Here is a 56343-nt window from a genome sequence, read left to right as displayed (position 1 = left end):
GGTCGTGGTGCGGTCGGCGGAGCGGATGTCGGGCGGGGCTGGGTTGGAATGCCTCGACCCGCGCAGGTGCGGTTCAGTGACGTGGGGTGTGCTCGTTTGGCGGCGACCGTGCGCCAACTTCTGGAGGGACGCGGATGGAACTGGGACTCGCCAACAAGGTCGCGCTCGTCGCTGGTGGCTCCAGCGGGCTGGGGCTCGCTGTCGCGGAGGAGCTGGCGAAGGAGGGCGCGCATGTCGCCATCGGTGCTCGGGACTCGGACCGGCTGGCCCAGGCGGAGGCTCGGCTCAAGTCCGTGGCCCGGGGCGGCCGGGTGCTGGCGACTCGCGTGGACGTGAAGGACGACGCGGACGTGCGCCGCTGGGTGGATGATGTGGTGGCGAAGCTGGGCGCGCTGCACGTCGTCGTCACCAACAGTGGCGGTCCTCCTCCGGGTGCGGCCTCCACCTTCGGCGTGGATGCGTACCGGAGCGCTTCGGACGCGGTGCTGCTTCCGCCCATCTCCCTGGCGCTCGCGGCGCTCCCGCACCTGAAGAAGGCCGGATGGGGACGCCTGCTGTTCATCACCTCGGAGACGGTGCACCGGCCGGTGGCCCGCTTCGCGCTGTCCGGCTTCGCTCGCATGGGCATCGTCGGCTTCTCCGCCGCGCTGGTGCAGGAGTTGGGTGACGCCGGCATCACCGTCAACGTGCTGGCGCCGGGCTACATGCGCACGCCTCCGGTGGAGCGCACCGCGGGTAATGCGGGTGACGTGGAGGCGGGCCTTCGTGCCATGGGCGCGCACATTCCGCTCAAGCGCGTGGGGCTCCCGGAGGAGTTCGCCGCGGCTGCCGTGTTCCTTGCCAGTGTGCGCGCTTCCTTCATCACCGGCACCGTGCAACTCGTGGACGGTGGCGCGAGCGTCATCGGATGAGCGCCACCCCCGACGCCTCGCCCCGCCGTCCCGTCGTCGTGAAGATTGGCGGCGCGGCGGGCGTGGACCTGGAGAACGTCTGCTCGGACATCGTAGAGCTCGTCCGCCAGGGTGAACGCGTCGTCGTCGTCAACGGAGGCTCGGAGGCGGGTGAGCGGCTCCTGGGCTCGCTGGGCATGGCGCGCCCGGAGGCCACCACCGCGAACGGCAACGTCGTGCGCCTCACCTACGCGCCCACGCTGCGCGCGCTCACCATGGCGTGGGTGGGCGAGGTCAACAAGGCCGTGGTGCTGGCGCTGCTCGCGAAGGGCGTCACCGCGCTGGGCCTGTGCGGTGCGGACGGCCGCGTGCTCACCGCGCGTCGCCGGCCTCCGCTCAAGTTGCAGGACGCCGACGGGCGGATGCGCATCGACCGCGAACATCTGGCCGGTGAGGTGTCCTCGGTGAACGCGGCGCTCCTGGGCACGCTGCTGGATGGCGGCTATGTGCCCGTCGTGTGTCCTCCCGCGGTGACGGAGGACGGCGTGCTCGTGAACGTGGACGCGGACCACGTGGCGTCATCCATCTCGGCGGCGCTGGGCGCGAAGGCCCTGGTCATCCTCTCCAACGTGCCGGGGCTGCTCGCGGATCCAAAGGACCCCGCTTCGCTGGTGCGCTCCAGCGACGACGTGGAGGGCTGCATGCCGCTGGCGGGCGGGCGCATGCGCTACAAGCTGGAGGCCGTGCGCCGGGCGCTGCAGGGCGGAGTCCCTTCCGCGTACGTGAGCGCGTCGCGCGTGGCACGGCCGGTGTTCTCCGCGCTGGAGGAGGCGGGCGGCACGAAGTTCACCCTTCGCGATGGAGGCAGGGCGGATGCGGGCGCGTGAGCCAGGCGTCGACTTGTTGCGGTGGATGGTGGAGCAGTACAGCCCCAGCCACGAGGAGGCCTCCTTCGCTGGAGCGCTGGTGGAGCGGCTGGGCACGCGCGGTTGGCGGGCGCACACCGACGCCGTGGGCAACGCCGTCGCTCGCTACGGGGACGGGGACACCGTCATCGCGTTCCTGGGCCACATCGACACCGTGCCCGGAGAAGTGCCCGTGCGGCTGGAGGGACAGAAGCTCTACGGCCGGGGCGCGGTGGACGCGAAGGGCCCGCTGTGCGCGTTCATTGAAGCCGTGGAGCTGCTGGACGACTCGGAGCGCGCCGGCAAGCAGTTCCTGCTCCTGGGCTGCGTGGAGGAGGAGGTCGCCATCACTCGAGGCGCCCTTCATGTGCGCGACCAGTACGCCCCGGACTTCGTCATCAACGGCGAGCCCAGCGGCGCGCACGCGGTGACCATCGGCTACAAGGGACTGCTGCGCCTGGACCTGGAGCACCGCGCCAGCCGCCGCCACACCGCGAGCCGCGACTACCGCGCCGCAGCCGAGCACGTCATCGACGCGTGGAACGCACTCAAGCGCCTGTGTGACGACTGGAACCGCGAGCGCCCGTCCCTCTTCGAGCAGAACCTTCCCTCCCTCAACGCCTTCCACACCGGCGCCACGGAGACGGAGGAATGGGCCACGGCCGCCGTGAGCATCCGCACCGGCCCGTCCACGGACACCGAGGCACTGCTCGCGGCGCTGGCCACCGTGCCCACCGTGACGGTGCGCACCGTGGCTCGGAAGAACGCCGTGTCCACCAATGGCAACGACGCGCTCTCCCGCGTCTTCAAACAGGCCATCCGCGAGCGCGGCGTGAAGCCCACGCTGCGCCTGAAGACGGGCACGTCCGACTGGAACACCGTGGCCTCCACGTGGGCCGTGCCCACGGTGGCGTATGGCCCCGGCGACGCGGCGTTGGACCACACGCCCAACGAGCACATCGACCTGCCGGAGTACGAGGAGGGCGTCGCGGTGCTCGCTCGCGTGCTGGCGCTCCTGCCGGTGAAGGGGACCTCGGGAGGCTGAAGGCTCAGGTGCCCAGCGCGGCCAGACCCCGGGCACGCAGGGTCCGCATCCCCACCACGATGCCGAAGAAGAGCAGGGCACAGCCCGCGGTGATGGGCCGCACGCCCACCCGGTCCGACAGCGCGCCCTGTCCCCAGACGCCCAGGATGTAGCCCGCGTTCACCAGGAGCAGGAACAGGCTGCTCACGCGCGCCTGCAGCTCCGGCGGCGTGCGTGCCTGGCACACCGTCTTCAGGCCCGTGAAGGCGACCAGGTACACCGCGCCCAGGATGAACAGCGTCACCAGGGCCACTGGCAGCGACGGTGACAGCCAGTACGCGGCGGAGCACAGCCCCACGAGCAGCAGCGCCGCCTCCAGGAAGGCCTGCCGCCCCATCCTCGCGACGAGGGCTCCGGAGCCGAACGCCGCGATGACCGCGCCCGTCCCCTGCGCCGTGAGCAGCATGGACGTGGTGGTCGCATCCCCACCCAGCACCTTCAACGCGAACACCGGCACCAGGCCCACGAAGGGGGAGATGAGCAAACCCACCAACGCCCCGGAGCCCAGCGCGAGCGCGATGCCCGGATCCGTCCACGCCAGCCGCACGCCGCGCATGATGCCGTCCCACAGCGCCTCCACCTTGGAGGGCAGGGTGCTCGACGTGCCGCGCATCCCCGCGAGCGCCAGCAGCACGGCGAGGAAGGACAGCGTGTTGACGAACAGCGCCCCCTCGATGCCCACCTTCGTCAGCACGAGCGCGGCCAGCACGGGCCCGATGATGCGGCCCAGGTTGAACTGCGCCGAGTCCAGGCTGAGCGCGTTGTGCAGGTCCTCCGAGGGCACCACCGCCACGGTGAGCGCCGTGGCGCACGGGATGACCAGCGTGCTGAACGCGCCGTTGAGCAGCGAGAGGACCGCCACCCACGGCACCGACAGGTTGTCCGTGCCGGCCAGCACCGTGAGCAGCGCGGCCAGCAGCGCCTGCATGCACACGCACACGGCCATGAAGGTGCGCCGGTCGAAGCGGTCCGCGAGCGCGCCACCCAGGGGCGCGAGCACCAACGAGGGCAGGTGCGTCAGCGCGGCGACTCCGCCCGTCCATGCGGCCTGGCCCGTCACCTGCGTGACGTAGACCCCCAGGGCCACGGACTCCATCCACGTGCCGATGTTGGACACGAGCGTGCCCAGCCAGAGAAGGGTGAAGTCGCGATGAGACAGGGCTCGGGCGGAGCCCGAACGGGAGAACAGGGAGGTGGCCACGGAGACACTCTTTCTACAGCGCGTCCCTGACGCATGCTCGGTGGGCGCACGCCTACACGGTGGTTGACTCCCTGGCTGCCTTGGGAGACGGGGAAAGACATGACGCGGCTCAAGGTTCTCGTGGTTCCCCGGGAGATTGCCGGCGAGCGGCTCGACCGGTTCTTGACGAAGCACGTCCCGGGCCTCACGCCGGAGCGGGCCCGAGCGATGCTGGACGCAGGGCGCGTGCGCATCCGGGGCAAGAAGGCGCAGGCCACGCGCAAGCTGTGGGGCGGCGAGGAGCTCACCCTGGAGACGCCGGAGCCCCGGCCGTCGCCGCATGCTTCATTGGAAGGCCCGGAGCTGCCGGTGCTGTACGACGACGCGGCGCTCGTCATCGTGGCCAAACCGCCGGGGCTGGTGGTGGAGCCGGAGGGGCGGGCGGCGTCGGTGGTGGGGCTGCTCGCGGCGCGGTGTCCGCCGCTCGACGTGGAGGGCGTGGTCCAGCCGGGCGTGGTGCACCGGTTGGATCGCGAGACGAGCGGATGTCTGGCATTGGCCCGGACGGATGACGCGGTGGCTGCGCTCCTGAAGGCGTTCCAGGAGAAGCGCGTGGACAAGCGCTACCAAGCGCTGGTGCTGGGCCGTCCGCCGGACACGGGGCACCTGGAAGGACCGTACGCGAGGGACCCGAAGGATCCGCGCCGCTTCACGACCCGTGTGCCCTCCGCTCGCCGGGCGGCACTGACATTCACGGTGCGCGAGCGGTTCCGGGAGGGGGCGCTCCTGGACATCGACCTGGACACGGGGCGCACGCATCAGATCCGCGTGCAGCTGTCGGAGGCCGGGTTCCCGGTCCTGGGGGATTCGCTCTACGGCACGGAGGAGGCGCGCAAGCATCCGGCGGCGCTCGCGGTGGGGCGGCAGGCCCTGCACGCGTGGCGGCTGGAAGTGCCGTCCTCCGCGACGGGCCAGCTCATCCAGGTGGAGTCGCCGCTGCCGGAGGACTTCCTGCGGGGGCTCACGGTGCTGCGCGGGGGTGCGTGATACCGTTTGGGCACTGGGACCTGTCGGATCAGGGCAGCACGAAGAGGGGAACATGCAATCGCGGATGACGTCGTGGGGCGGGTTGTGGGGAAGCCTGTCGTTGATGGTGGCCCTGCTGGTTTCGGGCTGTGGATCCTCCACGAGCCCGTCGGGCCCCGAGCAGGATGCCGGCACGCAGGTGGATGCCGGGACGGATGCGGGCACCACCGGCGACGCGGGTGTCGCGGACGCGGGAACGGTGGACAGCGGCGTCCCGAAGGGCGCGCCCTGCGAGAAGACCCAGGGCGTGTGCGCGGGAGCGAAGCGGGCGTGGGTGGACGGGGCCTATGAGCCCGTGTGCACGGCGCGCTCCTATGGCGCGGACTACGAGTCGTCGGAGATGCGCTGCGACGGCCTGGACAACGACTGCGACGGTGTGTCGGATCCAACGACGTGGGCGGATGCCGCGCCGTTGCAGTGGGCTCCTGATGACCGATGGGCGGACAGCCTTCCCGTGGAAGGGGGCTTCCTGTTCGTCTCCTCCAACGGCCTGTCGGCCATCGAGATGCTCCGGCTCGATGCGTCCCTGACCCTGAAGGGCTCGGCGACCCTGCCGCTGTCGCCCGCGCCCATTCGCGTGTCGAGGACCCAGCTGTTGCGGACCGCTCGCGGGCCGGCGCTCTTCTCCATCGTCGTGTACTCAGAGCCGAGCTACTTCACCCGGGGGAGTCTCGTGCAACTGGATGAGCTGGGCGCTCCCGTCGGAGAGAGCGTCGTCCTCTTCGAAGGGCCCTACACCTGGGCGAATGGACACGTGGCCCCCTCCCTGGATGGCGAGCGGCTCGCGGTGATCTGGACGTGGGAACTCGCCGGTGCCCGCGAGGTGCAGGGCATGACCGTGGACCCCGCCGGCCAGGTCCTGGCGGCTCCCCGTGTGCTGCACCGGTCGGACTCGCTGGATCTCTCCGCGGCGGAGGTGCTGGCCCTGGGGGATGGCGGGTTCCTGGTGAAGGCGAACGAGAACAAGGCGGGCTCGTTCGATGACACGCGCGTCTGGCTGCAGCGTTACGACCGCGAGCTCCTGTCCGTGGGGGACGAGCGCATCCTCACCGTGAAGTACGCGGCTGCTCCCAGGCTGATGCTGGCGGCTCCCCTGGAAGAGGGCGGCGCGGGCGAGCCGACGCTGCTCTACCGGGAGCCGAATGGACTCACTCCCCAGTTCTTCCAGGCGCGGTCCCTCTTCAACCAGGGCATGGCGGAGAGCCTGACCGCGACGAAGCAGAGCCAGACCGCCCTGTTCGGCGCGACGATGACCTCTCGGGGACTCCAGCTGGCGTGGCTCTCCATGCTCTTCGTTTCCAACCCCGGCGGGGATGCCGCCTTCGGTGTCGAAGGGCGGCTCTGGGGGCGGAGCGCGACCGGCGTCGTGAAGGATTGGACTCCCGGCACTGAGTCCATGCCCATGAACGGCACCTCGTCATGGGTGAGGCTGCATGAGCTGGCGGGGCATCAGCTGGGGGCGCTCACGATGACCGCCACGGACACTCCCCGGACCTACACCCTGCGTTCGCTGCGCTACTGCGCGCCTTGATGCGAGGGACCATGCATTCGCGAATGATGTCGTTGGGACCCGTGTCGTTGGTGATGGCCCTGCTGCTCGCGGGCTGTGATTCGTCCACGACGCCACCGGATGCCGGCACGGAAGTGGATGCCGGCGTCACCGTCGACGCAGGCGTCACGGACGACGCGGGGACGGTGGACAGTGGCGTGGCGGAAGCCCTGCCCTGTGAGAAGACCCATGGCGTGTGCGCGGGGGCGAAGCGGGCGATGGTGGACGGCGCCTATGAGCCCGTGTGCACGGCGCGCTCCTACGGCGCGGACTACGAGGCGGCGGAGACGCGCTGCGACGGTCTGGACAACGACTGTGACGGCGTGACGGATCCGGCCACCTGGGCGGAGGTCGCTCCCCTGGGGACGCCCCCGACCGGAGGCCTCGTGGACAGCCTGCCCGTGGCAGGGGGCTCCCTCGTGGTGTCCGTGGCGGGACAGGACACGGTCCAGATCCGTCGTCTCGATGAATCCCTGGCGCTGCAGGCCACGACGCAGGTGCCCGTGGCGCCCGGCGTTGATCCGGTCACGTCGGTCCGCCTGGTTCGGACCTCGCGCGGACCGGCGCTTGTCTATGTGGGCCGGTACATGAGCCCGTCCGCCGTCTCGCAAGGACGCCTCGTTCAGCTCGACGAGCAGGGCAATCCCGTGGGCCCTCCGGGAGGCGTCGTCATTCTCGACTACCCCCAGTTCCCGGTCCACGCGGGGGTGGCCGTGTCCCTGGACGGGCAGCGGCTCGCGGTGGTGTGGAACGTGGGGACGGAGGATTACAGGGAGACGCAGGGGCTGGTCGTGGATGCGGACGGAAAGCGGTTGAGCGGACCCTGGATCCTCTTCAGGACACAGGAACACGTCCTTCTCTCCACTCCGGCCGCGCTGGCGCTCGGGGATGGAGGGTTCCTGGTGATGGTGGTGGAGGACCACGGTCCGGAGGCGCTGTCACGCATCCGGCTCTGGCATCAAGACCCGGAGCTGGCGGTCAGGAGCGAGGAGCGAGCGCTCGACGTGGGGAATTCGCCCACGGCCCTGTTGCTGAGCTCGGCTCCAGGGGCAGGCGGATCACCCGGTGAGCCACTGCTGCTCTATCGTGAGACGTCGGCCCGTCCTCATCAGCTCAAGCAGGTCCGGTCCCTCTTCACCGGAGGCGTTCCGGCAACGCTCGCCACCGCGAGCGAGGGAGACACGCCGTGGTTCGGTGCCACCATGACTTCGCGCGGGCTCCAGATGGCCTGGCTCGCCGTGCACTATGTGTCGCCTGAGAAGACGGACGATTCTCTCTTCAACTGGGAAGGCCGGTTCTGGGCCCTGGGACCGAACGGCATCGCGACGGACTGGAGCCCGGGACCTGGCCCCATGCCCCTGCACCGCTTCTCGCAATGGGTGCTGATGCAGGAACTCCCCGGACACTGGATGGGGGCGCTCCTGATGACCGCCACCAACACGCCGGCAGAAACCCATACCCTCCAGTCCGTGCGTTACTGCGCGCCCTGACCCTGGCGGTCCGCGGCGCGCTGGGGTGTGGAAGCCCGCGGAGGGCGGCTATTCGCGGCGGAGGCCGACGTCGTCCTCGGCGTCGGGCTCGGGCGGCTCCAGGCGGGCCTGCCGCTCACTGGCCTCCTGGGAGGCCTCGGCGTCACCTGCGTGCACGCGGGCCGCGGCCTCATCGTCCTGGTCGCCGGTCCACGTGGTGTGGCCTCCCGCGTAGCCCTCCAGGGGACGGGCGCCGCGATGCGACTCCACCGCCAGGTCCTTCTGCTCCTGCTCGCGCAGCCGCTCGCGCTCCTGCTCGCGTTCGTGCTCGTGCTGCTTCTCGAGAATCTTGTCCGCCATCGCGAATCACCTCCTGCCTCCAAGATGGAGGCGGCCCGCGCGGGGCGGCAGGGGGAGGCAGGCGTTCGTGCACGGCCGCATGCCTGGCGTGCGGTCGGTTACGCTCCAGCAGCCCGTGTGAGCCGGGCATCTGAAGGAGCGCGGCGCATGAACGCGGGAGTCTCCATCGTCGCCGATGACACCCGGAGCTGGGGACTGGAAACCCCTGGCCCCGGTCTGCTGCTGCACGTCCCCGCCACGGGCCGCTGGGCGCGGCGGCCCGCCGTGCACCTGGAGGCGGCTCCCGACTACCGCATCCGGTTGCGCGGCGCGGGACAGACACTGCTCTGGGCCTGCATCGATTCCTACTGGGACCGCGCTGCGTTCCTCCGGGGAACGGCCCCTGTTCCCCAGGTCATGCCGGCCCTGTCCGCGCCCGAGGTCCGGGCCGTGGAGGCCGCGCCAGGCACCGGGCCCTGGTGGGAGGCCTGGGCGTGGCGGGTGGCGCGTGCGCTCGTGGAGTCCCCACTGTCGGTGCTCCACGCCGGATCCTGGTGTCTGCGCCCCGTGCGCGCCATCGCCGCGGAGAAGTCGGAGCGGCATCCTGTCTCCCCCATGGAATGGGGCTTCGGTCAGCCGCCGATGCCGCCGCACTCGCTGTCCGCCGTGACGCGGTTCCTCCACGCCTGGAATGAGGACTGGTGGGACGCGCGGACCGAACACACTCCGGGTGTCGTGCTCGGACTGCGCGCGCCCTCTTCAGCGGAGGATGGACGCGTGAAGAGCTGGCGCAAGCGCGCACGGGACGGGACGTTGCCGCCCGTGCTGCTGCTCTACGTGGACATCCTGGCGAAGTGGCTGGTGCTGGATGGCCATGACCGGCTGCACGCGGCGCTGCTCGAAGGCGTGGAGCCACCGCTGCTGGGGCTGTGGCCCTTCGTCACCCCGCGGAATACCGCGAGCACTGTCCGCGAAGAGGGCGCCCTGTTCAGCGCGGAGTTCCAGCTGCGCGCGGGCGCGACGCCGGAGACCGTCGACCGCGTCAACCGCATGCTGCTGCTCAACTTCACCCCCGACCCCAGGGGAACCGTCTCGCGCGCCTGGCCGCTCCCGGGCGGGCGGGCTGCCTGGCGCGAGGAGATCTCCGCCCGGCGCCGCGGTGCGCCGTCTCCGCTTCCGGACGACATCGACTGGGATTGGTTCACGTAAGCTGTCCGGCATGTTTCAGCACTTCGAACGAACGACCACCGACCGGCTGCTGCTCCGCGCTGTTCGCGAAAACGACCTGGACGCGGTCTTCACCCTCCACTCGGATCCAACGACGAACCGGTTCAGCCGCCGCGGCTACATGCAGACGCTGGACGACGCGCGGCGGATCCTGGGCATCTGGCTGGAGGACTGGGCGCGCGACGGCGTGGGGTACTGGCTGGTGGAGCGGCTGGAAGCGCCCGGCGTCATCGTGGGCCTGGGCGGCCTGCGCCACAAGGAGCTGGAGGGCCAGCGCGTGCTCAACCTGGCCTACCGCTTCACGCCCGAGACCTGGGGCTCCGGGTACGCCACGGAGGTGTCTCGCGTCGCGCTGGCGCTGGCGGCCCGTCACCTGCCGCGGGTTCCCCTGGTGGCCATCATCCACCCGGAGAACACCGCGTCCGTCCGCGTGGCGGAGCGGCTGGGGATGCGCCTGGACCGCCATGTCACCGAGGACGGCATCCAGAACCGCGTGTATGTGATTGGCTGAGCCGCTCTTTCAGCGCGGGTCGAACGAAGCACAGACGCGCACGCCGATGCGGACGTCCCGCGCGGTCGCGTCACCGGGGGACAGGTCGGCGCTCGCCGCGACGAACGAGTCGTAATACCAGGAGCCTCCCCGGAGCACGACGCTGCCGAACTCCGGCGTCACGGAGCGCGTGAACTCGTAGGCGTTGCCCGCCATGTCCCGCAGGCCGAACGGGCTCACCGACGCGGGATGCGTTCCCACCGCGTCCGGGCCAAAGGCCAACGGCCGCCGGTCATATGTCGCGTCGATGTTGGCGTCGTCAGGCTGGAGCTGGTCGCCGTGCGGATAGCGGCGGCCGTCCGCGCCCCGGGCCGCGTACTCCCATTCGTGCTGGCCGCACAGGCGCGCTCCCGGCAGCCGCTTCGTCCGGTGGAGCCAGTAGAAGTAGCCCTCCAGGTCCTGCGCGGAGACGCCGGACAGAGGTAGCTGCTTCCAGTCGACGCTCGCGTGCCGCGTGCGCTCCGCGTAGAGCAGGGGCTCGCCTTCCTTCGCGGTGCGGAACTCCTCGCGGGTGCGGTGGAAGGTGAAGACCCAGCCCGTGCCCTGACGCCACCGCAGCGTGATGGTGCCTCCGTCGCCGAAGTGCGGCTGTTCGAGGATCCGCCTCGCGGGCGCGTCCGGTGGCAGGTCTTCCAGGTAGGTCAGCCAGTCGCCGAACGTCACCTCGTCGCGGCCCACCAGATAGCCGCCGGTGAGGCAGTAGCGATGCATGGGCGGGCTGAAGGTGAAGCGGCGCACCACCTCCGGCTCGGCGCTGCCCAGGAGGAAGCAGCCCGGCGGGATGTAGACGTAGCCTTCGGGCACCTGGGTGGGGAGCGTGAGGCGCAACGCTTCACGCTCGCCGTGTCCGAGGAACACCGGGACGTCCATGGGCACCCGTCCCGGCTGCGTGACGTGGAGCAGGTAGGAACCTTCCGGGAGGACGAAGCGCGAGCCTCCGGTGCCCGGAACGGCTTGGCGGCGGAACGGCCCGTCGCTCCGGAGGACGCGCGTGATGGACACGCGGGCCCCCGGTGGCGTGCTTTCGAACGTCAGCTCCGCGGGCTCGCGGAACCGCCGCAGGGAGGCCTCGCCCTCCTTCGCTGAGTCCACCTCCTGCTCCAGGCGCTGGAGCCATGCGTCGCGCTCGTGGCGCTGGTGGAACGCTTCCGCGAGGAGGACGCGCTCGGCCAGGACCTGCGCGATGAGCCGGCGCGTGTCGAGATGGTGGCGGTCTCGGTCCAGGCCTCGCTCCAGGCTCCGGCTGGCGCGGGTGAAGGCGGCTTCCGCCTGGTCGCGCAAGGCGAGCGTCTCCGTCCAACGCTTCTCCGCGGCGCTGCGCAGGCCCGTGGCATCCGTCGCGGTCTCCGGGCCCAGCGAGGAGGGCGTCCGGCCGTCGAACATGGCCAGCGACTCCGCGCGGTTCGCGAGCGCCCTCGCGGCGAGGGTGCGTCCCGAGGCCAGCGCTTCCTTCGCGGTGCCCAGCTCCGCGGCGATGAAGCGCGAGTCCTCCAGGTACGCCTGGAGCCGGAGGCCGACGTAGGACGCGAGGACGGCGAGCGCGAGCACGAGCGCGGTCAGGCCCCGTCCCCAGCGCGCGCGGCGCACGGCCCGGTGGGATGCCCGGAGGAAGGCCTGCTCCCGGGCGCCCAGGGTGACGGGCTCCAGCACCCGCACCTCATCCAACTGGCGCTGACCCCAGAGGGCCTCGCTGGAGCGGCGCAGGCGGTCCCACTCCGCGCTGGCCGCCTCCACGCGCTTGCGCAGTACCCGGTGCCCGATGTCGTCGTCCAGCCAGTCGCGCAGCGTGCCCCAGCTCGCGATGAGCGACTCGTGGGCAATCTCCCAGCGCGGCAGGCCGCTCACCGTGCGCGTGTGCAACAGCCGGCCTTCGACGAGCACCCGCAGCGCCGCGCGGGACACTTCATCCGAGGCGTCCGCGAGGTCCTCCGCGCTGCGCTCGATGCGCGTGCCCTCCGCCGTCACCAGCTGGAGCAACAGCCGCCTCGCCGCCGCGTGCTCCGCGGAGCTCATGCGCGCGAGCACGCCGTCCGCATGCCGGGACAGCGCTCCGGCCACGCCGCCCATCGCCTCCAGCGCCGAGCGCGTGATGCGGCCCCGGGCGGCGTCGCGGCGCTCCCACAGCTCGGCGAGCGCGAACTGGAGCAGCGGGAGGCTGCCCACGCCATGTGCCGTGGAGTCGACGAGCGTCCGCACCAGCTCCGGCGACTCGAAGGCCACGCCTCGCGCACGGGCCGGGCCGATGATGGCCTCGCGCACGCCCTCCGGCGACAGGGGCCGGAGGATGTAGAGGGCCCGCTCCGCCTCTTCCCCCAGGCCCGGGAGCGCGCACAGGCGCGTGAGGAAGTCGCCCCTCACCGCCAGCAGCACGTGCACTCCGGGCGACGGCAGGGCCAGCTCTCCCAGGAGTCGGGCGAAGTGCGCCGCCTGGCCGGGGTCGGCGAGGGTGAGCAGCTCCTCCAACTGGTCGACGAAGAGCAGCAGCCCCCGCCCGCGTCCATGCGTCTCGCGCAGCGCCTGTCCCAGCCAGGCCGGCGTGTCCGTGAGGGCGGTGACGAGCTCCGCCTCCCTTCGCCCCAACACCGGCGCGAGCGCCGCCGCCAGCGCTTCGAGCGGGCGGTGGCCGGGCCACAGCGTGACGACGTGCGGCTCGCGCCCGTCGCCCAGGTCTCCGGCCGCCACCCGGGGCAGCACGCCCGCGCGGCACAGCGAGGACTTGCCCGTCCCGGAGTCGCCAGCGACGAGCACCAGCGGCCGCGTGCGCAGGCGCTCCAGCACGGCGCGGATGTCGCCCTCGCGTCCGAAGAAGAGCGCCCGGTGCTCGGCCGCGAACGGCGCGAGCCCTCGATAGGGATTGCCGGCCGCCAGCGGCGCGGGCGCGATGGAGCGCTCCAACTGCTCCAGGGATTCGCTCAGCGCCTCCGCCGAACCGAAGCGCTCCAGCGGATCCACCGCGAGACAGCGCTGGATGAGGGCGGCGAAGTCGGGGTCCACCTCCGTGCCCAGCGCGGCGCGGGTCGGGGTGTCCTCGGGCCTTCGCGAGGCGCGGCGGGGCACCTGACCCGTGCACAGCTCATGGAGGATGAGGCCCAGCGCATACAGGTCGCTGCGGGCGGACGCCGGGCCTCCCGTGAGCACCTCCGGCGCCAGGTAGGGCAGGGTGCCCACGAGCAGCGGCGAGCCCGAGGCCAGCTCCGCGCCCACCTCGACGCGCTCGGCGAGGCCGAAGTCGAGCAGCTTCACCTCGCCCTCGCGCGTGACGAGCGCGTTGGAGGGCTTGAGGTCGCGGTGCAGGACGCCCTGGCGGTGCGCCGCAGCCAACCCCCGCGCCAGGCCCACGCCCAGGGACAGCACCCGGCGCCACGGCACCGGCAGGGGCAGCTCCGCGAGCGTCTCGCCGACGACGTACTCGGAGACGATGTACGGGTGGCCGTCCACCGCGCCCACGCTGAACACGCTGACGATGTTCGTGTGTTGCAACCGCGCGAGCGCCCGGGCCTCCGTGGTGAACAGGTCGCGGAAGCGTTCATCCGGCTGCGTCGCCGCCATGAACTTCACCGCCACGCGCCGGTCCAGTGACGTGTCGTGCGCCAGGTAGACGATGCCCATCCCGCCCCGGCCCAGCGGGCGCTCCAGGCGGAACGCATCGAACGACGGCGGCGGCGTCCAGGGCTCCGGCTCCGGCGGCGGCAGCCGGTCCGTCTCCCTCTCGTCCGAGGGCTCCGGGTCCTCCACGGACGAGCGCTGGATGCCGGGCGTGAGCGTGGCCAGCATGCTCCGGCACTCGTTGCACCCCGCGGCGTGGCGGTGCACCTGCGCCAGCGCTTCGTCCGTCAGCTGATCCTCCAGGAGCTGGACCAGGATGTCGTCGGTCAGACAGCTGGAAGGGGGCGCGTTCACGGAGTGGGAACCTTCACGCTAGCCACGTGGCGCGCGGCGTTCAATGACACACGCGGACACGCCCCCCCGCACCGTGCGCGCGACGCGCGTGGGGGGCGGGTCGGGGCGCGGCATGGTATGGCGTTGCCATGTCCCAGGTGTCCGCACTGGCCACGACCTTCCTCTCGCACACGAAGACGCGCTTCGTGGCCCCCTCGCCGGAAGCGCTCGCGGAACTCGACGCCCTGCTGACGCACGCCTGGGAGGACGCGCAGGCCCGCTGGCCCGGCATTCCGCTGCCCGCCGAGCGCTTCGTGACCCATGTCGCGGAGCGGCTCCCTCCGGCCAGCCCCACCGCGCCCGTCGCGCCGCTCGTCTCCGCCCTGTCCCTGCCGGAGCTGTACCTGGCGTGCGCGTGCCTCCAGGGCCACTCCGTGGCGCTGGAGGCCTTCGAACGCCACTACCTGGCCCGGCTGCCGGAGCGGCTGCGGAGTCTCCGCCAACCCGACTCGATGATCGACGAGGTCCGCCAGCGCGTGGGCGTGAAGCTCCTGGTGGCCAACGCGGGCCACGCGCCCGCCATCGCGGACTACACAGGGCGTGGCGGCCTCTTGAGCTGGGTGGTCGTCATCGCCAGCCGCATCACCAACAAGCTGCGTGGGCAGGAGAAGCCTTCCACGGGGGACGACGCGGAGGAGCTGTTCAAGGCGCTGCCCGCGCAGGGTCTGGATCCGGAGCTGGACGTGATGAAGCGCCGCCACCACGCGGCCTTCCGTCAGGCCGTGCGGGAAGCCGCTGCCACGCTGTCGGCCGAGGACCGCCATCTGCTCCGCCTCCACTTCGCCGACCGGCTCTCCACGTATGAAATGGCGCCGCTCTTTCGCGTCAACCAGTCCACCATCTCCCGCTGGCTGAAGCGGGTGCAGCAGCAGGTCTACACGGAGACCCGGCGCCGCCTGCAGGAACAGCTGGGCCTCTCCACGGAGGACTTCCAGAGCTTCATCGCCTTCGTGGACAGCCAGCTGGACCTGACCCTCAGCCAGCTCCTCGACGAGAAGCGCGAGCCCTCGTCGGAAGGCTGAGCTACTGCACGCGCGCGGGCTCCGCCTTCGGAGGGCCATAGGACAGGTTGCGCAGCAGCGTGGCCCCGGGCTTCACGTCGCCGCGGCGAACCGTGCACACCTCTCCCTCATCGCGTGCGTCCGCCGTGTCCGCCTGGAACCGGCCGGGGCACTCCTGGAGGATGACGTCCAGCGCGCGGCCGTCGCGGGTGCGGGAGAGGCAGGTGGCGCCGTCGGGAGCCCAGGCTGCTTCGAAGGACCCCTTCGCCGGGTCCCACTCCCTCGTGACTTCCGTCGCGCGCTCCAGCACGCCCATCCGGTCGTAGATGTCGATGGTGGTGTCCTGGCGCGTGTGGCTCCGGCCGTTGCCGCAGTAGTCCGCGCGGGCCAGCCGCGTGCACGCCTGGTGGAGGCCGGCCAGCGACTTCCCGTCCCGTGAGGCCCAGGGCGCGTAGCCCCAGAGGATGCACTTGGAGATGGCGCCGTTCTCACACGCGAAGGTGACCCGGTCCGCCGCGTCGGCGTGGGCGCCGCTCGCGTCCCACACGCCGCCCACCGCCAGCGCCCGAGGCGCGGGAGAGCGGTCCAGCGCGACGCAGGGGTTCTCCCATTCGCGCGCCACGGGGTTCCACGCTTCGATGCGGTAGAAGACGCGGGTGGGGTCGTCCGCCGCGGGCTCCGCGCCGCAGATGGCCACCTCCACGGGCTTGCCGTCGCTGGCGGTGCCCTGGAGCACGGTGCCCACCACGTCGCTCACCGTCGCCCGGGTCTCTGGTGGGGGGACCGCCCACAGCCGGCCATTTTCGAAGCGCAGGCCCGTCACCCCGTCCTCCGCCTGCCGGGGCGCGTCCAGCGCCACGGAGACGAGCACGCTGGTGCGCTCCTCTGTCTGCTTCTCCGGATCCCAGCCGCGCTTGGTTCCCCACAGCATCGTGCCCTGGGGCCGGGCGATGCGCTGGGCCGTCTGGGATTGGCACCGGCGCGCGTAACGCTCGGCGTCGGTCGGGCCGCTCACGGACCGGGCGGGCCCGGGCTTCGGGGCGGCAGCGGGCGGCGCGGCCTGTCCTTGCGCGGACAGGAGCAGGAACAGGCACACCGGCAGGGTTCGGAAGGGCGCGTTCATCGCTTCCGATGAGACCCCGGGTCATAAATCGATGCACGGAATCCGTCCGCCCCCCGCACGGCGCTGTCAGTCCCAGCCCCGCAGCTGGACCCGCACGCGCCGCAGCAGCAGGTCCCACTCCTGGCGCTTCAAGGTCGCCATCACGCGCCCGGTGACGATGGTGAGGCCCGTGAGCGTCATCACCAGGAAGCCGATGCGGTGGTCCCGCAAGCCCGCGTCGAGCAGGTTGGCCACCACGTCCAGGAGCAGGAACAACGTCCCCAGCGCCAGGTAGGCGCGGATGCGCAGGGCCATGCCCACGGCCACCCCCAGAAGACAGACAGCGCCGAAGACAATCGCATACGTGCCATCCTCGGACTGGCCCATGCTGGCCGTCAGCTTCGCCGCCGCGGGCACATAGAGCAGCAGTCCGCCCAGGATGCGCACCGCGTTGCGAGCCGCGTGCGGGAGGCTGGACGTGAAGAGCTGTCCCATCATCAGGAGCAGCAGCCCGAGCGGTGCCAGGTAGATCTCCAGCCCCTCCAGCCCGAACGCGAGCGCGGCGATGAGCAGCGCCAGGTTGCAGGCCGCCGCGGCGAATGCACCGAACATCCGGCTGCGCTCCACCGCGCCCAGCGCCGCGTACAGCAGGCCGGAGCCTCCCGCGAACAGGGCCGCATCGCCCGTCGCGTCGCGGGGGAGGATGAGCGCCACCGCGATGGGTAGCAGTGCCGCGAACCGCCGCGTCGCCTGCTCCACGGGACGCACGCCCGCCCTGCGCGCCAGCACCGTCACGCCCACGAGGACGAAGCCCAGCGACAGCGCGAAGAGGGCGTCATGCTCGGGGCGGAGTCCCTGCGCGTACAGCCCACGCACCAGCGCGTAGACGCCCACCACCGCCATTTGCACGAAGTAGACATGGCGGCCCGTGTGCTCGCGCCACGCGGCGTGCAGGGACACGCCCACGGCCAACCCGATGGCCGCCAGCGCCACGGGCAGCACGTCCTCGGAGGCCTGGCCTCCCACGGCGACGGCCGCGAGCAGCGCCGCGCTCGCCATCAGCCACAGGTCGCGGCCCCAGCCCATGCCTCCCGCGACGTCGCTCCGGCGGCGGGACGTCACGCGTCGAGCGACGTGGAGGGCCAGCGCGCTCCCCGCGGCGGCCAGCGCCAGCGTGTCGCCGGCCTTGGTGAAGAGCTCCAGGTACGTCGGTCTCTCCGGGTCGGGGCTCCATGCGAGGAACACCATCCCCATCGAGACGACGGCGCCTCCGACGACCATCGTCCCGAGCCCCGCGATGAACCCGGCGAGCGCCCCGCGCCACTGGAAGGCCGCCACGAGCAGCGCCGCCGACAGGAGCCCCAGCGTCAGGGGGAAGGCGAAGGACATCATCCATTGGCCCGCGAGCCCCGAGATCATCTCCAACACGAGGAGGGGCACCGCCATCGTCGATGAAGTGTGCCCTTCGACGGCCAGCGCATACACCGTGGCCGCGATGAAGTAGGGCATCACGGCCAGATGGGCACGCAGCCGCGTGCGGCCCCCGTCGTGGCCCCGCCGCTTCGCGATCCAGGGTGCGACGACCACCACCCCGAGCCCCAGCAGCGCCAGCGTGGGGCCCGGCCACGGTTCGAGGTGCGGCATCAGGTGGGCCAATGCATGGACGAGCAGCAGGAGTCCCAGGCCCACCACGCCGCGCCCACGTGCCCGCGCGCCGCCCACGAACAGCACTGCACCGGTAGCGAGGACGAGGTCCGCCGACAGCACGCCGGGCTGGAAGAAGGCCGCCACCGCCACGAGCACCACGGCGGTGAGCGTTTCCCGGCTCAGGGCATCGAGGAAGGGCCCCGAGGTGTCATCGGTGCGCAGGGACAGCAGCCGCCGGAAGAACGCACGGGCCGCGTCCATCCGGGCCACCGCGACCGCGAACACCGCGTAGACGAGCCCGGCCGCGGCGATACCGGCGAACGCCTGCTGCCACAGGAGGAACTCGCTGCTGCCCGGAGGCATCCAGGCCGCCGGGTGCAGCCAGTCCAGTGACGGGCTGACGCTGTCCACCGCCGTGGCGCGGATCCACTGCCCGTCGGGAGGCAGCAGGGCCACCAGCGGACTTCCAAGCAGCGACAGTTGCGCGGCCCAGAGCGCGGCGCCGGGAATCCCCAGCAGGAGTCCCCAATGCGCCAGGGCCCGCGAGCGGAACGAGGCCGCGAGCAGGACCGTGAGCAGCGCCGGCCCCAGCACCAGGAGCGGCGGCACCAGGCCCAGCGCGCGTGACGGAGCCGGCAGTCCCACGACGAGCGCGGACTTCAGGAGCAGCACGGCCAGCACGGCCACGCCCAGGTGCGGCACCGCGTGGTACAGCGGCCCGTGCTTGGGTCTCTCCAGACGCTGGGCCACCCACGGCCCCACGCGCCGCAAGCCCAGCGCCAGGAACCACAGCGCGATGCCGATGAGCGGCAGGCGCCACGCGCTCACGTCGGGCGGAAGCGGCCGGCCCGCGCGATTGACGGCCCCGGTGAGCGCGATGAACCCGCCGCTCAGGGCGAGCGTCACCACCGAACCCCGCAGCTGGAACGCCACGAAGCCACGCGACACGAACGCCAGGAGCGCGCCAGCCGTGAGCAGTACGCCCGCGAGCAGGGCCACCGGACGCTCGGCGCTGTCTGGCAGGGCGATCCAGTTGACGAGCGTGATGACCGCGAGCACCGCCTGCACGAGCGCCGCGCCCGCGAAGCCATCCGTGAACAGCGGCCGTCCCCGCGCACCGAAAGGCAGCGGGAAGACGTCCAGCAGCCGCCGGCCCTTCATCTTGTCGAGACCCTGGCCGCGAAGCATCGCGAACAGCGCGAAGCCGAAGCCCAGGCCCGCCGCCACGAGCGCGGCCCGCGCCGAGGTGAAGTCGGAGACCGTGCCCAGGCCCTGCGACACCGTGAGCGCGAGCCCCATGGCCGCCAGGAAGCCGACGAGCCGGCTGCCATCGCGCCGGACGCGCAGCAGCAGCACCACCGTGGCCACCGCCGTGGGCACGCAGGCAAGCACCGTCGAGAAGGGCACCGCGACACCCGAGAGCGCACCCGGCAACACGGGCGCGACCCCCAGCGCCCGAGCCACCCCGAGCGCGGCGATGACAAGAGACAGGTCCTCCAGGGGCCGGAACGCGTCCCGCAGACCCTGACGCTCCATCCACGCGGACTGCGCGAGCCCAGCCAGTCCATAGAGCACCGCCGCGAGCGCGAAGACGCCCAGGTCCGCCGCACTGGACGCGAGCCACGGAGTCCCGTCCACGGCCGAGCGAGCCCCGAAGAGCAACGCGACACCGCCCAGGTAGTGGAGGCCCCGCCACCGCCACCGCCCCGCGAAGTGGGCCGCGAACGCGATGACCGCACCCGTGTACGCCTGGGGCCAGGGCGCGTTCGTCCCCTGCGTCCACGCCAGCACGGAGAACGCGGGCATCGTCGCCAGCGAGACGACGACACCCCACGCGAGCATCCGGTTGCGCACGACAGCGGAGAACGTCACGCGCGCCAGGAGAATCAACCCGGCCGCCACCGCCGCGACGCCGAAGCACCACCACGCCGGAACGTCCGGTGCTTGCACGCGCGCGACCAACGCCCCCGCGAGCAGCGCCGCCATGACGGCCGGATGCACCAGGGCCCGCCGGCGGAACTCCAACAAGAAGAAGACGAGCGCGGCCAGCACGGGCGCGCAGACGGATGCCGTATCCACCCAGGTGTCCTCGCCCGGGAAGACCGAGAAGGCGCCGAGCGCCCCCGCGAGCGCGCCGCTGGCGACCACCGCGTGCGCCAGCGTTTCGGACACCGGGGCCGCGCGGGGATGGGCCGCCCGGACGGCCTCCGAGGACGCTCCCGCCGCCACCACCGCGCCCAGCGCCACCGCCCACAGCACGAGCCCCGCGAACAGGGGCGCCCCCGGCTCCAGCGCATCGAACCCGGAGGGGCCGCTCGCCACGCAGAAGACCGCCAGCCAGAGCGCGCCGTACAGCGCCGCACCCACCCCGGCGAACGAAGCCGTGCCCGCACGCGCCCGCCACACCGAGGCCCCCAGCGCCACCACGCCCGCGAACGCGCACAGCGTACGCAGCCAGGGCGCGTCGCCCCAACCCATCAGCGGGAGCCCCGCCAGGAGCGACGGGAACAGCGCCACCGCGAAGGACGTGGCGGAAGCCCCGCGCCACAGCCGTCCCGCTGCCCGCAGCGGAAGGAGCGCGACGGCCGCGACACCGAACGCGGCGGGAACGCCCACCGCGGGCATCAGCGCCACCAGGGCCGACAGCGCGATGAACACCACCGGCAGCAGTGCGAGCCCGATGCCCGCGAGCACGCGCCCCGCGGACCGAGAGCGCCGCGCCAGGAACGCACCCAGCCCGATGAAGGCCGCGTGGTAGCCCAGCAGCGCGCCCGTAACGATGAGCTGCCGGGGCACTCCACCCAGCGCCCGCCACGCCTCGCGGACGCCCATGAGCGAGCCGCCCAGCACGAGCACCGCGCCGAGGAACCACCAGATGTACTCGTTGAGGCGGGGAGGGTTGTCGCCCTCGTCGAGCGCGATGACCGCCTCCAGCCCGCTGCCGCCCAGTGAGTCCAGGTGCCCCCGGCCGAACAACGCCTGGCCGGACCCCAACGCCGAACCCATGTCCTCCTCGCTGGAGGACTCGCCGTCATCTTGCGTCACCACCCGCCGCCGCGCCGCCTGCTCCCGCTCCGCCCGCGCCGTCTCATCCAGCGAGCTTGCGAGCGAGGCCAACCACCCCGGACGCCACCCGCCCGCGCGACGCAGCGAACCGGCCACGTCATCCGCCCAGGCCTCCACGCGCGCCGCGGAGTCGAGCGCCGGTTCCACCGGAACCGGAACCACCACGGCCTCGAGCGCGGGCACCTCCGGAACGCTCGCGACCGCTTCAACAGGCGCCGCGAGCGAGGCCTCCAGCCGGTCCGCCGTGGCTGGATCCACCAACCCGTCGAAGCGCCAGTGCTCGATGCGCCGTCGCATCCGCGCCAGCACGAAGTCATCCAGGTGCCGCCCGGCGGCGGGCACGAGGGCGGCACCGCACTCCGGGCACAGAGGCCCGGAGTCCGGCGCACGCGGTTCCGTACAGGCAAGACAGAGCATGTGCGTCAGCATACCGGACCGCCTCCACCCGGAGTGCCGTCCCTGGAGACACTGTCACTTCAGGGAGCCCGGCCATGGCCTCCACGGCCGGGCTCCCCCCACGCCGGGCCTACAGACCGTCGTGGTAGCACCAGCCGGTGGTGCGGTCGTAGCCGCCACCGGACAGCGGGTAGTTGATGAAGCCCAGCTCCTCGCCCGGACCGCACTCCGACCGGGCGCGGGTGTAGGGCTGGCACTTCGTCTGGCCGTTCAGGCTGACGCACGCGCCGCGCGCCCCTTCCGTGCCGCAGAACTCGGCGTAGGTCTTGGTGCACGTCTCACCAATCAGGGCGGGGTCGAAGTCGAAGCCGAGGGGCTCCAGGACCGACTGCTCGATGCACGTGCCGTAGACGCCGCAGACCGTCCCCGTGGGGCAGCCGGGGACCGCCGCCATCGGGTCGCACGTCTTCAGGCACTGCCGGTCATCCGTGAACAGGTCGGAGCACGCGAAGCCCTGCGCGCAGTCCGTCGTCGCCGGGTGGTTGGCGTCCGCCGCGGGCGTGCGCGTGCAGGCCGCGCCCTGCGTGCCCGTGCCCTGCGACTTCTCCAGCGTGCCGTCATCCGCGAAGTAGTTGTCCGCCACGCAGGTGTGACCCGGCACGTTCGCCGTCCACGAGCCCTCGCGCGGGTCGCAGCCCATGGGACGCAGGGTGTTCCAGGTCGCGAAGCGGATCCACTTGCACTCGCCACCCGGGACCACCGCGCTGCCCTTGTAGGGCGCGCTGAGCGGCGCCGCGTTCACCGACTCGCGCAGTGTCACGTTGTAGAGCACGCCCACCGACTGCTGCGGCGACACCTTGAGCGCCAGCAGCAGGGCGCCGGTGTCCGCCACGAACAGCTTCTGGCCCGTCGTGCCCGCGTCCTGGTAGCCCCAGACGCACTGCTCGCAGGTGAAGGTGTTGGCGCCACCGGCCGCCAGGTCATGCACGCCCGTCGCCGTGTTCACGTCCAGCCGGACGAACGCCGTGTCCTTCAGCGCCGGGTCTCCCAGGCCGTTGAACGTGCCCTGATAGGTCGGCTGTCCGCCGTACATCACCGGCGTCAGCTGGACGCCGTTCGACAGCGCGCCCATGGTGATCTCGCTACACCCCGCGGGTGGGGTGAGCTCATGCGCCTGCGCTTCCAGGACCTTCGCCTGCTCTTCCTGGGCGGGGGCTTGCTCCTGCGGCTGAGGCTCCACGGCACAGCCCGTCAGCGCCAAAGAAAGCACCGCGCTCCAACGCCACGCACGAAACCCGAGGCTTCGAGTCGTCATTGTCATTCTCTTGGATGGTGGTTCAGGCTGTCAGGGGGGGAGACAGCCGATCCGGGGAACCCGGATGCGCTATTGATTACGTGAGGGTGTCTTGAATTGACAGTTTAATTCGACATTGCGGCGCGACTGTTGTTGTCGTGAAATCCGTTGCGTATGGGATGGAATCACCCTTCAGGAGTTTCACTCCTGGAGTGTCTCCGGTCTCGATGGGTACGAATGTGAAACGAATCAATTGCAGTGGCGGCATCGGGTGCCGCCATTTCACGTACCATCGGGGTCTGACACTCGCGGTGCTAGGGCTTCTTGTTGCGCTCCCGCAACGCCTTGCACGGGTCGTCCTCCGGCATGGCTGGCGTGAACCACACGTAGTCGTAGGGCAGGGTGGTGGCGCCAACGACAGCCGCGTAGTCCTGGGGGTTCAGTGCCTCCGGTGACACCTCCAGCAGCGCCACGCTCAGCACGGTGACGTCCTTCACGCGGCGCTCCAGGTGCGCGGGGACGCCCCGGTCGTTCCGGACGTGGCCGTTGCCGGTGATGAGGACCGCGCCGTCCGCGGGCACGGTCTCCAGCAGCCGGTCCGCCATCATCGCGTCGCGCGCCCGCTGTGCCAGCGCCATGGGCTCCAGCATCTCCTGGGGAAGCTGTCCGCAGTGCGAGCGGTCCAACTCCTCACGCACTGCCTTCGCCTCCGCTTCGGGCACGGGCGCCTCCAGCCCCAGGCGCGAGCGCAGGTCGGAAGGAAGCGCCTCTGGCCCCTTCATCACCAGCTCCCGCACCTGTGCGCGGGGCAGGTTGGCGGCGACGATGGGCAGGTGCGCCTGGAGGCCCACGGCGAACACCGGCGCGTAGAGGCTGAAGGCGGGCCAGCCGCTGCGCTCCCAGCCCACCGCCTTCGCCAGTCCCTCCACGTCCTCCGGCCAGGCCTTCAGCGCCGCGTCCACGGCGGGCTGCTGCGTGACGTCCAGCATCTCGAAGGCGAGCGCGGGACGCTGGCCGGAGTCCGTCCTCGCGCGCACCAGCTCCGCCTGGAGCCGGTGATGATCCGGGTGGTCATGCCGTTCGCCCAGGAGCACGAAGCGCGCGGGCACCACGGCCGCGCGCAGGGCGCTCTCGTCCACGAAGCGGCCTCCCGCCACGTCCCAGATGCGTCCCACCAGCGGGTGGTCCCGGTACAGCGTCGTGGCCCACTCCCGCGCGGGAGGAGGGGACGGCTGCTGCCTGCTGGCGCAACCCAGGGACAGCGCGAGGACGAGGCCGAAGGGAATTCGCGTCATCCCGCCATCTCACCCAGACCGCGCGGGGATTGCCCGTCTGAAAACGGCGGGGCCCCTGCTCCCGGACACTGCGTCCGGGGAGCCCACCGGCGGCGGCCCGCCTGCCCCCATGGAGAAGGGGTGGGCAGGTTCGAGGCCCCTCGGCTGAGAGGCCCTGCTTGGTAGGCGACGGAAAGGGCCGTCTGGCGGACTCCGGCGTTGAAGTGGGGAGACCGGCTGGCTACGTCCACCTCAGGTCCCCTCGTCCACGCGTCCCGCACTCCTCGAGCCTCCCCTGAGCCGTCCGACGAACGAACAGAGCGCGCCGCAGACGGCCGGAGCCGCAGGGGCCGCGCCGCGTCCCGAAGGATGGCTGGAGTCGTTGCGCGGCGGCAGCGTGATGGGCCAGCTCATCCTGGAGCGGGACTGGTCCGGGACGCCGCTGGGGCCCATCGCGTCATGGCCGCCGACACTGCGCACCCTGGTGAGCATGTGCCTGACGACGCGCTTCCCCATGTTCATCTACTGGGGGCCGGAGCGCGTGCAGCTCTACAACGACGCGGGCATTCCCATCATGGGCGCCAAGCATCCGGACCATGCACTGGGGCCGCTGCGCGAGGTCTTCCCGGAGCTGTGGCACCCGCTTGGCAGCATGTTCGACGAGCTGGAGCGCACCCGGCAGGCGAACTGGGCTGAGAGCCAGTCGCTGCCCATCCAACGGGGTGGTTTCGCCGAGGAGGCCTACTTCACCTGGTCCTACACCCCGGTGCTGGATGACGACGGCAAGGTGGTGGGCTTCTACACGCCGGCCCTGGAGACGACGGGGCAGGTCCTGGGGCAGCGGCGTTTGCGCACGCTGCACCTCCTCACCCAGCGCACAGGCGGCGCGAGCTCCGTGGAGGAGGCGTGCCGGGCCGGCCTGGACGCCCTGGGGGAGAACCCCGCCGACCTGCCCTTCACGTGGCTCTACGTCACGGACGCGGACGGGGCACGGGCCTCGCTCGTGGGCTCCACCGGCATGGGTGCCCGGAGCGCGGCGGTGCCCGCGCACTTCGACCTGCGCGCGCCGGAGGCTGGAGGGCCCGCGGGCGGGCTCCTGGCTCCGGTGGCGGGCACGCGCCAGGCCTGGCGGGTGGGCGACGTGAATGGGTGGCTTGGCGCACCGCTGCCGTCGGAGGTCGCGGAGCCGCCCCGGCCCGCCCTGGTGCTGCCGCTGCCGCACGCGGAAGGGGACCGGGACCTGGGCTTCCTGGTGGTGGGCCTGAGCCCCTTCCTGAACCCCGAGGGGGAGTACCGGGGCTTCCTCGAGCTGGTGGCGGGGTCGCTGGCCACGGCCGCCTCCAGCGCGCGTTCGCGGCAGGAGGCCGTGGAGCGGATGGAGCGGCTCGCGGCGCTGGACCGGGCCAAGACGGCCTTCTTCAGCAACGTGAGCCACGAGTTCCGCACGCCCCTGACGCTGATGCTCGGGCCCGTGGAGGACGCGCTGTCGGATCCGACGGAGCCGCTGGCCCCGCGTCTGGCGGAGCGGCTGTCCATGGTGCAGCGCAATGCCACCCGGCTGCTCAAGCTGGTCAACACGCTGCTCGACTTCACCCGAGCGGAGGCCGGACGCGTGCGCGCGGCCTTCCAGCCCACGGACCTGTCCGCCTTCACCGCGGAGCTGGTGAGCCAGTTCGAGTCCATCGCGAAGCGAGCCCAGCTCACCCTCACGCTCGACCTGCCGCCGCTGACAGAGCCCGTCTGGGTGGACCGCGAGATGTGGGAGAAGATTGTCTTCAACCTGCTCTCCAACGCGATGAAGTTCACGTTCGAGGGAGGCGTCCACGTCCGGCTGCACATTGAGGACGGCCAGGCGCGGCTGACGGTCCGGGACACCGGCAGCGGCATCCCGGAGGCGGAGCTGCCGCACATCTTCGAGCGCTTCCACCGCGTGGAGAACGCCCGTTCGCGCAGCCACGAGGGCAGCGGCATTGGCCTGAGCCTGGTGCAGGAGCTGACGAAGCTGCACGGAGGCACCGTGGACGTGACGAGCACACTGGGGCAGGGCACGACCTTCTGTGTCGCGGTGCCCCTGGGTAACAGTCACCTGCCGCGCGAGCAGCTCGTCCCCGAGGGAAGAGGTCCCGCGCACTCCGTCGAGCGGAGCGCGTCCGCCTACGTCGAGGAGATCCACGGATGGCTGGCGCCGACGGGCCCGGAGGATGGGGCGCGAACTTCGGAAGGAGTGAGGGCCACTCCGCTGCTGCCACCCATGTCCGCGAGGGTGCTGGTGGTGGACGACAACGCGGACCTGCGCAAATACATCACGGGGCTTTTGGACGCGTCGGTGACGGTGGAGACAGCGGAGGACGGCTACGCCGCGCTCCAGGCCATCCGCGCGCGCCCGCCCGACCTGGTGTTGAGCGACGTGATGATGCCGCGCCTGGGCGGCTTCGGCCTGCTGCGCGAGATGCGCGCGGATCCCCGGCTGCGGGCCATCCCCTTCGTCCTCTTGTCAGCGCGCGCGGGCGAGGAGGCTTCGGTGGAGGGCCTGGAGGCGGGCGCGGATGACTACCTGGTGAAGCCCTTCTCCGCGCGCGAGCTGGCGGCGCGGGTGCGCACGCAGCTGGAGATGGCGCGGGTGCGCAGGGAGGTGGCGGAGCTGTCGTCGCGCGAGGCGGTGTTGCAGGACGCGGTCCGAGCGCGGGACGAATTCCTGTCGGTGGTGAGCCACGAATTGAAGACGCCGCTGGCGGGCTTCCGGCTCCAGTTGGATCTCATCGAGCGGGGCCTGGGGCCGGACGCGCACGCCCGGTTGGGAGAGCGGCTCCTGTTCACGCGGAGGCAGGTGCACCGCCTGGCCACGGTGGTGGAGACGCTGCTCGATATGTCTTTGCTGTCCTCGGGGCCGGTGCACCTGAAGGTGGAAGACATGGACCTCGCCGCGTTGGTGACGGAGGAGGTGGCCCTGGCGCGGGAGGAGCTGTGCCGCGAGGGCTGCGAGGTGACGGTGCGAGTCGCGGGCCCGGTGCGGGGCCGCTTCGACAGGGCGCGCCTGGAGCAGGTGGTGCAGGGCCTGCTGTCCAACGCGTTGAAGTACGGACCGGGCAAGCCGGTGGAGGTGCACGTGGAGCACGTGGGCCCGAGCGCGCGCCTGACGGTGGTGGACCACGGCATGGGCGTGCGCCCCGAGGACCGGGAGCGCATCTGGCAGCGCTTCGAGCGCGCGGTGTCCGTGCGCAACTTCGGAGGCCTGGGCCTGGGCTTGTGGATCGCCCGCCAGGTGGTGGATGCCCACGGCGGCACCGTCGGCCTGTCCGAGACGCCAGGGGGCGGCGCCACCTTCACGGTGTCACTGCCCCTGGCGGGACCGCAGGCCTGACGGGTTGCTACTTCTTTTCGGGCGCGAACGAGTTGATCGTCAACCAGCCGGAACAGGCGACGAGCCTGCGAGGGCCGTACTCACCCGTACACGCACGAAAGGAGATTACAGGTTTGTTGGGATAGTTCCGCTCGCAAGACTTGGAGGTTCCCGCGCCATTGGGATTCCAGCACTGCGTATTGCTTCCCGTGTTGTGGTTGATGATGTCCGCCACGGCGGAGTGACCATCCGCCAAAGTGTCGTGGACCGTGAAGGTGTCGGTGGCGGGGGTGTAGGTCACGGTCACGCCAGAGACAAGATTGGTCTGCACCGCGCTCTGGGAGACATTGCCTTCCGACCCGGCCTGCGGCTCCTGGGTTTCGCCCTCCTCGGGCATCCCACCACAGCCGAACAACAATCCACCCACCACCAAGGCCAGCGCAGGAATCGAACGGGTCATCGGTTTCCCCTGAGTCTGTGAATGCGTGAGCGCATCCATAGATAGAAGGGATAGTTTTGTTTTACTGCTATGTCAAACTGGTCACGAATTCCTTCTTTAGGTATATATTTGTGGCGCCCTTGAAGCGACAAGGCCCGCACTCCTCGTGAGAGGGGAGGCGGGCCTTGGGTGTCAGGCATTGACGGTCCAGACGGCTACTTGGAATCCACCACCAGCACCATCCACCGGTCGGTGGCGTGGTCGATGCGCAGGTTGGCGGCACCGGCCTCCTGGAGCTGCTGCACGATGCGCTCCAGGAACTGGAGCTGCTCCGCGGACGCGTCCACGAACACGTTGCGCGCGCCCGGGCCCTTCGCCTTCGGCTTCTTCGCCGGCACCGCACCCGCGTGCAGCTCCGGCGTCGCCGCGGCCTTCAGCAGCGTCCCCGCGTCCTCCGCCGTCACCTCGGCCCGCTCGTCCTGCACTTCCACGTCCTGCTCCTCCTTGGGGGCGGCGACCGGAGCGGCGGGCTGCGAGGACAGCTCCTTCTTCGCCTGTTCGCGCAGCTCGTTGAACGTGCGCAGGTTGATGGTCGCGCCGAAGCGGTCCTTGAAGCTCTCCAGGGCGTCCTGGCGGCTCAGGTCGGGCTGGTTGCGGAAGAGGTCGAGCAGGAACGCGTGACGCTCCTGCGACTGCTCCTGTGAAGTCCTGGGCATGGTGTCGGGCTCCGGCGGTGTGGCCGCTCGTAAAAGGCGGCGCACCTATACCCGAGCCTCCCCCCGGAACGAAAGTCAGGGGGCTCCTACCGCCCGCGCGGGCCCGGACGCGGCGTGCGGCCCCCACCCCGAGGCCCGGACGGACGTGGCTGCGCCGGCCGGGGCCACGCGTTCGTCGCCAGGCCCTCCCCGGCTTCCGCGTTCTCCGAGGCGCGCCGCAGGCGCGAGGCCTCCGCGGCGGACTCCGGCGGCACCAGCGCCTTGGGGCCCCGTCCAATCAGGTCCTCGCGCCCGGCCAGCTTCAGCGCCTCGCGCGCCAGCGGCCAGTGCTCCGGGTTCCAGTAGAGCAAGAGCGCCTTCTGCAGCCGCTTCTCGCGCAGGCCCTTGGCCGTGTACACGGGCTCCATCTTCAGCGGGTCCAGGCCCGTGTAATACATGGCCGTGGCCACCGACATGGGCGTGGGGATGAAGTCCTGCACCTGGCGGGGCCGCTTGCCCTTCTCCTTCAGCCACTGCGCCAGCATCACCATGTCCTCCAGCGTGGAGCCGGGGTGGCCGCTGATGAAGTAGGCGATGTCGTATTGCTCCTTGCCCGCGTCCTCGCTGGCGCACGCGAACATGTTCTGGAAGCGCTCGAAGCTCTCGATGCCGGGCTTCTTCATCTTCTCCAGCACGCGCGGCGACACGTGCTCCGGCGCCACGGACAGCTGGCCGCCCACGTGGTGCGCCGCCAGCTCCTTCACGTACTCCGGCGAGCGCTCCGCCAGGTCGTACCGCACGCCGCTCGCGATGAAGACGTGCTTGATGCCCGGCTCCTCGCGCACCTGCTTCATCAGCGAGATGAGCGGCCCGTGGTCCGTCTGGAGGTTCTCGCACACGCCCGGGTGCACGCAGGACAGCTTGCGGCAGCGGCTCTCGATGTCCTCGCTCTTGCACTTGAGCTTGTACATGTTCGCCGTGGGCCCACCCAGGTCCGTGATCGTCCCCCGGAAGTCCCCCATGCGCCGCACCTCGCGCACCTCGCGCAGCACGCTCTGCGCGGAGCGGCTCTGGATGACGCGCCCCTCGTGCTCCGTGATGGAGCAGAAGGTGCAGCCGCCAAAGCACCCGCGCATCAGCACCACCGAGTGCTTCACCGTCTCGTAGGCGGGGATGGGCTCCTTGTACATGGGGTGCGGCACGCGGTTGAGCTTCAGGTCATACAGCTCGTCCATGGCCACCGTGGCCGTGTCCCCGGGCTTCTGTCCGGCGCCGTCCTCCAGCGGCCGGGCGGGCGGGTTCATGTAGATGGCGCGGTTGCCGTGGCGCTGCGCGATGGCGCGCGCGTTGCCGGGGTTGGTCTCCATCTGGAAGTCCCGGCTCATCACCGCGAACGCGCGCGTGTCCGCCACCACCTCTTCGTACGACGGCAGCACCACCACCTTGTCGCGGTCCGCCGCGCGCTTCGCCGGGTCCGCCTCCAGGGCCTTCATCGCCGCGTCGTTGATGAGGTGCGCGGTGCCCCGGATGTCCTTCAGGTCCTCGATGCGCTCGCCCCGGTTGAGCCGGTCGGCGATCTCCCAGATGGGCCGCTCGCCCATGCCGAACACCAGCAGGTCCGCCTTGGCGTCGAAGAGAATGGAGCGGCGCACCTTCTCGCTCCAGTAGTCGAAGTGCGCGATGCGCCGCAGGCTGGCCTCGATGCCGCCCAGCACGACGGGCACGTCCGGGAAGGCCTCCCGGCAGCGCTGCGCGTAGACGATGGAGGCCCGGTCCGGCCGGCAGTTGGTGCGCCCGCCCGGGCTGTACTGGTCCTCCGAGCGGTTCTTCTTCTGGGCCGTCAGCCGGTTGAGCATCGAGTCCAGGTTGCCCGCCGCCACCCCGAAGAAGAGCCGGGGCGCCCCCAGCGCCTTGAAGGGCTCCGCCGAGTGCCAGTCCGGCTGGGGGATGATGCCCACCTTGAACCCCCGCCCCTCCAGGAAGCGCGCGATGAGCACCGGCCCGAAGGCCGGGTGGTCCACGTAGGCGTCGCCGCTCACGATGATGATGTCGCACTGCTCCCACCCCCGGGCCTGCATGTCGGCGCGAGTGACGGGGAGGAACGGGTGGGCGTAACGCGGAGTGATGGAGGCCATGGGCTTGGTTCCCCTCAACAGCGGGGGGGCCCAACCAACCCCATCAGGGCGGGCGCTGTCCACTGCGACGGCCGCCTGCCCTCCTGTGCCCCGAGGGACCGGCAACCCGTCAGGTCGTCCAAACCCAGACACGGAGTGCGCCGTTTCTCGACTCCTCGCAAAGACAGACAGCAGGGTCATTGGGGCTCCAACGTGGTGTCTATGTATACCTGGACCCGGGTACAAGATTGCCCGTATTGCTAGAAAATTCCGTTTATGGCAGAGAATGGGACGCGGGCCTGGCTGTCATTGTCTGGCATCAGGCCCGCTCCCCCCATCCCGGCACCGCCCTTCTCATTGGAGAGAGTCATGTCCTTGCGCCGTCCTCTGTCGTTCTTCGCCTCCCTGCTGATGCTGAGTGGCTGTGGTACCGAAACCCTGGAGGAGGGCGTGGCACCGGGCCAGTCCAAGGCCGCGCTGCACACGGGCATCGACCTGGCGGTGTCCGGGCTGGGGGTGACGTGTGACGACGGCCAGGTGGCGACGGTGACGGGCTTCATCGTCAACGAGGCTCCGACGGGCATCGACCCGTCGGTGGCGGGCATCTACGCGGGGGACCCGGCCGAGGGCGGCACGCTGCTGGCGACGGTGAACGTGCCCTGGCTGGTGGGCAAGGAGCGCTACGCGTTCGAGACGGCGGTGCAGATCCCGGAGGGCGCACAGAAGCTGTTCGTGGTCGCGGACGCGTTCAACTTCTTCCCGGAGGACAGCGAGGAGAACAACACGGCGACGCTGACGCTGGCGGCGGGCGGCGGCTGTCTGGTGAACCAGGCGCCGGTGGCGCTCTGCAAGAACGTGACGGTGTCGGCCAACGCGTCGTGCTCGGCGGCGGCGTCCATCGACAATGGCTCGTATGATCCGGATGGCTTCCCGCAGCCGCTGAGCATCACGGCCAGCCCGGCGGGCCAGTACCCGGTGGGGACGACGCCGGTGACGCTCACGGTGTCGGACGGGATGGACTCGGCCACGTGCAGCGCGACGGTGACGGTGGTGGACGCGACGGCGCCGGTGGCCGGGGCGAGCAAGAACCTGGTGCTGGCCCGCACCCCGGGCGCGGACTACAAGACGGTGACGCTGGCGGACTGCGCGCAGCCGGCGGCGGACACCTGCGGCGGGACGCTGGACCTGCAGCAGTCGGCCTCCATCATCCGCGTGGAGTCGGATGAGTCCGAGGACGCGCTGTTCAGCCTGGCCCTCTTCAAGTGCCAGGACATCAAGCTGAGCGCGGACCGCAAGTCCGCGCAGCTGCGCGCGGAGTCCAGCCTGCTGGGCAACGGCCGCGTCTACACGATGGTGTACTCGGTGGCGGACGCGTCCGGCAACGCGACCATCGGCACCTGCAAGGTGAAGGTGCCCAGCCCCCTGGGCATCCTCTCCGTGGGCCTGGGGCCCAACTACTGCCAGGGCGAGGGTTGCCCGGCGGGCACCGGCAACGGGCTGCTCTGCCCGCTGCTGTAGTCCCCGCGGAGGTCCAAGGCGGTGAATGACGGCCCGGGTCCGCGAGTGTGCGCGGCCCGGGCCGTCGTGCGTGAAGGGGAGGGCTTCACCGACGGTGCAGGCGTGCGAGGGAGCCCGCGCGCGCGTTGACGCAGATCGACGCCTCCCCTAGCTTGGCCGGCTTCCCGGCGCCGCCGCTTCCGAAGTGAGGAAGGGCCTCGCCGCGAGCACCCCGCATGATGCGCAGGACGGACGAGGAGTCGGGTCAGGGGGAGGCGCCGCGGGACGAGCGTGCTCCGGATGACCTCATGCCCGTGCTCCGCGTGGAGTACGACACCGACGTCCAGGAGGGACACGCCGCGCCCGTGCTCCGGGTCCGCGCGTCGTGGCCGCCGCAGGAGTCGGAGGACGCCGAGCCCGCGCCGAAGGTGACGGAGGTGAAGGGCAGGGCGTCCGCGAAGGCGAGGACGCTGACCTTCCGGGAGCTGGACTCCGCGGCGCTGGCGTCCATGCCGGCCTCCCACCGCGTGAACCGCGCGGTGCCGGCGCGTCCCGCCGGACAGGGGAACGCTGCCCCTGGCACGGTCGAGGCATCCGCGCCGGACCTCCTTCGTTCGGACGACTCGGCCGACAAGCGCCCTCCGGTGGAGGCACCCGCGCCGGACCTCATTCGCGTGGACGACTCGGCCGACATGCCTCCTCCCGAGGAGGCACCCGCGCCGGACCTCGTCCGCGTGGACGACTCGTCCGACATGCCTCCTCCCGAGGTGGCACCCGCGACGAACCTCGTTCGCGTGGACGACGTCGCCAACGCGCGTCCCCCGGAAGAGGCCCCGGCCCGCGACGTGTCCGCCTCCGGCGACGTCACCCCGGCGGAACGCGAGGCCATGCAGGCCGCAGTGTCCTCCGGGCGCCGCCGGGAACAGTGGGTCGCCCCCACCTATCTTCCGGAGGACCTGCGCGACGCGCTGGTGGCCGAGCGCAGCCAGTACCGCGCGCAGCGAATCCAGGAGGCACGCGAGGTGGGCCTGGCCGGGCCGGGCGTCCTGGGGCTGGTGCCCGTTCCCGCCGCGGATCCGGACTGGTCCGGCGGCTCGCTGCTCGGCTTCCTGGGTGAGGAGCTGGTCTTCGCCGGGAACATCGTCCACCTGGACTTCGAGTCCGGCCGCGTCTTCGCCTCCTCCGACTCCGGCGAGGACCTGGACCGCCGCGTCCTCTCCTGCGAGCGCTGGTGCTACCGGCCCTACGACTTCGCGGAGGCCCTGTGCGCGGCGGCCGCCGCCTACGAGGACCGCACCTCCGACCTCACCAACGCCCTGGCGCGCGCGAAGGGGGAGCTCCTCCCGTCCACGCCGTCCCCGCGCGACGCGGAGCTCATCCCCGTGGACCGGCTGTGGCGCCAGCCGTGGGGCAGCATCTGGGGCCCTCCCGGCACCGGCAAGACGACGGCCGTCGCGGACCTCATCGCCCGAGCCCTGCGCGCCTACCCCAACGAGCGCATCCTCGCGGTGGCCCCCACCAATCGCGCCGCGGACGAACTGGTGATGCGCGTCAGCGCCCTGCTGGAGCGCGACCCCATCCCCCTGCGCCCCCTGGCCCGCAGCATCTTCCGCGGCGGCACCGGCGCCAGCGAGTCCCTCCACAAGTTGCCCACCGTGGCGATGGAGGAGAACAAGGCGAGCAAGCTGCTCAACACCATCGAGCAGCGCGAGCGCGAGCTCACGCTGGAGCGCTCCCGGGGCGGCCCCGCGCCGGAGCTCGCCCGCATGCAGGCGGAGCTGCGCAGCTTGCGTGGCCGCGTGAAGGACCCCACGCTCAAGGAGGCGGAGAAGGGCGAAAGCCCCCTCATGGTGCTCACCGTGCACCGCGCCCTGCGGCTGGTGTCGGAGCTGGAAGGCGAGGAGACCTTCCAGCGGCTCGTGGTGGACGAGGCCGGCATGGTGACGCGCGCGGCGACGGCGCTGCTCGCCCCGCTGGCCCGGCAGGTGACGCTCGCGGGCGACCCCAAGCAGATTGGCCCCGTGAGCCGAGCGGCGGAAGGGGCGGGGAAGGGCACCCAGACGTGGCTGCGCGCCAGCGCCCTGTCCCACCTGGAGGACGCGGTGAAGGACGCGGAGCGCCCGGACGTGCTGCTCCTGCGCACCCAGCACCGCATGCACCCGGACATCGCGAAGGTGGTGAGCCACTTCTGCTACGGCGGCGCGCTGGAGGACGGCGACATCGTGAAGGACCGGGCCCAGAGGCCCGCGCCCGTGCCCGCCTTCCCGTCCCGCGCGATGTGGCTGGTGCTGGATGGCCTGAGCCGCGACACCCGCCGCCTCACGCACGGCCGAGGCGAGACGGGCTCCGGCTACCAGCGCGAGCTGTCCGCGGAGCTCGCCGTGACGCTGGCCCGCCAGTCCGTGCGCCTGGGCCTCACGGTGCTGTGCGTGACGCCCTACCGCGCGCAGGCGGCGCTCCTGCGCAAGCTGGGCAACGCGGCGGGCCTGCGCCACGACATGTTCAGCGCCTCCACCATCCACCGCCAGCAGGGCACCCAGTACGACGTGGTGATGGTGGACACGGTGGCTGGCGGACGGCCCTTCCCGCCGCACACGCTGGTGCCCATCCTCAACGTCGCCGCCAGCCGCGCGAAGGAATACCTGCTGGTGCTCGCCTCGCGCGCGGAGGCCCGCGCCTCGCCCGTGCCCGCGCGCTTCCTGTCGCTGCTCCCCCGCGTGCGCGTCCACGCCGGCACGCCGCCGAAGCTGGAGCTGCTCGCCACCCAGCCGCGCCCGCCGCCGCCACCGCCGCCGCCACTGGTGCCCGTGGGCCTGGGCGGAGAAATCGCGGGTGGCAAGGACACTGGACCGCTCTTCACGCAGGAGCAGGTCTCCCTCTTCGAGCGCCGCTTCGACGACGGCCACCACCTGGTGCGTGGCGTGGCCGGCAGCGGCAAGACGTACGTGCTGGCGCACTGGGCCGCGCGCTACCTGTTGGAGAACCCGCGCGCCCGGGTGCTGGTGTCCTTCTACAACCGCTCGCTCACGCCGCTCGTGGACAAGCTGCTCATGGAGGCGCTCACCGTGCGCGCGGGCCCGGAGCAGCTGCGCGCGCTCAGGGCCCAGGTGACGGTGAAGCACGTGGGCGCGCTGCGGCGGCTGGAACCCCACGCCTTCGACGCCGTCTTCGTGGACGAGGCGCAGGACATGGACGCCAAGGGACTGGCGGCCCTGCACGCGCTGGTGCGCCCCCGCGTGGGCGAGGACGGCCGCGAGTCCCGCTGCTTCCAGCTGTTCATGGACGACTCGCAGAACGTCTACGGCCAGGCGCCCATCGACAGCTTGAAGGATCAGCTCCCCGAAGGGCTGTCCTTCCGGGGCCGCACCCGCGTGCTCAAGGAGACCTTCCGCGCCACGCGCGACATCCTCGACGTGGCCTTCAACGTGGTGCTGGACCCGTTGCGCCAGCACCGCGTCACCGACCCCGGCATGCGCGAGTACATGAAGGCCGGAGAGCTGGCCCGCGAGCGGCTGCTGTGGCTGCCGGAGGAGACGCTGGAAGGCCTCTACCGCGTGCAGTCCACCGAGCGCGGCGGCGTGCTGCCGCAGGTGAAGGACTTCGCCTCCAGCACCAGCGAGGCGCGCTGGGTGGCCAAGGAGATTGCCCGGCTGGTGCACGAGGAGGGCGTCCATCCCGGCGACATCCTGGTGGTGGCGCCGGTGATGCCCGCGTCGTTCACGGACGCGCTGCGCAAGGCGGGCGTGCCCGCGGAGGCCTACGGCGGCAAGGGCGGCCGGGAAGTGACGGACTTCCGGGTGAGCGGCGTGGACCACGTGCGCGCCACCACGGTGTTCTCATGCAAGGGCCACGAGTGCCCCGTCGTCTTCTTCGCGGGACTGGAGGCCCTGGACTCCATCGAGGCGTGGATGGCGGGCTCTCGCCAGCGCAACGAGCGCGAGAACGAACGCATCCGCCGCGCGATGTTCTACGTGGGGGCCACCCGCGCGATGAAGCGCCAGTACCTCACCGGCGTGCGTGGGGGCCGCTTCCTCCGGGTGGCCGCGTCCTACGTGGAGACGCTGTCCGGCCACCGCCCGGCGCCCTGAAACACAGGGCGCGGGACTTGTTACATCCGCCAGCCGCCGGTGACGCCCGCGCTCTTGCCGAACGCCGGCTGCGCGTAAACCTCACGGAAGCGCGCACGCAGCAGGTCGAACGTCTGCTGAAGGTCCGGCGCCGCGGCGCGCGCGTCCGGCAGCTGTCCGCCCATCCGCGAGAAGCAGCGGCTCATGGCGCCATCCAGCCACTGCGTCACGGACGCGGTGTCCTGGTCCTGAAGCCGCTCGAAAACGGACAGGGCGCGCTCCAGCGTCTCGCCCACCAGCTCCGTGGAGTCGACGGCACTCCCAGCGCAAAGCCTCGCGGCCCGAACCTCCAGGGCCGGACGATGCTTGCGAACAAACTCCCCGAAGGCATGCAGATTCACGGTGACCATTCTTAACCCTTCGCCCCCACGCTGTCAGAACGCCGACCGCGAAAATCCTTGGCTTCGGACAGCGTGAATCGTGTCGGTGGAAAAGGGTGGTGGGATGAATCATGTATCACTCTCCGTCCTGGCAGGCGAGGGACCGGGAGCATTTCCCCCAGGCCGTGGGTCGTGCAGGCCACCCGGTGGGACGGGGCAGACCCAGGGGGCCTGCGTTGTTTGCTCCGGCGCGTTTCAAGGAAAGCGAGAGACATGCGTCGCACGGTGGAGCTGAAGGACATGGCAGGGAATGACGAGGGACCTCGTGTCCTCTTGTTGCCCGGGCTGGGCGCGCGTGGATCAGGCTTTCGTGAGCTCGCCCTGCGGCTGACGGACGTGGCGCGTCCCGTCATGGTCGAGTACCCGGAAGGCGAGCATGCGGCGTGTGGCGCGAGGGCCCTGGCGGAGCAGGTGCTGCGCGTCACGGGCAAGGTGGACGCGGTGGTGGCCAGCTCCTTTGGCGGCATGGTGGCGGCGCACCTGGCCGCGGGCGGCGCGACTCGCGGCGTTGCCTTTCTGGGGGCGTTCACGCGCACCTCGCACGTGGGACCTCGCGGAAGGCTCATCTCGATGATGGGACCCGTCGCGGTGCTGGGACGTCCCGGACGCGTCGCTGCGTCGCTGGCGGCCTGGCGCCCGGTGGCCTCCCATCAGGTGGCGGACGTGGTGCCCACCACGCTGCTGGAGCAGCTGACGACGCTGCGGCGCGCGTTCTCCATCCACACGGAGCCGCCGCCGCCGGACCTGCGCCCGCTGAACGTGTCGTGTCTGTGCATCCAGGGGGACCGCGACGTGCTGGTGCCGCCGTCTTCGTTGGAGCGGCTGGCCGCGTCGCTGCCGGAGGGCACACCCCGGCACCTGCTGCGCGGCGCGGGACACGTTCCCTATTTCTCACACCCGGAGGAGTGCGCGCGGCTGCTCACGCCATGGCTCCAGGCGCTCGCGCCCGCGGGGCTCGCGGTGCTGACGGCCCGGGGGCTCGGGGCGGACGCAGGCTCCGTGGCCTGACGCCGCGCGCGGCCTTGACAACCCGCGCGCGGTTCGACGGATCCACCCGCCTGGCGGGGGGGTGTACGGATGCGGTCGCGGGAAGTAGTTTCGCCTCCGCCGATGTCGACCCGTCCTCTTCGCGCGCTCCTCTTCCTGGCGTTCCTGTCCACGGCGGCGCAGGCCTCCGCGGAATCCGCCCCCGGGCTGACCGCCTCGCCCGTGCTGCCCACCGCTCCGGCCCAGGCCGCCGCTCCGGCGCCCGTGCCCCGCCGCACCGTGTTGCTGTTGGGTGACAGCCTCATCGCCACGGGCTTCGGGGAGTACCTCCAGAACCAGCTCGCCGCGCACCCTCGCATCCGCTGCGAGCGCCGCGCGAAGTCGTCCACGGGCCTGGCGCGCCCGGACTTCTTCGACTGGCTGGAGGTCGGCCAGCAGGAGGTGCAGCAGCACCAGCCGGACGTCGTGGTGGTCATCCTGGGCGGCAACGACGGGCAGGCCCTGCACACGCGGCAGGGGCGCGCCACCGTGGCCTGGGGCAAGCCGGACTGGCAGGGCGAATACCGCCAGCGGCTGACGGACTTCGTCACGGCCATCTCCGCGCCGAACCGCAAGATTGTGTGGCTGGAGCTGCCCGCCACGAGCCGCCAGCGCTTCGAGCAGAAGCTCACGGTGATCCGCGACCTGCAGCGGGAGGTCATCGCCGCGCGCGGGGACGCCGTGCACCTGGACACGCGGCCCTACTTCACCGACGCGCGCGGCAAGGCGCTGAAGCAGGCCCGCGTGGAGGGCTTCCGCAAGCCCATGCGCCTGCGCATGACGGACGGCGTGCACTTCACCGTGGCCGGCGGGCGCTACTTCGCGAACAAGGTGTACCCGGAGGTGCTGGGCGTGCTGGGTCTGGAGCACCTGGAGCCCGAAGAGAAGCACACCACGCGCCCCGCTATCGCGCCTATGAAGCCGGCGATGCAGGCCCTGGCTCCGACGGCTCCGCCGACGCCGTAGCGGCTTCCCCGCTTCAGGAGTGGCGCGGCCAGGAACTCTCGCTGCCCGCGTCTGGACGGAGCCTGCGCACGGCGCGCAGGAGCAACTCCTCGTCGCGCGGGTTGGCCAGGAAGCCGCGCGCCTCCACCTTCCGCGCCCGTTCGAAGCCCTCGTCGTCCGACGTTCCATGGACGATGAGCGAGCCCTCGATGTGGACCTCGCCCGCGAGCAGCCCCTCCATGGCCTGGAGGGGCGCGAGCACCACGTCATTGTCGCGCGTGTGCAGCACGTCCAGCGGCGTGGCGACGCGCGACGGGATGCCGTTGCGCGCCAGCGTGCGGGAGATGAGCACCGCGGTGACGGGCGGCCAGCCGTAGAGCATCAGCGGCGGGCTGGGCACGGCGGGCCGGGGCGGCTCCTGCGCGGCCCCCGCCGTCTCGCGGATGCCATAGAGGGCGCTGAGCGCGCGGGACAGGGCGCTGTCGGAGGCCAGGTGCGGCTCCACGCGCGCCTTGCCGGACACGGCCCGCACGTCATCCACCGCGTCCAGCGACAGCGGCGCGGGCACGGCCAGGTGCAGGACCTCCTTGTCCTCGCGCGTCTCCAGGCTGAGCGGCACGACGCCGTACTGCCGGGCGATGCGTGAGGGCACCAGGGGAGTCAGCGAACGGTCGAGCGGATGCCGGTCCAGGTCCACCGCCTCCACGTCGAACTGGATGGCCAGCCCTCGCAGGACGTCCGCCTCCGTGCACACGCCCTCGCTCACCAGGGCGCGGCCCAGGGGGACATGGACCTCGTGGTGGTGCACCAGCCCCAGGCGGAGCTGGCCTTTGTCGACCACTCCCAGCTCCAGGAGGATTTCCCCCAACGGGCGTCTGGATCCGATTTCCATGCCCACTCAACGTGGCAACCGCCCCCGCACGCGACGACGGTCGGACGGGGGCTCGTCCGCCCGCCCGCCCTCAAGACGCGTGAAGGGGGAAGAGCGCCTCGTAGGCCTCCGGCTTGAAGCCCACCGTGACGGACTCCTTCGTGACGAGCACGGGCCGCTTCACCAGCTTCCCGTCCTTCGCCAGCCACTCCACCAGCTCCGCGTCGGAGGCCGCGTCCACCTTCTCCTTGCCGAGCGCGCGGTAGCTCTGCCCGCTGGTGTTGAGCCACTTGCGCACGGACACGCCGCTCCTGGGAATCCACTGGCGCAGCTCCGCCACGGTGGGCGGCTGGTCCACGATGGCGCGCGTGCGGTGGGGCACGCCCCGCGCCTCCAACCACTTCAGCGCCTTCCTGCAGGTGTCACAGCCGGCGTACGCCAGCACGAGGATGTCGTCGGACATGCGCGGGCTTCTACCAGACCGCCCTCGCGAACAGGCAGCTCGGCGCCTGTCTCCCCGCATGGAGGGTAGGCGGGCCGCCATGCTTCAGGACCTGCCCCATGGGGCCGGGAAGCGCATCCTTTCCGAAGCCATCCCATTCCCAGGAAGGAGACGCATGCAGGGCACTCGCGCCGAACCCATTCCCACCCTGGAAGAGCCGCTGGAGGTGCCAGCGAAGCGCCGGCGGGGTTGGTGGATTCCAGGGGTGTTGGTGCTCGCGGCGCTCCTGGCCTTCATCCTCTCGCGGCACAACGAGGAGAGGCAGTTCCTGGAGCTTCTGCGGCAGGCGCGGCCCGCGTGGCTGCTGGTGGCCGCCGCGTGCCAGGTGGGCACGTACCTGTGCGTGGCGGGCATCTGGTGGATGGTCCTGCACCGGGCGCGCATCAAGACCTCGCTCTGGTCGCTGGCGCGGCTGTCGCTGATGAAGCTCGCGTTCGACCAGGTGATTCCCACCGGCGGCGTGGGCGGGTCGCTGCTCGTGGGCCGCGGGCTGCGCCGTGAAGGCGCGCACCCCGGCATCGCCGCGGGCGCGGTGCTGCTCACGGTGCTGTGCTTCTACATCGCGCAGGCGCTGGGCGTGGGCGTGAGCCTCTACTTCCTCTGGCGGAAGTCCGAGCTGAACGAGTGGATCCAATGGCTCGTCACCGGCTTCGGCGTGGTGGCGTTGATCATCCCGCTGGGCATCCTCTGGGCCACGCGGCACCGCGAGTGGAAGCCGGGACGCTTCGCCCGGCGCATCCCGTCCCTGGGCACCCTGCTCAAGGCCATCGCGGAGGTGCCGCCCGGCATGCTGCTCAACCCCGGCCTGCTCGCGCGCGGCGTCCTCCTGCAACTGGGCGTCTACGTGCTGGACGCGGCCACGCTGGGCGCCATGCTCCAGGCCCTGGGGCAGGAGGTCCCCCTGAGCACCGTGTTCGTCAGCTTCATGGTGGCCTCCATGGCGGAGACCGTGTCCATCATCCCCGGCGGCGTGGGCACCTACGAGGCCGCGTCCGTGGGCATGCTCAACCTCTTCGGCGTCCCGGTGGAGGCGGCGCTCGCGGGCACCCTGCTCCTGCGCGGCTTCACCCTGTGGCTGCCCCTGCTTCCCGGCCTGTACCTGTTGCGCCACACCTTCCGCCGCCGCCCCGTGCCCGAGGAGCAGGCAGGCTGACTTCACCGGAAGTCACGGAAGGCCTCACGCCTGCGCCCCCGCTTCCCGTGGCTGCCCGTCTTGCGCGATGGTTCGCCTTGGCGTGGACGCCACCGGAAGCGAGAGCGATGCACTCATGAATCTGGGCCCTGCGCTGTTCCTCTACCCCGGCGTGAAGGTGCGGCCGTGTGAGTGGGGCATGGGCGTCTTCACGGACACCTTCATCGCCGCGGGAGAACTCATCGAGGAGTGCCACTACCTCAAGGTCCCGCAGCAGCAGTTCCGGGGTGAACCGCTCGACGACTATGTTTTCGAGATTCGCTGGCACCGCAACGAAGAGCCCCGCGAGGGTGACTGGGTCGCGCTCGTGATGGGCTACGGGATGATCTACAATCACGCGAGCGAACCCAACGCGTCCTATAGCCGCGGGGAAGATCGCGATGTGTTCCGTTATCACGCACTGCGGGACATCCACCCTGGTGAGCAGATCTGCATCAGCTACGGGGAGAACTGGTGGAAGGCGCGAGGTGAGGAAGTTCCTCCCTGAGTCGTGCACGCACCGTGTGCGCACCTGACAGGTGCGTTCGCACTTCCTGCTCCGTGAGGGTGGCTTCTTCCTCGGGGAAGCTTGGAAACGCTCGGAAATGAATTCCCCCGTGTCCGCGTGGGGGGCAACCAGTACAATGCGGGTCGCCTGTGCGCCGGTGCTTCAGGCCGCGCGGATGCGAGGAATGCCAGACATCATGCCATTGCGTCGTTTCTACCTATCCTCCGCTCTCGTGCTGTCCGCCTCCGCCTGCACCGGCAACATCGGTGGGCAGGACGCGGAGCCTGAAAGCGCGGCGGCGCCCGCTCGGGTGCGCCGGCTGACGCGCGACGAGTACAACAAGTCCGCCACCGCGGTGCTGGGCACCGAGGTCGACATCGCCCAGGGCTTCGCGGCCGAGGACACCATCCTCGGCTTCTCCACCCACGAGCGCCTCCAGGTGACGTCGCTCCTGGCGGATCAGCTCGACACCGCCGCGGTGACGCTGGCGGAGCAGGGCAAGTCACAACTGAGTGACCTCTACGCGTGCCCCAAGGGCAAGACGCAGGACGAGTGCGCGCGCGCCTTCATCCAGCGCGTGGGTGAGCGCGCCTTCCGCCGGCCGGTGACGGCGGACGAGGAGACGGACCTGCTGGCCCTCTTCAACGAGGGCAAGAAGGGCGGCACCATGGCGACGGGCGCGGAGCTGGTGCTCCAGGCGCTCTTCTCCTCCTCGTCGTTCCTGTACCGCACGGAGCTGGGTCCGGAGACCGCCCGCAAGGGACAGGTGGTGGAGCTGACCGCCTACGAAGTCGCCTCCGAGCTGTCCTTCATGGTGACCGGTGGACCGCCGGACGCCACGCTGCTCGCCTCCGCCAAGGCCGGCACGCTGTCCTCGGCGGACGAGCGCGAGACCCAGGCGCGCCGCCTGCTCAAGACGGAGGCCGCGCAGGTGAAGCTGCGCCAGTTCTTCGTGGAGTGGCTGGGGCTGGGCGGCCTGGCCAAGGTCAACAAGAACAACCTCGTGTACCCGGACTACAGCGTGGACTTCCGCGACTCCATGGTCCGCGAGCGCGACGCGTTCATCGACTTCATCGTGAAGAACCACTCGGGCTCCGTGGAGGAGCTGCTGAGCGCCAACTACTCGTTCGTGGACGAGACGCTGGCGAACTTCTACGGCGAGCTGGAGCGCACCAACGTGGATGACGCCACGGGCCTGGGCCGTGTGACGCTGCCGCCGGAGCGCCTGGGCATCCTCACGCAGGCGGGCGTGATGTCCACGTACGCCCACTTCGACTCGTCCTCGCCCATCAAGCGCGGCAAGTTCGTGCTCACGCGCCTGTTGTGCCGCACGGTGCCCGCGCCGCCGGCCAACGTGTCCACGATTCCCCCGGCCCTGTCGGAGGACGCCACCACCCGCGAGCGCTTCGCGGCGCACACCAACAACCCCGCGTGCGCCAGCTGCCACAAGACCATCGACCCCATGGGCTTCGGCATGGAGGACTTCGACGGCCTGGGCCAGCACCGCACGGAGGAGAACGGCCGCACGGTGGACGCCAGCGGCGCCGTGATTGCCAGGGACGGCACCACCAACCTGGGCGACTTCACCGGTGGCGCGCAGCTGGCGCGCTACCTGACGACGAGCGAGGAGCTGGCCAACTGCGTGCCGCTGCAGTTCGTGCGCTACGCCATGGGGCGCGACGAGCACGCCTCGGACGCGGAGCTGCTCGCCGCCATGCGCACGGGCCCCTACCGCACGGACCGCCTGAAAATCACCGAAGTGCTGGTCAGCCTGGTGCGTTCGTCTTCCTTCACCCAGCGGCGTCTGCCCACCCGTTGAGCTTTGACTTCCATGCCCCGCGACTTCTCCCGACGCAGCATCCTGAAGCTCCTGTCCGGCACGGCCATGGCGGCGCCCTTCGCGCACCTGCTCACCAGCTCCGTGGCCGAAGCGGCGGACGCCGCCCCCCTGCGCTTCATCGCCCTGTTCACCCCTCACGGCCTGCTGCCGGAGTACTGGGTGCCCAAGGGCAATGACACCAGCTTCAACATCGACTTCGAGAACTCCGTCCTCCAGCCGCTCCAGCGCCACCGGGACAAGCTCCTGGTGCTGGACGGCCTGGACTACCGCGTCCTCTACGAGCACGGCCGCACCGGCCACGAGGGCGGCCCCGTCACCTTCCTCACCGGCAGCCAGGTGGAGGTGTCCAGCGGTGACGAGCTGCCCAACAACGCGTCCCTGGACCAGGTGATTGGCAACGCGGTGGGCGGCTCCACGCAGTTCCGCTCCCTGCAGCTGCACGCCTTCGAGCAGTTCGGCGCCCAGCACGTCTACAACAGCATCTCCTTCACGGAGAACGGCTCGCGCGTGCCGTTCGAGCTGAACCCCGCCAACGTCTACAAGCGGCTCTTCGCCAGCATGGGCGGCTCCGAGGCGGAGGCGCAGGCCATGCTGACCCGGCGCAAGAGCCTGCTGGACTACCTCATCAAGGACGCCACCCGGCTGAAGTCGAGGCTGGCGGCCGCGGAAGGCACCAAGCTGGACACGCACCTGGCGGCGCTGCGCGACATCGAGCGGCGGCTCACCAGCTCCGGCGCGCTCAGCTGCTCGAAGCCGGCGGCGCCTTCCGGCGCGGTGAACGACCTGGGCGAAATCAACAACATGCCCGCCCTCACCGAGCTGCACATGGACCTCATCGCCCGTGCGTTCGCGTGTGATTTGACGCGCGTGGTGACCATGACCATCCCCGGGCCGTCCATGCCGTGGATTGGCATCGACGAGGACATCCACAACGACATCGCCCACCGCACGGACACCCAGTCCGAGCCGGCGCGCACCGAAATCCGCCTGCGCATGGTGGCGGTGCAGCGGTGGTACGCCGAACAGGTGGCGCGGCTGATGGACACGCTCAAGTCCATCCCGGAGGGCAGCGGCACGGTGCTCGACAACACCGTCATCCTGTGGGGGAACGAGCTGGGCGACGCGGCTGGCCACATGAACGTGTCCATCCCCACGGTGCTGGCGGGCGGCGCGGGCGGGAAGTTCCGCATGGGCCGCATGCTGTCCCTGCGCCCCGGGAAGGACCCGCTGGGCGACTGGAAGGGCCCGGGCAAGCCGCTCCTGGGCGCGGTGGAGCACAACAAGCTGCTCACCACCATTGCCCAGGCCTTTGGCGTGAACGTGGACCGCTTCGGCCACGAGGACTACGTGGGCACGCTCAACCTCACCTGAAGCCTCCGGGCGGCCTGAAGGGCGCCGGAAAAGACAACGGGAGCGGACCCCTGGGGCCCGCTCCCGTTTTCATTTCAGCGAGGGACGGTGGGGACTACCCGCCGAGCGCGCCGTTGATGAGGGGCGCGAGGATGCTCATGCCCGCGTCCTCGTTGTTGTAGTTGTTGGCCGGCTCGTAGATGCGGACGCGCTGGTTGCTGTTGATGAAGCGCGACAGGAAGACGTCCATGGGGACCATCTCGCCGTGGCAGGCCCAGGACTGCCAGGGGCTGGAGACGTACTCGTACCAGTACTTCTTCTCCATGCGCTGGCAGGCGTGCGCGCCCACGAAGGTGATGATGGTGCTGCAGTGGCTGGCGTTGATGGCGCGGTGGTGCGGGATGAAATAGCTGAAGTTGTTGTACTTGTTCAGCTCGTTCACGAACGCGTCCTGGTCCGTCTTCCAGTACGCGTGGACGGACGCCTCGTCGTTGGGCGTCTTGAAGCGCTCATACGAATAGCGCGAGTAGTTGTAGTCCATCGTGTAGCCCGTGTACGCGAGCTGATCGTTCGGGAACTCGGTGGCGACCATCTTGTTGATGGAGCCCATGTCGTTGATGCTGAAGCTGGCCGGCAGCTGGCTGAACACCGAGTCCAGGTTCCACGACGAGCGGATCTTGTCGTGCAGCGGGCGCGACAGGGAGTTCGCGTTCGGCGCCATGAAGATGGGGCCGGAGTCGTTGATCATGTACCCCTTGGCCGGGTTGATGGCCTTGCGGATGAAGTAGTAGCCGGCGGAGGTGGACGTGCCACCCGCGCTGTAGCCCGTCACCAGCAGCTTCTGCACGTTGGGGAAGTTCTGCTTGGCGTAGTTCGCCGCCGCCAGCGTGTTGGTGTAGCCGGAGTGCGACCAGGTCAGCGGCGCCTGTCCGCCCGTCGTGTCCGTGTAGACCTTGGTGTTGTTGCCGATGTGCACGTCGCCCGTGCAGTACGGCATGTAGACGATGTTCCAGTCCTTCGTGACGATGTCCTTGCGGTCACGGAAGGGAAGGCCCGGGTCCGCCCCGTTGACGATGGGGGACACGTACTTGGCCGTGAACTGCGTCATGTAGTCGTCGGAGATGCCGTTGGGGTTCGCCGCGCCCAGGATGCCCGTACGGCCGCTACAGGAATCGTAGTCCCAGCACGCGCCGCCACCCTCCATCATGAACAGCAGGTTGGGCGAGTTCGTCTTGTGCACGAAGAACTTGTACTGCGAACCGTTGCCACACTTGGTGCCGGGCAGCGTCACCTTCTGCCAGGCGTAGTTGTTGCCGCCGTCCACCAGCACGTCGACGATGCCTTCGACCAGCACTTCGGCATGCGCGGCGCCCACGGGGGCGGAGAGGGCCAGAAGGCTCATCCAGAGAAAACTTCTCATGCGGCTTCCTCCAAAGGGGGAGTGAGTTGAGTGGGGTTGCGGCCGGGGATGATACGTTTTTGTTTATCAGCCGTAAGCAGGGAAACTTCGCTTGCAGTGAAAATTGTGAATTTCAAGTCAGGTGCAGCATTCCATCTGAAAGGATTGTAATTGCCGCTTCGCGTCAGCCAGGGATTAAAAATTGACGCGTCTGGTCATGTTTTAAATGTATCAATTGTGCGGCGCGTCGCTGGCAGGCCATGACACGGGTTGCGGCGGGCGCGGGGCGCGGGGTATGGCCTTGGGCATGAGCACGCACGCGCGATGGAAGCTGCCCCTGGGCACGGCGGGAGTCCTGGCCCTGGCGGTGGGGGCGTGGCTTGTCTTTGGCGGGCAGGCTCCGGAGGACGCCGCGCCGGTCGTGGCGCCCGCGCCGGTGACGCAGGCTCCCGCGCCGCCGCCCGTGTTCGCCTCCACGCCGGCGGTGCCCCGCGCGAAGGACGGCGGGCTGGACCTGGTGGGCGCGGCGACGGCCCAGGTGCAGGCGGCGCCGGACGCGGAGTCCGGCCCCTATCCGGTGGACCTGGAGGTGCTGCGCGCGAAGCTGCCGGGCAACCTGTACTTCGAACTGGACGCGCCCACGAAGGACCCGGAGGAGCTGCGCCGCCGTGAGGGGGTGAAGGCGAAGTGGAACGCCCTCTTCGGCAAGGTGCAGTCCAACGAGGCCTCGGAGGAGGAGGTGCACCAGTACTACGAGCACCGCCGCCAGGTGTCCGAGGACGCCATCGCCTTCGCCACCATGATGCTGCAGGACTACGGCGACAAGCTGCCCGCGGAGCACCGGGGCCTGTTGGAGCTGAGCGTGAACATGCACCGCACGCGTCTGGCGGAGATTCCGCGCCAGGAGGCGGAGGCGCTGTCGCGCCGCGAGGCCCACGCCCAGCGGCAGAAGGAGTGGCGCGCGGGCGGCGGCCGTCAGCCCTGATTCGACTCGTCCGCGCCGGGGAAGGTGCGGATGAGCGGGGAGCGCACGGTGGAGGAGGCCACCCACAGCTGGTGGGACGAGCGGGTGACGGCGACGTGCAGCCTGCGGCGGGCCTCGTCGTCCGCGGGGTAGGCGCGCGCGGTGACGTCCGGCAGGACGACGTAGTCGAACTCCAGGCCCTTCACGTTGTCCACGTCCGTCACGTCCACGCCGGGCTCGAAGGAGAAGTCGCCCTCCAGCACCAGCCTCGCCCAGGGCATCTCCCGGATGACGCGGTGGAAGGACCAGGCGGCCTCGCGGCTGCTGGCGATGACGCCCACCGACGCGTGCGGCTCGCGCAGCACCAGGTCGCGCAGGGCGTCTCCCAGGAACAGCCAGGCCTGGGCCTCGTCGGGGAAGTGGTGGAAGCCCACGGGCGCGCCCTCGCGGCCGGCCTTCGCGGCGTTTGCCGGGGACTGGGTGCCCAGCACGTGCTGCGCCAGCGCCACCACCGGGCGCGGGCAGCGGTAGGACACCTGGAGCCGGCAGGTGGCGGCGTCGCGGATGCCCAGTTCGTCCAGGGCGGCGTCCCAGCCGGCGAAGCCCGCCGTCGTCTGTTGCACCTCGTCTCCGGCGAGCGTGCAGCTGCGGCTGTCCGCGAGCAGCTGGCTGACGACGAAGAACTCGAAGAGGGAGAAGTCCTCCGCCTCGTCCAGCACGACGTGCGCCAGCCGCTCCGCGCCCAGCGCGCCCCGCTGCGCCTTGAGGAACATGAGGACGGGCAGGTCGTCCGCGTCCACCGTGCCCGCGAGCGCGGCCGGCGTGTCCGCTTCAATCGCGCGCCCGTCCACGGTGACGAGGCGGTCCTCGTCGAAGCCCTTGTACTGGCGCGACAGCGGCGTGGCGGTCTGCTGCCGGGTGTGCTCCAGCACCTCCGCCACCACGGTGAGCGGCAGTTCTCCCTTCGCGTCCGCCACCACGGCCTCCACGAAGGCGCGGTCCAGGTACGCGTCCGCCAGCTTGAGGCGCAGCCGGTCCAGCGTGGGGGGCAGGGCCTTGCCCTTGAACACGGGCACGCGGCCGGCCAGCGCGCGGCGCAGGGCGGGGTGGCGCTTGAAGCGCGAGACGAGCGCGGGCGTCTCCGGGGACAGCTTGATGCCCGGCACGCTGAAGGCGGAGCGCGCGGTGGCCAGCGACCAGGCCTCCAGCGTCTCCACGGTCACCTTGCCCAGGCCCAGCGGCGCGAGCAGCCGGCGCGTGAGCCGGGCCAGGCCCGCCTCCGGGACGACGACCTTGGTGCGCGCCTGCGGGTACGCCTTCGCGTCGTCGAAGATGACCTTGGCCAGCCGGTGCAGCGCCACCGTCGTCTTGCCGCTGCCCGCGCTGCCCAGCACCAGCAGCGGCTGCTCCGGGCCGGTGCTGACGGCGGCGTACTGCTCCGCGTCCAGGAGCGCCGTCACGCCGAACGCGTCCTCCACGTGCGTGGCGCCCCGGCCCACGCCCAGGAAGCCCGGACGCGCGGCGGTGCCGCTGCCGCCCGCGAGCACGGAGGCCGCGTCACGGCCGCGCGAGTGCCAGCGGCCCTGTGAATCGCGCTGGAGCAGGTAGGGGCCGGTGCTGATGCGGGTGAGGACGCCCTTCTCGATGATGACCAGCCGGCGCGCCTCCACTTCGCCTTCGGAGAGCCGGTCTCCGAAGTACTCCTCGAATGCGTCGCCCTCCTCGTAGTTGTAGAAGACGCGGGCGACGGGGGCGAACCTCCAGTCGATGACGCGCACGCCGGCGGAGAGGTTGGCGAAGCTGGTGCGGCCGAGCAGGTAGTCGCGCGCGCCCGTGGGCCCGGCCAGGCGCAGGTGCGCGAAGTAGGGGGCGTGCGCGTCCGGCAGCGGGATGGCCTCCTGCCGCTCCAGCATGGAGCGCACCTCGTTCATCTGGGTGAAGACGTGCGGCAGGTCCGCGGCGTGCGCCGTGGTGGCGTCGTCGCGCAGCACCGCCAGCTGGGCCATCAGCCCCTGCGTGTCCAGCGTGCGTTCCGCGGCCTGACGGCGCGCTTCCGTCAGCGCCTGCTGGACGCGTGACAGCAGGGCCTCTTCCTCGGCGATGAGCGCGAGCGCCTCGGGCGACAGCTCCTGCTCCTGGCCGGCCATGAGGTCTTTCCTTTCCGCCCGTGGGCGTGCGTGGGGCGGGCAAGGTGAACGCTGGCCACCGCCGGGTCAACCCGTTGGATTCTAGGGCCGACTTGCTAGATTGAGGATCGCGGTGGAGGCGCCCGTCCCTTCTCCCGGGTCCTCCCGCACACGCGCTTCCCATCCACCCCGCCAGGTTGCCTCCCCAGGGGGTGGGGTGGATGTCCGCGACTGATCGCGGACGGGGGTTGTCTGTCGAATGGCGGCGCACGCTGGAGGCGGGTGGCTTCTAACGGCACGCGCGGCTTGCTTCCTTCCGCATCCATCCCGAACACGGAGGATGTACCGGATGACCTCGATGAATGCGCCGTTCCGCTGGACGCTGTCACTCGCCGCCGCGCTGGGAATCGCCACGTCGGCGGGGGCGCAGGAGCCGGAACCCCCGTCGGAACCCCAGACGGAGTCGGAGACGTCCACGACGACCACGACCCCCACGATGAGCTCGGAGGAGACGCAGAAGTCGGGCGGACACCACCCCGAGGGGCGCATCGGGCCGCAGTTCGCGGTGAGCGGCAACGTGGGCTTCGGCCTGGGCTACGTCTACACGAACGGCCAGGCCCCGGGAGGCGGCCTGGAGGATTTGAAGATCACCCAGTCCGCGAAGATCTCCTTCCCCATCATCGCGGAGCTGGGCTTCCGGGTGACGCCGCGGTTCTACCTGGGCGTGTGGGGCAGCTGGGAGCCGGTGCTCACCAAGACGAACGAGCTGTCATGCCCGGAGGGCTTCGACTGCAACACCTACCAGTGGCGCGTGGGGCCGGAGGTCCGCTACCACGTCCGGCCGGGCTCGAGCTTTGATCCGTGGATTGGCCTGGGCCTGGGCCTGGAGATCCTCAAGAGCCACGTGGAGGGGGACACGCAGGTGCAGGTCGCGCCGGGCGTGTTCCTCCCCACGCACGTGGACACGCACGTCACGGACCGGGGGCCCACCATCGCGCGCCTCACGCTGGGTGGCGACGTGCGAGTGACGCGGGCCCTGGCGGTGGGGCCCATCATCACCGCTTCCGTGGGCCAGTACACGGTGCGCACCGGTTCGCAGACGCTGGACATCACTGGCGTGGGCACCCGCGACCAGGGGCTCACACCCGTGGATGACGGCTTCCACGCGCTGTTCACCCTGGGCCTGCGAATCGCGTTCCTGCCCCTGTAGCACCGCGTGGCGGCGGGAAAACGCGAGACGCCCCCTTGGAACCGGGGGGCCGGGTGAGGTGTCTTGGGGCGCGGCTCCCCACCTCCCCCGGAGGGTGCATGTCGTCTCGCAAGGTGTTCGTCGTGGTGGCCGGGCTGGCGCTCCTGCTGGCCGGCGTCTTCGTCTGGATGCGCGCCTCCGCGCCCGCCGCGGAGGTGCGCGATGAAGCGGTGATGTCCCCCGAGCGGCCCGCGTCCGGCCCGACGCAGGCCCCGGTGCGCAATGGGGGCGGTGCGACCGCGCCCGTGGAACAGCCCATGCGGGACGCGGACGGCGCGCTGCGCGTGGAGACCGCCACGGCCTCGGGGCCGCTCGCGGGCGCGGAGGTGACGCTGTACCTGCGAGGGCCCGCGTCCCCGGGCTCACGGCTGCCGTCGTGGCGCGTGGCGGGGCACGGCCGGACGGATGCGGCGGGAGCGCTGGTGCTGCCCGCGCGTCCGGGGCCCTATCTCGTCACCGCGCATGCGGAAGGGTTGGCGCTGGCGCGCGCGGAGGTGACGCGTCCCCATGGCGAAGCGTTGACCCCGGTCCTCCTCCTGCTGGAACCCGGTGTGTCGCTGACGGGCCTGACGGTGGAGCGCGTAGGCGGCGCACCCGTGCCGATGGCGGAGCTGACGCTCACGCCGCATACCGGCTTCGAGGACGCGCTTCCCGTGTTCCTCCAGACGGGCGCGTCGGTGCCGGACGAGGCGCGGCATGAAGCGCTCAGCGACGCACGGGGCGCTTTCGGGTTCCACGGGCTGGCGCGCGGTGAGTATCAACTGGAGGCGCGAGCCCCGGGCCACGCGCCCCGTCGCATCGCACGCGTGCTCGTGCCTGGGACGGACGTGCGCGTGGAGTTGGACGGCTCCGCGTTCATCGAGGGCTTCGTCACCCGCGCGGATGGAACTCCCGCGCCGGGAGCGCGCGTGAGCGCCTGGGGCGAGGACGGCGCCGTGGAGGTGGAGGCCGGAGACACGGGGAGCTTCTCGCTGGACGTGCCGCCCGGGTCGTTCCAGGTGACGGCCCGCCACGGAGGGGAGACGGGCGCGGCCGGAGGCGCTGTCGTCGTGGGGCCGGGCATGAGGGTGAAGGCGGAGACTGGCGCGGCCGAGGGCGCTGCCGTCGCGGGGCCGGGCCTGACGATGAAGGCGGAGACTGGCGCGGCCGAGGGCCCGATCGTCGTGGGGCCGGGCATGACGGTGAAGGACGTGCGGATCCGCCTGGGCGGCGCGGCGTCGCTCGTGGGCGTGGTTCGGCGCAAGGATTCGGGCGAGGCCATCGCGGAGGCCACGGTGGGCGTGCGCGCGCATGGCGACCGCGCGGACCTGCTCCAGGCACATTCGGAGGCGGATGGACGCTTCGAGGTCGGCGGACTCGCGCCGGGCGCCTACGATCTTCAGGTGCGCGCTCCGGGCTTCCAGCCGCTCACGCGCACGGGGTTGGGCGTGCTCGCGGGGCAGCGCTTCGAGCTGGTGCTGGAGCTCGCGGCGCCGGGACGCATCAAGGGCACGGTGGTGGATATCGCGGAGGCGCCGCTCTCCGGCGTGACGGTGGTGGCCCAGCTCAAGTGGAGGCCACTGCCGGACGCGCTGCCCTCGGTGACGGATGCGCAGGGGAGCTTCACGCTGGAGGACGTGCCGGAGGGCACCGTGTACGTCGCGGCGCGCCGCGCGGACAGCGAGGACGACGTGCGCCAGCCCGTGCGCGTGGTGGCGGGACAGACGGTCATGACGCTGCTGACGCTCGTGGGCGAAGGCGTGCTGGAGGGCACCGTGCGCAAGGAGGACGGAGCGCGGCCGTCCGGTGCGGTGACGGTCACCGCGCACCGGGTGGGTGCTCCCGCCTCCGAGTCCGTCGACGTGCCCGCGAAGCCGGATGGAACGTGGTCGATGCGCGTGGGCGCGGGGCGCTACCAGTTGAGCGCGTGGCTGTCCGCGCTGCGCTTCCAGAACGGCGACCAGCAGCAGGTGGTGGAGCTGGAGGCGGGAGGCCGGCGCCACGTGGACCTGGTGGTGGGCGAGCCCAGGAAGCCGCTCCGCGTGACGGTGCTGGAGCCCAACGGCGCGCCGAGCGTCCACGCGACGGTGATGGCCACGGAGGCGGGCCACACGGACATCCAGGCGGAGGAGATGACGGACGCATCCGGCCAGGCGGTGCTGGCCTTGGATGGCCTGGGTTCGGATGCGTGGCGCGTCTGGTCCACGAATGGCGGACGGCAGGGCGAGGCCGCGAGCGTGTCCGCGTCCCATAAGGAGCTCACGCTCCAGCTGAAGCCCGCGGCTCGATTGAGGGGCACCGTGCGTTCGGCGGGAGGCCGCGAGGTGCGGGGCTTCACGCTGACCGTCACCGCGGCGCGCGGCGAGGACGACTTCCTCTCCCGCGTGGAGCGTCAGTTCTCCGGGGACTCGTTCCAGGTGGACGACGTCTTCCCCACGCGCGTCACTGTCACTGTCACGCTGCCGGACGGACGCGCGGGCAAGGTGGACGTGACGCTCGCGTCCGGCGCGGAGGCCGCAGTGGAGGTGGTGGTGGACGCGGGCGGCGGCGTGTCCGGACGGCTGGTGGATGCGCGCACGAACGAACCGCTGGCGGGCGCGTACGTGGACGCGGACGGCATCGCATCTCCCACCACGGGCGCGGACGGACGCTTCGAGTTGAAGGACCTGGCCCCGGGCGCGCACCGGCTCACCGCGTGGAGCCGGGGGCGCGAGCTGGTGGATCGGCGGGTGTCGCTCGCCGCCGGGAAGACGCAGGCCTTGGGGGACTGGCGCCTGGGCCTTCAGCGCGTGGAGCCGGGGCGGCTGGGCCTGACCTTCGGCATGTCGGGACGGGACGTCGTCATCAGCGGCATCGCGGAAGGCGCGGACGTGGTGGGCCTCCAGGTGGGGGACGTGTTGCGCTCCATCGACGGGGCGGTGGTGCTGGACATGGGCGAGGCCCGGCGGCGTGAGCTGGGCGTGCCGGGCAGCCCCGCGGTGCTCGCGCTCCTGCGGGGCGGCCAGGCGTTGTCCTTCACGTTCATCCGCGCACGCTGACGGAGGCGCGGCTTGAAAGCGCGGGGCCGGCCCTGACAGCATCCCACCCCATGGATGAGCGCTTCACCCCGGAGCACGAGGCGTTCCGCCGCACCGTGCGTCAATTCGTCGAGAAGGAGCTGGCCCCGCACGCGCTGGAGTGGGACCAGGCCGGCGAGTTCCCTCGCGACGTGTTCCGCCGCTGCGGTGAGCTGGGCTTCTTCGGCATCAGCCATGACCCTGCATATGGCGGCAGCGGGCTGGACTCCTGGTACGTGGCCGCCTTCGCGGAGGAGCTGGCGCGGGCGCGCAACGGGGGCGTGGCGATGTCGCTCCTGGTGCAGGGGCAGATGGCCACGCCGGTCATCAACGAGCTGGGCACCGACGAGCAGAAGCGCGAGTTCCTGGCCCCCGCGCTCACCGGGGAGCGCATCGCGGCGCTGGCGATGAGCGAACCGGACGCGGGCTCGGACCTGGCCCGGCTGCGCACCACCGCGCGAAGGGACGGCGACGACTACGTCATCCAGGGCGCGAAGACGTGGATCTCCAACGGCGCCCGCGCGGACTTCCTGGTGCTGGCGGTGCGCACGGGCGGGGAGGGCGCGCCGGGCATCTCGCTGGTGACGCTGCCCACGGACGTGAAGGGCTTCTCCGTATCGAAGAAGCTCCAGAAGGTGGGCCACCGCTCGTCGGACATGGCCATCCTCTACTTCGAGGACTGCCGCATCCCCGCCCGCTACGTGCTGGGCCGGGAGAACGACGGTTTCTTCCACATCATGAACAGCTTCCACGCGGAGCGCCTGGTGACGGCGCTCTACACGGTGGCGGTGATGGACGACCTGTTGCGTGAAGCCATCCGCTACGGCCGTGAGCGTCAGGCGTTTGGAAAGCGGCTGCTGGACTTCCAGGTGTGGCGCCACACCTTCGTGGACCACGCCACCCGCGTGGAGGCGGCGAGGCAGCTCACCTATCAGGCGGTGCAGCTCTTCAATCGCAAACGCAAGCAGAAGCCGGTGAAGGAGATTGCGATGGCCAAGCTCCTCACCACCGAACTGGCCCAGCGCGTGGCCTATGACTGCCAGCAGTTCTACGGCGGCATGGGCTACGTGGAGGAGTCGCACGTCGCGCGGGCGTGGCTCGACGTGCGCATGCTCACCATTGGCGGCGGCACGTCCGAGGTGATGAAGGAGATCATCGCCGGGACGATGGCGCTGTAGCCTCAGGCGGCCTGCTTCTCCGGGTTGCCTTCCAGCCACCGGGCCGCATCCGCTCCGTTGCCCGTCCACACCGTCGGCGTGCCGTCCACGGTGCGCCGCGCCACCTCCAGCTCCCAGCCCACCTTCACGGGGCCGACCTTGAAACCAGGCGCCATGGAGACGCCGCGCTGCGTGTAGGACGTCTCCTTGTATTCCACCTTCGCGTCCTCGCCGGCCGTCTTGAACGCCCCCGGCACGTCCCCCTCCAGGAGCTTGCCGAACGCGCCGTTCTTCACGAGCGTGCCGGGGTTGCCCTCGATGCTGACCTCGTAGGACGTGCCCTTGCCGTTGCCCTGGACCAGGCCGGCGCCCTCCACCGTCAGCGTGACCTTGCTGCGCGAGTTCGCCGCCAGGTCCTTGAGCGCGGGGCCGAGCGCGGACTTCGGGTCCTTGAGGATTTCGTCTGTCTTTGACCCGGCGGGCAGAGGGATGCGCGTCTCCACCTCCAGCTTGCCGCTGCCCTTGAGCGACGTGCCCACCTTCACGCCGCCCTTGATGGGGAGCTTCATCCGGTCCGGCCCGACGATGGACTTGTCCACCTCCAGGTTCCGGTTCGGGCCGCCACCCACCTCCACCTGGATGGCGTCCTTGATGACGACCTCGGGCGGCTTGCCCTCGGGGAACTCGATGCGGACCGTGCGGTCCGAGCGGGCCTTGCCGCCCACGTCCAGGTTGTTCACCAGCGGGCCGCCCGGGACGGGGATGTCCGCGGCGAACTGCGCGGCGCCCGTGCCACGCAGCTCCACGGCGGCCATCTTGCTCTGCAGCCACTCGATGTCCTCCTTGGGAGGCATGTCGGCCGCGCCCGCGATGTTGGCCTGCATGCCTGTCTTCATGCGGTCCATGATGCGATTGGCCCGGGCCACCTCGGCGGGCGTCTCGAACTTGAACTCCACCTTGCCGCCACCCCCCGCGAGCAGCTTCGCGTCGAGCTTGCTGTTCTCGAAGCCCACGCCGCCCAGGACCTCCGAGTCGATGCTCAGCCGGTAGTTGGGCCCCGGCTCGCGCGCGCCCGTGGTCGGGTGGGTGCGCATGCCTTCTTCACAGCTGACCTCAATCTGCGCGCGCGTCTGGAGGCGGCCGATCTTGTATCCGCCGTCGAAGCCGCCGGACGTGGAGAACTTGTCCCCAGGCTTCATCGACTCGATGTCCGCCTGCGAGCCCGTCACGTCGGTGCCGGCTCCGAGCACCTTGAGGGCCCCGTCCACCTTGGACTCCAGCCAGGTGAAGCCGGGCACGTTGTCGCGAGCGCTCTGCAGCAGCAGCTCCATCGCGCCCTGCGGCTGCACGGTGCCGCCCACGCCGCCCGCTGCCAGGACGTCGGGCTGGACCTGTCCCGCGACGCCGCCCTCGAGCCCCAGGGCTCCAGGCCCATCACTCCCAGCCCCGCCGGCCACGGGGCCCGCCTGCGTGCCGCCGCTGACGCCGCCCGCCGCGATGCCTCCCGGACCTCCGGCCGGAGCCGCATGGCCTCCAGCTCCGGCCGGAGCCGCGCATCCACCCACCCCGGCCGGACCCGCGCGCCCACCGCGCACCTCGAACCCGTCTCC

37 protein-coding genes and 1 pseudogene are annotated in these 56343 nt (G+C 71.0%); 22 read left to right on the top strand and 16 right to left on the bottom strand.

What is annotated here, in order from left to right:
* Positions 1-134 precede the first annotated feature (134 nt).
* From D7Y11_RS09810 to D7Y11_RS09800, 3 genes are read left to right on the top strand one after another with little or no spacing between them, the layout of a single operon-like run.
* Positions 135-911: an SDR family NAD(P)-dependent oxidoreductase gene (locus D7Y11_RS09810; RefSeq protein ID WP_126933556.1), complete on the top strand. Its 777-nt coding sequence runs from the start codon at positions 135-137 to the stop codon at positions 909-911.
* Positions 908-1777 (top strand): [LysW]-aminoadipate kinase, encoded by an 870-nt coding sequence (locus D7Y11_RS09805; RefSeq protein ID WP_121751948.1) that lies wholly within the window; start codon positions 908-910, stop codon positions 1775-1777. Before D7Y11_RS09810 ends, D7Y11_RS09805 begins: the two co-directional genes overlap by 4 nt.
* On the top strand, positions 1764-2840 hold the full coding sequence (locus tag D7Y11_RS09800) for a M20/M25/M40 family metallo-hydrolase (RefSeq protein WP_126933555.1): 1077 nt from the start codon (positions 1764-1766) through the stop codon (positions 2838-2840). The genes D7Y11_RS09805 and D7Y11_RS09800 overlap by 14 nt, the downstream gene beginning before the upstream one ends.
* 4 nt (positions 2841-2844) lie before the next feature.
* Here the strand turns inward: D7Y11_RS09800 and D7Y11_RS09795 are convergent, their stop codons facing one another.
* Positions 2845-4080: an MFS transporter gene (locus D7Y11_RS09795; protein WP_120577829.1), complete on the bottom strand. Its 1236-nt coding sequence runs from the start codon at positions 4078-4080 to the stop codon at positions 2845-2847.
* 99 nt (positions 4081-4179) lie between these two features.
* Between D7Y11_RS09795 and D7Y11_RS09790 the strand changes: the two genes are divergently transcribed.
* The 3 genes from D7Y11_RS09790 to D7Y11_RS09780 are packed head-to-tail and all read left to right on the top strand — an operon-like array spanning position 4180 to position 8184.
* Entirely contained in the window at positions 4180-5106 is a 927-nt protein-coding gene (locus D7Y11_RS09790; RefSeq protein ID WP_126933554.1) for an RluA family pseudouridine synthase, read from the top strand.
* Between the two features lie 52 nt (positions 5107-5158).
* On the top strand, positions 5159-6676 hold the full coding sequence (locus D7Y11_RS09785; RefSeq protein ID WP_126933553.1) for a putative metal-binding motif-containing protein: 1518 nt from the start codon (positions 5159-5161) through the stop codon (positions 6674-6676).
* Positions 6677-6687: 11 nt separating this feature from the next.
* Complete coding sequence (locus tag D7Y11_RS09780; RefSeq protein WP_126933552.1) at positions 6688-8184, top strand: putative metal-binding motif-containing protein; 1497 nt, start codon at positions 6688-6690, stop codon at positions 8182-8184.
* A 48-nt stretch (positions 8185-8232) separates the two neighbouring features.
* Here D7Y11_RS09780 and D7Y11_RS09775 read toward each other — a convergent pair whose 3' ends face one another.
* A complete protein-coding gene (locus D7Y11_RS09775; RefSeq protein WP_120577824.1) occupies positions 8233-8523 on the bottom strand; it encodes a hypothetical protein in 291 nt (96 codons plus the stop codon).
* Positions 8524-8670: 147 nt separating this feature from the next.
* Here D7Y11_RS09775 and D7Y11_RS09770 point away from each other — a divergent pair, with 147 nt between their 5' ends.
* Together D7Y11_RS09770 and D7Y11_RS09765 are read left to right on the top strand one after the other, a co-directional pair.
* The gene (locus D7Y11_RS09770; RefSeq protein ID WP_126933551.1) at positions 8671-9711 is read left to right on the top strand and encodes a hypothetical protein; all 1041 of its coding nucleotides are present in this window, start codon (positions 8671-8673) and stop codon (positions 9709-9711) included.
* 10 nt (positions 9712-9721) lie between these two features.
* Entirely contained in the window at positions 9722-10240 is a 519-nt protein-coding gene (locus D7Y11_RS09765; protein WP_121751953.1) for a GNAT family N-acetyltransferase, read from the top strand.
* A 9-nt stretch (positions 10241-10249) separates the two neighbouring features.
* On the opposite strand, the gene D7Y11_RS09760 is transcribed toward D7Y11_RS09765, so the two are convergent.
* Positions 10250-14179 (bottom strand): bifunctional serine/threonine-protein kinase/formylglycine-generating enzyme family protein, encoded by a 3930-nt coding sequence (locus tag D7Y11_RS09760; RefSeq protein ID WP_126933550.1) that lies wholly within the window; start codon positions 14177-14179, stop codon positions 10250-10252.
* Positions 14180-14307: 128 nt separating this feature from the next.
* Here D7Y11_RS09760 and D7Y11_RS09755 point away from each other — a divergent pair, with 128 nt between their 5' ends.
* A complete protein-coding gene (locus D7Y11_RS09755; RefSeq protein WP_120577820.1) occupies positions 14308-15240 on the top strand; it encodes a sigma-70 family RNA polymerase sigma factor in 933 nt (310 codons plus the stop codon).
* 1 nt (position 15241) lies between these two features.
* Here D7Y11_RS09755 and D7Y11_RS09750 read toward each other — a convergent pair whose 3' ends face one another.
* The 4 genes from D7Y11_RS09750 to D7Y11_RS09735 form a co-directional block, all read right to left on the bottom strand.
* Positions 15242-16342 (bottom strand): ADYC domain-containing protein, encoded by a 1101-nt coding sequence (locus tag D7Y11_RS09750; protein ID WP_121751955.1) that lies wholly within the window; start codon positions 16340-16342, stop codon positions 15242-15244.
* 66 nt (positions 16343-16408) lie between these two features.
* A complete protein-coding gene (locus tag D7Y11_RS09745; RefSeq protein WP_233607251.1) occupies positions 16409-21376 on the bottom strand; it encodes a hypothetical protein in 4968 nt (1655 codons plus the stop codon).
* 184 nt (positions 21377-21560) lie between these two features.
* Positions 21561-22745 (bottom strand): hypothetical protein, encoded by a 1185-nt coding sequence (locus D7Y11_RS09740; protein ID WP_217275907.1) that lies wholly within the window; start codon positions 22743-22745, stop codon positions 21561-21563.
* 293 nt (positions 22746-23038) lie between these two features.
* Entirely contained in the window at positions 23039-24019 is a 981-nt protein-coding gene (locus D7Y11_RS09735; RefSeq protein WP_126933548.1) for a ChaN family lipoprotein, read from the bottom strand.
* 361 nt (positions 24020-24380) lie between these two features.
* On the opposite strand from D7Y11_RS09735, the gene D7Y11_RS09730 reads away from it, so the two are divergent.
* Positions 24381-27359: an ATP-binding protein gene (locus D7Y11_RS09730; RefSeq protein WP_199753709.1), complete on the top strand. Its 2979-nt coding sequence runs from the start codon at positions 24381-24383 to the stop codon at positions 27357-27359.
* A 7-nt stretch (positions 27360-27366) separates the two neighbouring features.
* Here D7Y11_RS09730 and D7Y11_RS09725 read toward each other — a convergent pair whose 3' ends face one another.
* The 3 genes from D7Y11_RS09725 to D7Y11_RS09715 form a co-directional block, all read right to left on the bottom strand.
* Positions 27367-27798, bottom strand: coding sequence for a hypothetical protein (locus D7Y11_RS09725; protein WP_126933547.1), 432 nt, complete (start codon positions 27796-27798; stop codon positions 27367-27369).
* A gap of 194 nt (positions 27799-27992) precedes the next feature.
* Positions 27993-28493 carry a hypothetical protein gene (locus D7Y11_RS09720; RefSeq protein ID WP_120577814.1) on the bottom strand — a complete coding sequence of 167 codons (501 nt, stop codon included), beginning with the start codon at positions 28491-28493 and terminating at the stop codon, positions 27993-27995.
* 86 nt (positions 28494-28579) lie between these two features.
* Positions 28580-30607, bottom strand: coding sequence for a YgiQ family radical SAM protein (locus tag D7Y11_RS09715; RefSeq protein WP_120577813.1), 2028 nt, complete (start codon positions 30605-30607; stop codon positions 28580-28582).
* 348 nt (positions 30608-30955) lie between these two features.
* Between D7Y11_RS09715 and D7Y11_RS09710 the strand changes: the two genes are divergently transcribed.
* Together D7Y11_RS09710 and D7Y11_RS09705 are read left to right on the top strand one after the other, a co-directional pair.
* Positions 30956-32104 carry a hypothetical protein gene (locus D7Y11_RS09710; protein WP_120578774.1) on the top strand — a complete coding sequence of 383 codons (1149 nt, stop codon included), beginning with the start codon at positions 30956-30958 and terminating at the stop codon, positions 32102-32104.
* A gap of 215 nt (positions 32105-32319) precedes the next feature.
* Positions 32320-36171, top strand: a complete 3852-nt coding sequence (locus D7Y11_RS09705) for an AAA family ATPase (RefSeq protein ID WP_126933546.1) — start codon at positions 32320-32322, stop codon at positions 36169-36171.
* Between the two features lie 20 nt (positions 36172-36191).
* Here D7Y11_RS09705 and D7Y11_RS09700 read toward each other — a convergent pair whose 3' ends face one another.
* Positions 36192-36560 carry a hypothetical protein gene (locus tag D7Y11_RS09700; protein WP_126933545.1) on the bottom strand — a complete coding sequence of 123 codons (369 nt, stop codon included), beginning with the start codon at positions 36558-36560 and terminating at the stop codon, positions 36192-36194.
* Positions 36561-36803: 243 nt separating this feature from the next.
* Here D7Y11_RS09700 and D7Y11_RS09695 point away from each other — a divergent pair, with 243 nt between their 5' ends.
* Both D7Y11_RS09695 and D7Y11_RS09690 read left to right on the top strand, forming a co-directional pair.
* A complete protein-coding gene (locus tag D7Y11_RS09695) occupies positions 36804-37598 on the top strand; it encodes an alpha/beta fold hydrolase (RefSeq protein WP_126933544.1) in 795 nt (264 codons plus the stop codon).
* A gap of 102 nt (positions 37599-37700) precedes the next feature.
* Positions 37701-38582: a DUF459 domain-containing protein gene (locus D7Y11_RS09690; protein ID WP_126933543.1), complete on the top strand. Its 882-nt coding sequence runs from the start codon at positions 37701-37703 to the stop codon at positions 38580-38582.
* Between the two features lie 13 nt (positions 38583-38595).
* Here D7Y11_RS09690 and D7Y11_RS09685 read toward each other — a convergent pair whose 3' ends face one another.
* Together D7Y11_RS09685 and D7Y11_RS09680 are read right to left on the bottom strand one after the other, a co-directional pair.
* The gene (locus tag D7Y11_RS09685) at positions 38596-39453 is read right to left on the bottom strand and encodes a general secretion pathway protein GspE (RefSeq protein ID WP_120578769.1); all 858 of its coding nucleotides are present in this window, start codon (positions 39451-39453) and stop codon (positions 38596-38598) included.
* 70 nt (positions 39454-39523) lie between these two features.
* Entirely contained in the window at positions 39524-39895 is a 372-nt protein-coding gene (locus D7Y11_RS09680; RefSeq protein WP_121751964.1) for a Spx/MgsR family RNA polymerase-binding regulatory protein, read from the bottom strand.
* A 154-nt stretch (positions 39896-40049) separates the two neighbouring features.
* On the opposite strand from D7Y11_RS09680, the gene D7Y11_RS09675 reads away from it, so the two are divergent.
* From D7Y11_RS09675 to D7Y11_RS09660, 4 genes are all read left to right on the top strand, one after another.
* Complete coding sequence (locus tag D7Y11_RS09675) at positions 40050-41087, top strand: lysylphosphatidylglycerol synthase transmembrane domain-containing protein (protein WP_126933542.1); 1038 nt, start codon at positions 40050-40052, stop codon at positions 41085-41087.
* 115 nt (positions 41088-41202) lie between these two features.
* Complete coding sequence (locus D7Y11_RS09670) at positions 41203-41613, top strand: SET domain-containing protein-lysine N-methyltransferase (RefSeq protein WP_120578766.1); 411 nt, start codon at positions 41203-41205, stop codon at positions 41611-41613.
* A gap of 196 nt (positions 41614-41809) precedes the next feature.
* Positions 41810-43432 carry a DUF1592 domain-containing protein gene (locus D7Y11_RS09665; protein ID WP_233607250.1) on the top strand — a complete coding sequence of 541 codons (1623 nt, stop codon included), beginning with the start codon at positions 41810-41812 and terminating at the stop codon, positions 43430-43432.
* 12 nt (positions 43433-43444) lie between these two features.
* The gene (locus tag D7Y11_RS09660; protein WP_126933540.1) at positions 43445-44824 is read left to right on the top strand and encodes a DUF1552 domain-containing protein; all 1380 of its coding nucleotides are present in this window, start codon (positions 43445-43447) and stop codon (positions 44822-44824) included.
* Between the two features lie 94 nt (positions 44825-44918).
* Here D7Y11_RS09660 and D7Y11_RS09655 read toward each other — a convergent pair whose 3' ends face one another.
* The gene (locus D7Y11_RS09655) at positions 44919-46223 is read right to left on the bottom strand and encodes a pectin acetylesterase-family hydrolase (protein WP_120578763.1); all 1305 of its coding nucleotides are present in this window, start codon (positions 46221-46223) and stop codon (positions 44919-44921) included.
* Positions 46224-46509: 286 nt separating this feature from the next.
* Between D7Y11_RS09655 and D7Y11_RS09650 the strand changes: the two genes are divergently transcribed.
* On the top strand, positions 46510-47187 hold the full coding sequence (locus D7Y11_RS09650; protein ID WP_126933539.1) for a hypothetical protein: 678 nt from the start codon (positions 46510-46512) through the stop codon (positions 47185-47187).
* Here D7Y11_RS09650 and D7Y11_RS09645 read toward each other — a convergent pair.
* Positions 47178-49313 carry an ATP-binding domain-containing protein gene (locus tag D7Y11_RS09645; RefSeq protein WP_126933538.1) on the bottom strand — a complete coding sequence of 712 codons (2136 nt, stop codon included), beginning with the start codon at positions 49311-49313 and terminating at the stop codon, positions 47178-47180. The two genes, D7Y11_RS09650 and D7Y11_RS09645, sit on opposite strands and share 10 nt — an antisense overlap.
* Before the next feature lie 328 nt (positions 49314-49641).
* Here D7Y11_RS09645 and D7Y11_RS09640 point away from each other — a divergent pair, with 328 nt between their 5' ends.
* The 3 genes from D7Y11_RS09640 (at position 49642) to D7Y11_RS09630 (ending at position 54754) form a co-directional block, all read left to right on the top strand.
* A complete protein-coding gene (locus tag D7Y11_RS09640) occupies positions 49642-50502 on the top strand; it encodes a hypothetical protein (protein WP_158641915.1) in 861 nt (286 codons plus the stop codon).
* A gap of 98 nt (positions 50503-50600) precedes the next feature.
* The gene (locus tag D7Y11_RS45155) at positions 50601-53558 is read left to right on the top strand and encodes a carboxypeptidase regulatory-like domain-containing protein (RefSeq protein ID WP_126933536.1); all 2958 of its coding nucleotides are present in this window, start codon (positions 50601-50603) and stop codon (positions 53556-53558) included.
* A gap of 50 nt (positions 53559-53608) precedes the next feature.
* On the top strand, positions 53609-54754 hold the full coding sequence (locus tag D7Y11_RS09630) for an acyl-CoA dehydrogenase family protein (RefSeq protein WP_120578759.1): 1146 nt from the start codon (positions 53609-53611) through the stop codon (positions 54752-54754).
* Between the two features lie 2 nt (positions 54755-54756).
* On the opposite strand, the pseudogene D7Y11_RS43230 reads toward D7Y11_RS09630, so the two are convergent.
* Positions 54757-56343, bottom strand: a pseudogene (locus D7Y11_RS43230) (hypothetical protein); the annotation flags it as partial.

The sequence above is a fragment of the Corallococcus sp. AB018 genome (assembly GCF_003986945.1).
Lineage (GTDB): Bacteria > Myxococcota > Myxococcia > Myxococcales > Myxococcaceae > Corallococcus > Corallococcus exiguus.
This window is presented reverse-complemented; position numbering and strand designations above follow the sequence as displayed.

What these genes read in the sequence shown, in the direction of transcription:
- D7Y11_RS09710 (WP_120578774.1), top strand. Translation starts at nt 30,956, where the DNA reads ATGTCCTTGCGCCGTCCTCTGTCGTTCTTCGCCTCCCTGCTGATGCTG.
- D7Y11_RS09720 (WP_120577814.1), bottom strand. Translation starts at nt 28,493, where the DNA reads ATGCCCAGGACTTCACAGGAGCAGTCGCAGGAGCGTCACGCGTTCCTG.
- D7Y11_RS09715 (WP_120577813.1), bottom strand. Translation starts at nt 30,607, where the DNA reads ATGGCCTCCATCACTCCGCGTTACGCCCACCCGTTCCTCCCCGTCACT.
- D7Y11_RS09640 (WP_158641915.1), top strand. Translation starts at nt 49,642, where the DNA reads ATGACCTCGATGAATGCGCCGTTCCGCTGGACGCTGTCACTCGCCGCC.
- D7Y11_RS09680 (WP_121751964.1), bottom strand. Translation starts at nt 39,895, where the DNA reads ATGTCCGACGACATCCTCGTGCTGGCGTACGCCGGCTGTGACACCTGC.
- D7Y11_RS09645 (WP_126933538.1), bottom strand. Translation starts at nt 49,313, where the DNA reads ATGGCCGGCCAGGAGCAGGAGCTGTCGCCCGAGGCGCTCGCGCTCATC.
- D7Y11_RS09675 (WP_126933542.1), top strand. Translation starts at nt 40,050, where the DNA reads ATGCAGGGCACTCGCGCCGAACCCATTCCCACCCTGGAAGAGCCGCTG.
- D7Y11_RS09650 (WP_126933539.1), top strand. Translation starts at nt 46,510, where the DNA reads ATGAGCACGCACGCGCGATGGAAGCTGCCCCTGGGCACGGCGGGAGTC.
- D7Y11_RS09665 (WP_233607250.1), top strand. Translation starts at nt 41,810, where the DNA reads ATGCCATTGCGTCGTTTCTACCTATCCTCCGCTCTCGTGCTGTCCGCC.
- D7Y11_RS09685 (WP_120578769.1), bottom strand. Translation starts at nt 39,453, where the DNA reads ATGGAAATCGGATCCAGACGCCCGTTGGGGGAAATCCTCCTGGAGCTG.
- D7Y11_RS45155 (WP_126933536.1), top strand. Translation starts at nt 50,601, where the DNA reads ATGTCGTCTCGCAAGGTGTTCGTCGTGGTGGCCGGGCTGGCGCTCCTG.
- D7Y11_RS09740 (WP_217275907.1), bottom strand. Translation starts at nt 22,745, where the DNA reads ATGACGACTCGAAGCCTCGGGTTTCGTGCGTGGCGTTGGAGCGCGGTG.
- D7Y11_RS09775 (WP_120577824.1), bottom strand. Translation starts at nt 8,523, where the DNA reads ATGGCGGACAAGATTCTCGAGAAGCAGCACGAGCACGAACGCGAGCAG.
- D7Y11_RS09785 (WP_126933553.1), top strand. Translation starts at nt 5,159, where the DNA reads ATGCAATCGCGGATGACGTCGTGGGGCGGGTTGTGGGGAAGCCTGTCG.
- D7Y11_RS09700 (WP_126933545.1), bottom strand. Translation starts at nt 36,560, where the DNA reads ATGGTCACCGTGAATCTGCATGCCTTCGGGGAGTTTGTTCGCAAGCAT.
- D7Y11_RS09630 (WP_120578759.1), top strand. Translation starts at nt 53,609, where the DNA reads ATGGATGAGCGCTTCACCCCGGAGCACGAGGCGTTCCGCCGCACCGTG.
- D7Y11_RS09770 (WP_126933551.1), top strand. Translation starts at nt 8,671, where the DNA reads ATGAACGCGGGAGTCTCCATCGTCGCCGATGACACCCGGAGCTGGGGA.
- D7Y11_RS09750 (WP_121751955.1), bottom strand. Translation starts at nt 16,342, where the DNA reads ATGAACGCGCCCTTCCGAACCCTGCCGGTGTGCCTGTTCCTGCTCCTG.
- D7Y11_RS09780 (WP_126933552.1), top strand. Translation starts at nt 6,688, where the DNA reads ATGCATTCGCGAATGATGTCGTTGGGACCCGTGTCGTTGGTGATGGCC.
- D7Y11_RS09660 (WP_126933540.1), top strand. Translation starts at nt 43,445, where the DNA reads ATGCCCCGCGACTTCTCCCGACGCAGCATCCTGAAGCTCCTGTCCGGC.
- D7Y11_RS09805 (WP_121751948.1), top strand. Translation starts at nt 908, where the DNA reads ATGAGCGCCACCCCCGACGCCTCGCCCCGCCGTCCCGTCGTCGTGAAG.
- D7Y11_RS09690 (WP_126933543.1), top strand. Translation starts at nt 37,701, where the DNA reads ATGTCGACCCGTCCTCTTCGCGCGCTCCTCTTCCTGGCGTTCCTGTCC.
- D7Y11_RS09800 (WP_126933555.1), top strand. Translation starts at nt 1,764, where the DNA reads ATGCGGGCGCGTGAGCCAGGCGTCGACTTGTTGCGGTGGATGGTGGAG.
- D7Y11_RS09655 (WP_120578763.1), bottom strand. Translation starts at nt 46,223, where the DNA reads ATGAGAAGTTTTCTCTGGATGAGCCTTCTGGCCCTCTCCGCCCCCGTG.
- D7Y11_RS09790 (WP_126933554.1), top strand. Translation starts at nt 4,180, where the DNA reads ATGACGCGGCTCAAGGTTCTCGTGGTTCCCCGGGAGATTGCCGGCGAG.
- D7Y11_RS09695 (WP_126933544.1), top strand. Translation starts at nt 36,804, where the DNA reads ATGCGTCGCACGGTGGAGCTGAAGGACATGGCAGGGAATGACGAGGGA.
- D7Y11_RS09810 (WP_126933556.1), top strand. Translation starts at nt 135, where the DNA reads ATGGAACTGGGACTCGCCAACAAGGTCGCGCTCGTCGCTGGTGGCTCC.
- D7Y11_RS09670 (WP_120578766.1), top strand. Translation starts at nt 41,203, where the DNA reads ATGAATCTGGGCCCTGCGCTGTTCCTCTACCCCGGCGTGAAGGTGCGG.
- D7Y11_RS09725 (WP_126933547.1), bottom strand. Translation starts at nt 27,798, where the DNA reads ATGACCCGTTCGATTCCTGCGCTGGCCTTGGTGGTGGGTGGATTGTTG.
- D7Y11_RS09755 (WP_120577820.1), top strand. Translation starts at nt 14,308, where the DNA reads ATGTCCCAGGTGTCCGCACTGGCCACGACCTTCCTCTCGCACACGAAG.
- D7Y11_RS09735 (WP_126933548.1), bottom strand. Translation starts at nt 24,019, where the DNA reads ATGACGCGAATTCCCTTCGGCCTCGTCCTCGCGCTGTCCCTGGGTTGC.
- D7Y11_RS09705 (WP_126933546.1), top strand. Translation starts at nt 32,320, where the DNA reads ATGATGCGCAGGACGGACGAGGAGTCGGGTCAGGGGGAGGCGCCGCGG.
- D7Y11_RS09765 (WP_121751953.1), top strand. Translation starts at nt 9,722, where the DNA reads ATGTTTCAGCACTTCGAACGAACGACCACCGACCGGCTGCTGCTCCGC.